Origin of the sequence: Bradyrhizobium sp. CW1 (genome assembly GCF_023100665.1) — a bacterium.
Taxonomy (GTDB): Bacteria; Pseudomonadota; Alphaproteobacteria; order Rhizobiales; family Xanthobacteraceae; genus Bradyrhizobium; species Bradyrhizobium canariense_D.
Genome location: NZ_CP064684.1, coordinates 3,030,459 through 3,085,228 on the forward strand (window position 1 = coordinate 3,030,459; position 54,770 = coordinate 3,085,228).

Genomic DNA, 54,770 nt, shown 5'->3' on the forward strand with positions numbered 1-54,770 from the left:
CCGCAATTCACGGCTCCCGACCGCGCGGCGGCTGGCGTCTATGAAGACCGCCACATCCTCTTTGCCTATGTGCTGCTCGCCTTGATCGCGATTCACGTGATCGCCGCTGTGTGGCACCATTTCATCCGCCGCGACCGCATCGTGGCGCGGATGGTGACGGACGAGGCGGGGTAGGGCGGACATGGGAGGAAGCATCGCGCCCGCGATTGCTTCGCGGCGCTCGCAATGACGGAGTAAGGTGTGGGGTCACGAACTATCCAATTGCGATCGCAGGAGGCCTCATGCTCACCGTCCATCATCTCGGCAAGTCGCAGTCCGAGCGTATCGTCTGGCTGTGCGAGGAGCTGGGGATTCCCTACGAGTTGAAGCGCTATGCGCGCGATCCCGTCACCATGCTGGCTCCGGCCGAGTACAAGGCGCTGCATCCGGCCGGCACGGCGCCGGTGATCACCGACGGCGAGTTGGTGCTCGCGGAATCCGGCGCCGTCGTCGATTACATCGTTGCAAAATATGGCAACGGCCGACTCGTGCTCGGTCCCACTGATCCCGCCTTCGCGCAGTTTCTATATTGGGTTCATTTCGCCAATGGCAGCCTGCAACCCGGTATGGGACGGATGATGATCCTGAACCGGCTCGATCTCGCCAAGGACAATCCGACCCTGCTCGCGATGAAGGGGCGTCTCGATCGGGCCTACGATCTTCTCGGCGCAAGGCTTCGCGAGGCCGAATATCTTGCGGGCAGCGTCTTCACGACCGCCGACATCATGACAGTTTTCTCGCTGACCACGATGCGCTACTTCCAGTCCTATGACCTCCAGCGTTCTCCGAACGTGGTCAAATATCTCGGCCGCATCAGTGCGCGGGCGGGCTATCGGCGTGCGATGGAGAAGGGCGACCCGGGCATGGCGCTGCTCTTGGACTGAGCGGCGAGGCGATCGCTCACGCGATCCTGTTCGTGGTGGCGGCCCTCTCTGTTGCCAGCTGCTTCTGCAGGCGCTCGATGTTTTGCAGCAGCCGCTGGCTGGTCAGCACCAGGAAGTAATAGCCGAACTGCGGGTCCTGGAAGTAGATCTCGAGCAGCCGGTCGTAGGTGATCGTCAGCACCTGGCCGTCCTCGATGCACTCGACCGTTCCGGTGCGCCGGTTGTCCGGCGTGAGGAAGCCGAGTTCGCCCATGAGCGTTCCGGGCAGGATCTCGATGTTGATCTCCTTGACCAGGAACTTGCCGGTGACGGTGAGGAACATCTCGTTAGCCGGATCGCGCAGCTTGAACAGCGTATCGCCGCGACGATATTTGCGTTCGGTCATGAACGGCTTGAGCCATTCGATCGACATGTCGCCTTCGGCTGCATGGCGCGCCTTCTTGACGAGCTTGAGCATCTGCCGCAGGCGCAAGGCGTTGATCGGTAGCAGCAGGAGATAGAGCAGGAAGGTCGACACGTTGGCGGAGAGCGCGCCGAAGACGGCGAAGAACGCGCAGCCGACCATGTTGGCGACGCGCAGCGGCACCATGGTCCGCATCAGAAGGGTAGCGACGAAGAAGCCGGCCCCGACCGCTGCGAACATGTTGGCCAGCGTGATGTTCTGGACGAAGATCTCCAGCATCCGATTGAAGATCGAGTCATAGGTGACGTTGTTCGGATCGAGGCCCATCTGAACCAGGATCTTCGCGATCCTGAGGTTATCCGTCGCCGCCTCGAGAATGCGGTCGAGGATCGACGAAATGTCTGCGCTGCCGGACGGCATGGTACTATCCCCGCGTAAGGCCTTCAGTCCCGGTCGGTATTCTCGACACCTATAGCCGAAATCGAACGACGACCGCTTGAATGAAGTTTTGGGCCGCCGTGCCGCAAGAGGCAAATTTTAGCCTGATCGGGCGTTTCGGCAATTGCCTGTTTGGCGGTGCATATGGCCGTGGCGCGCCCGCGATTCGGGGCCACTGGGTACGAGCCTCGGCGTGGGGGACCTCGGCGGCCGACCGGGCGAGGGGGACCAGGCGTGGGCGTGGGGCGATCCCCCCGCCTTAGGGCTTGGCGGGCGGCACGACCTCCTGCTCGACCAAGCCGAGGTGCCCCGGCAGTGAACCAGCGCGCAGCAGCATGGCGACGCTGTTTGCTTCCTCCAGGGTGAAATTGCCGGAGATCTGGCCCGAGCCGCCGGTGATGGGCTCGCGGATGATGGGGGCGGAGATCACCTTTCCGTCGAGCACGATGGCGAAGGGCTTTGCGATATTCTCTTCGGTGATGTGGGCAAAGCGCCGCGTGCCGCGGCCGTTGAAGCGGAACGAGGCGATCGGCTCTTTCGTGGCGCTCGCAAACCCCGGGCCCGCATAGCTGATGTCGTCGCCCTCGAGCACGCTGTCCTTGGCGACCAGATAAAGGCTCTTGTCCTTGAAGCCGGGCAGGACTTCCGTGCCTGCCGGTGGCGTGCCGGATTGCGCCTGCTCCGGCGGCACCGAGAGGTCGATCAGGCGGAAGCCGACCTTGACCCTGCGGGCGAAGACCGCGGTGACGCGCTCGGGCTCCATCACACCGGGCAGGAAGATGCGGATGCGGTCGGTCCCATCGGGCTGGACGCTGGCCAGCTGGACGCCGGCCTCCTTCAGACGCTGCTCGATCATGGCGATGGCATCTTCGACGAGTTCGTGCAACCGCGCGGCGGATGCCGCATTGGTCGGCGCGAGCCTGACCAGTCCGTCGCCGCCGTCGGTCACGGCGAGTGCATGCGACGGCAATCCTTCCGCGGCCGACGCGAGCTTGCGCGCGAGTTGCTCGCGGCCCTTGACGTCGGCAATCTTCAACTCGACGCCGCCGTCGCGGATCGCAAGACCGGAGAAGGCGATCTTGCCCTCGCGCAGGTTCTTGTAGACGTCGTCGCGCAAATCCGTGACTACGCTCTCGCGCAGGCCATCGGTGTCCACCTTGTAGACGATGCGTGACCCGCCGAGCTTCTCCATCTTGTCGCCGATGAAGGCCGAGATCTTGGCGCGCATCTTGTCGAGCTGGCCGTCCTCGGCGAGTGCCGCGCGGGGGAGGGCGATCACCGATGTCATGATCCCCGCTGTCACGGCGAGCGCGATGAACAGCCGGGTAGCGCAATCCCGCGGGGGCGTAGTCATGATCACCTCAGTCTTGCGCCAGGGCGCTGGCGAGGACGCCGGCATGTGAGTCCTATGCCAGTTCTTGGTCCCCGGATCGGGCGCGCAGGTTCAAAAGCCTCTCACCACAGCCCGAGGCCGTTAGGTCATGGACGAACGCCAAATCATCCATCATTCTGCCCGTGCTCGGCCGGCCATCGGTCGAGGCCCCGCCAACCCCAAAAGTCAAAAGACAGGGCGCGGGGAAATGCATCTGAGGGAGGACGGAATTCCATGGCGGGCATCCATGCGCTCGATCGGCTCATCGGCAGCGACTATCCCGACCTGGCGACGGACGCCGAGGTTCGAGCCTTCGAGCAGGTCCCTTACGCCGATCGCGTCGCGGCCGAGAGCACTTACGACGCCATCAGGCTGGGTGCGGTCCGCAACCCCGACGGGCCGGCGCTCCAGTTCCTGCAAAATGCCGATCCCACCGACACGCCGGTCGTGGTCACGTACCGCGACTTCATCGCGCGCGTCACGCAGGCCGCCAACATGCTTCACGCGCTGGGCGTGGAGAAGGGCGACGTCGTCAGCTTCATGCTGCCGCTGGTGCCGGACGCCTTTGTAACGCTGTTCGGCGCGGAAGCCGCCGGCATCGCCAATCCCGTCAATCCGCTCCTGGAGCCGCACCAGATCGCGGAGATCCTCGAGGCCGCGAATACGAAAATCCTGGTGGCGCTCGGGCCGATGCCGGGCACCGACATCTGGCAGAAAGTCGAGCAGATCAGGCCGCAACTCAAGCAGCTCAAGGCGATCGTGCAGGTGTTCGGTGCTGGCGATCCGGCGAGAGGAATCTTTGCCTTCAACGACCTCATCAAGCCGCAGCCTTCGGACCGCCTTATCAGCGGACGCAAGATTCTCGGCAGCGACATCGCCGCCTATTTCCACACCGGCGGCACCACCGGCACGCCAAAGCTGGTGCGGCACACGCATGCCAACCAAGTTTATCAGGCCTGGGCGCTCAATCTGCTGCTGAAGTCGAAGCCGGGCGCCAACATGCTGTTCGGCATGCCGCTGTTTCACGTCGGGGGCTCGTTGACGCAGGTACTGACGACGCTCTCGGCCGGCGGTTCGCTGGTCGTGCTGTCGCCGAGCGGATGGCGCAACCCGAATGCGGTGAAGAACATCTGGCAACTGGTCGAGCGCTTCAAGCCGGAGGCGCTGTCGAGCGTGCCGACGGTACTCGCCGCGACGCTCGCGGTACCGCCTGGCAATGCGGACATCTCCAGCCTGAAATATGCAGCCGGTGGGGGCTCCGCGATCCCGGTCGCGGTGGGGTCTGCGATCCAGGACAAGCTCAAGCTGCCGGTCGTCGAGGTTTACGGCATGACCGAGACCTCGAGCGTGCACACGCTGGCCTATCGGTCGCGGCCGATCCGGCTCGGTTCGGTCGGCCTTCCCATGCCTTACGCGCGGGTCCGCATCGTCCAGCTCGATGCCGAGGGCAAGCTGATCCGCGACTGCGCGCCGGACGAGATTGGCGTCGTCATCATGGCTGGCCCAGGCGTGTTCGGCGGCTATCTCAACGACGAGCACAACAAGGGTGCCTTCGTCGACGAGGTCTGGGTCAATTCCGGCGATCTTGGCCGGCTCGATGCCGACGGCTATCTCTGGATCACCGGCCGCGCCAAGGATCTCGTGATCCGCGGCGGCCACAACATCGATCCGGCGCCGATCGAGGAGATCATGTTCCGCCATCCCGCCGTCGGTTTTGCCGCGGTGGTCGGTCAGCCCGACGCCTATGCCGGCGAGCTGCCGGTCGGTTACGTGCAGCTGAAGCCGGGCGCGACTGTCGAGCCGGGCGAGCTGGAGACATGGGTGCGCGAGCGTACGCCGGAGCGCGCAGCTGTCCCGGTGCAGGTCATCCCGATCGATCCGATGCCGGTGACGGGCGTCGGCAAGGTGTTCAAGCCGCAGCTGCGCTGGGACGCAGCCCAGCGCGTGTTCACGAAGGTGCTGACACCGCTCACTGAGCGCGGCATCGACTGCAAGGTCAGGGTCGGTGCTCACGGCAGCCACGGTTCGATCGCGACTGTGACGCTGGCGGGCCTGCCGGCGGATCAGCGCGAGGCGGTTGCGAGCGAGGTGCACGCACTGCTTGCACCGTTCGTGATGCGCCACGAGGTGGTGCAAATGTAACGGGCCAAACAGACGGCCTTGGCGTCAGTTCGAGAGCAGGGCGACGCTTCGCCGCATTATCCATACCCCCGATAGAGCCCCTTATGTGACAAATATCACATAGGAAGAATTGGCAATTGAGCCATGGTCCGAATAGTCTCGTGGAATTGCATCCGGGGGGACGCAAGTGATTCCGTTTCGGATATTTGTTTTGTTGATTTTGGCCATTGGCCTCGCCTGCGGACCGGCCCATGCGGACCGGCGGGTGGCGCTTGTCATCGGCAATTCCGCCTACAAGAGCGCGCCCAAGCTCGGCAATCCCGTCAACGATGCCACTCTGGTCGGCGGCATGTTCAAGAAGGCGGGCTTTGATTCCGTCGATGTCAGGCTGGATCTCAGCGCCAGCGAGATGCGGCGCATGTTGCGCGAGTTCGCCGGCAGGACCCGCGATGCCGATATGGCGGTGATCTATTACGCCGGCCACGGCATCGAGCTGGAAGGCACCAACTATCTCATTCCGATCGACGCGACGCTGGAGACGGATGGCGACGTGCTTGACGAGACCATCGCGGTCGAGCGCGCGCTGTTCGCGGTCGAGCCGGCCAAGCAGCTTCGTCTGATCATCCTCGACGCCTGCCGCGACAATCCGTTTTCCAAGAGCATGAAGCGGACGCTGGCCTCGCGCGCGATCGGACGCGGGCTTGCGAAGGTCGAGCCGACCAGCCCCAACACCATGATTGCGTTCGCGGCGAAGGCCGGTTCGACCGCGTCCGACGGCGATTCGAGGAACAGCCCGTTCGCCGTCGCATTGGTCGAGCACTTGCCCAAACCGGGCCTAGATTTGCGCAAGGCGTTCGGCTTTGTCCGCGACGATGTGCTGAGGAGCACCGGGAACAAGCAGGAGCCCTTCGTGTATGGCTCGCTGGGCGGCGATGACGTGCCGTTGGTTTCTGCCAAGCCGGCTGCAACCGGTCCGCAGGCAAATCCGCAGGATTCTATTCGCAGGGATTACGAGCTCGCGCTGCAGCTTGCCACGCGGGACGGTTGGGAAGCCTTTCTGGCGCAATATCCCGAAGGCTTCTATGCCAACCTGGCCAAGGGCCAATTGAACAAGATCGGCGCCGAGGAGACGCGCGCGTCGGCCGAGCAAAAAGCCAATGCGGCCGAGCAGCAGAAGGCAAGGCTCATTGCCGAACGCGCCCAGAAGGCCGAGCAGGACAAGGCGGCCGCGGCGGCCAAAACCGCCGAAGAGGCCCGGATCGCGGCGGAGAAACAGAAGCAGATCGAGCAGGCGAGGACGGAGGCAGCGGAGCACCAGCGCAAGCTGGCTGAGGCTGCCGCGGCGAAAGCACAGGCCGAGAAGCAGGCGGCGGAGAAGGCCAAGGCCGAACTTGCTGCCAAGCAGGCCGCAGAGAGGGCCTCGGCGGAGGCGGGTGCGAAGCCCGCGGCCGACCGACAGCTGCCGCAGGCCGGGACCGAGAAGGTTGCCGCGCTTTCGTCCGCGCCGGCATCCACGCTTTCGGCAGCCGATCTGGCGAAATCCCTTCAGAGCGAACTGCGCCGCGTCGGCTGTCTTTCGGCCGCCGCTGACGGCGACTGGAACGCCGCAACGCAGCGCTCGCTGACGCTGTTCAACAAATATGCCGGCACCCAGTTCGACGCGAAGCTTGCGAGTGTCGACGCGCTCGATGCGCTGAAGGCGAAGCCGGGGCGGGTCTGCCCGCTCGTGTGCAATTTCGGTTTCAAGGCCGACGGCGATCAATGCGCGAAGATCACCTGCCGCGCCGGCTATCATGTCGGCGACGACAACGAGTGCGAGAAGGTGCCGGAGAGAAAGCCGCCGCCTACCGCCCGCGACGAGCCCAGAAGGCGCGACCGGGACCGGAAAGACGCCGAGTCCGCAGCGCCGAAGTCCCAAGCGTCTGGACAGATGATCTGCAACAACGCGGGATGCCGGCCGGTCGCAAAGGGCTGCCGTCTCGGAACGACGAAGCTCAATATAGGATCGAGCGTCACCACCGAGGTTTGCAATTGAGTGTGTATCGGCTCGTCGCTGTAATGGTCTTTGCGACCTGGCTCGCTTGCGGGCCGGCCTGTGCCGACAAGCGCGTTGCGCTCGTCATCGGCAATTCCGCCTATAAGAACGCGCCGCGGCTCGCCAACCCGGTGAACGACGCCGGGCTGGTCGGCGGCATGTTCAGGAACGCAGGCTTCGATACGGTCGAGATCAGGCTGGACCTCAATGCCAGCGAAATGCGACGATCGCTGCGCGAGTTCGCGGCCAGGACGCGCGATGCCGACATGGCGGTGATCTACTATGCCGGCCATGGCATCGAGCTGGACGGCAGCAACTATCTCGTTCCGACCGATGCCATGCTGGAAACCGATGGCGACGTCCTCGACGAGACGGTCGCGCTGGATCGCGCGCTGTATGCGGTCGAACCGGCCAAGCAGCTTCGTCTGGTCATTCTCGACGCGTGCCGCGACAACCCGTTCGCCAAGACGATGAAGCGCACGCTGGCCTCGCGCGCGATTGGCGGCGGGCTTGCCAAGGTCGAGCCGACCAGTCCGAACACGATGATCGCCTTTGCGGCCAAGGCGGGATCGACGGCGTCGGACGGCGACTCCCGCAACAGCCCGTTCGCGGTGGCGCTGACCGATCATCTGCCGAAGCCCGGGCTCGACTTGCGCAAGGCATTCGGGTTTGTCCGTGACGACGTCTTGAAGAAGACCGGCAACAAGCAGGAGCCGTATGTCTATGGCTCCCTGGGCGGCAGCGACGTGCCGCTGGTGCCGCTGAGGCCAGTCGCAGCAGGTCCGCAGGCAAACCCGCAGGACAGTGTGCGCAAGGACTACGAGCTGGCGCTTCAGGCCGGCCTGCGCGAAGCCTGGGAAGCATTCCTCCAGACCTATCCGGACGGCTTTTACGCCAACCTCGCTCGTGTGCAGTTGAAGAAGATTGCCGCCGAGGAGGATCGCACGGTGGCGACCGAGAAGGCGCGTCTGGCCGAACAGGAGAAGGCGAGGCTCGCGACCGAACGAGCCCAGAAGGCCGAGCAGGAGAAAGCCGCCGCAGCTGCCAAAGCCGCGGAAGAGGCGAGGATCGCGGCCGAGAAAGCCAAGCAGATCGAGCAGGCCAAGGCGGAGGCGGCCGAACGAGATCGCAAGGCGGCGGAAGCTGCCGCGGCCAAGTCGCTCGCGGAGAAGCGGGCGCTCGAGAAAGCGGCGACGGAGGCCGCAACGAAGCAGGCGGCGGACAAGCAGGCGGCTGATGCCGAAAGCAGGAAGGTCGCCGCGCTGTCGCCGCCGCCAAGCTCCCCGCCGCCCGGCGATCTCGCGAAATCCGTTCAGAGCGAGCTGCGCCGCGTCGGCTGTCTTTCGGCCGCCGCTGACGGCGATTGGAACGCCGCATCGCAACGCTCGCTGACGCTGTTCAACAAATATGCCGGCACCCAACTCGACGCGAAGCTTGCAAGCGTCGACGCGCTCGATGCGCTGAAGGCGAAGCCAGGACGCGTCTGTCCGCTCGTATGCAATTTCGGCTTCAAGGCCGACGGCGATCAATGCGCGAAGATCACCTGCCGCGCCGGCTATCACGTCGGCGATGACAATGAATGCGAGAAGGTGCCGGAGAAGAAGCCGGTGGTCACGCGCGAGGATTCGAGGCGCGACCAGGACCGCAAGGAGGCGGAGTCCGCGGCTCCGAAGTCGCAGTCCTCTGGGCAGATGATCTGCAACAACGCCGGATGCAGACCGGTCGCAAAGGGCTGTCACCTCGGGCCGGTGCCCAATGCGAACGCCAGCGCCAAGATCACCGGCGAGGTCTGCAACTGAGGGCCAGGCAGCGGTGATGTCCGGCCGGACCAGACACGTCTGCGGTTGAGGTGAGGGTAGGCGACACGAGGCTTGCGTGCCCCGCCGCAAGCGAGCATCATTCCCAAAAAAAATGGGGAAAACCGATGCTTGAGCTCTCGCGCCGCAGTCACCTTCAGCAATTGTCGGCCGTGCTCGGATCCGCCGCGCTGCCTGGGTGGTCGAGATGCGCTAGGGCTTCGGAGGCAGACATTCCCCCTGAGGGCATCGGCAAGGGCATCAAGCACATCTCCTACAGCGACATCGGCGGACGGCCCGACAGCGTGCAGGTGATGTTCAACCGGCAGCATGTCTATGTCGGACATATGTTCAGCGACGGCGTGACGGTCCTGGACGCATCCGATCCGCGTGCGCTGAAGCCGGTCAATTTCTTCACCGCGGGACAATACACTCGCACCCACCATTTACAGGTGGCGGAAGACCTGCTGCTGCTTGCAAACGGCGCCAACATCGTCGCGATGCAGTCCTACGACAATATGCGCGGCTATTTCGAGAACACGCTGGTCGACAGCATCACCAAGGCCAAGAAATTCCGCTGTGGGCTGTCGATCCACGACATATCGAAACCGAACGAGATGCGCGAAATCGCATTCCTCGAAATGCCCGGCTTCGGCATCAATCGGCTGTGGTGGCCGGGCGGCCGCTATGCCTATGTATCGGCGCATCTCGACGGGTTCACCGACCACATCCTTTGCGTGGTCGATCTCAAGACCATCACCAAGCCGGAGATCGTCGCGAAATGGTGGCTGCCGGGCATGAACCGTGCGGCCGGCGAGCCGGCAACGCCGAAGGGCAAGCGCTTTGCGCTCCATCACATGATCACGGCGGGTGATCGCGGCTATGCTGCCTGGCGCGATGGCGGCTTCACCATTCACGACATCAGCGATCCCGTGAATCCAAAGCTGCTGTCCCACATCAACTGGTCGCCGCCCTTCGCCGGCGGGACGCATACGCCGCTGCCGCTGCCCAAGCGACAGCTCGCAATCGTCGCCGACGAAGCGAACGCGGACAATTGCGCCAAGGGGCTGTTCCATACATTCGTTCTCGACGTGCGCGCGCCGGCAAATCCGGTGCCGATCGCGACCCTGCCGACCCCGCGCGACCGCGATTTCTGCACGAACGGCACCTTCGGTCCGCATAATCTGCACGAGAACCGCCCGGGCTCGTTCCAGAGCGAGGAGACGATCTTCGCAACCTACAACAATGCCGGCGTCAGGGTGTTCGACGTCAGGGACGCCTTCGCACCGAAGGAGATCGCGTATTGGGTGCCGCCGACACCGAAAAAGCTCATCGATCCGCGCCCGAACGTCGCGCTCGCGGCCAAAACCTGCGACGCCTATGTCCGGCCTGACGGGCTGATGTTCGTCTCCGACTGGAACGCCGGCATGCACGTGCTGCAATATCAGGGATGAGCGGTGTTGTAGGGTGGGCAAAGGCGCGAAGCGCCGTGCCCACCATTTGCAGCGGAGAAGTTTGTGGTGGGCACCCTTTCGCTTTGCCCACCCGGCGAGACCTGCACTAACCCGCCGGCATCCGCGTCTCTACCAGGCGCGCCCAATACGACGCGCCGTGGCCGAGGATGTTGTCGTTGAAGACGTAGGCCGGGTGGTGGCACTCGTTGCCGTCGCCCATGCCGACCAGGATCATCGCGCCGGGGCGTGCTTCCAGCATGAAGGAAAAATCTTCGGCGCCCATCATCGGAATGAACTTGTCGTTGACGCGCTCGGCGCCGACGATGTCGCGGGCGACGTCGGCGGCGAGGCCGGCCTCGCGCGCATGGTTCATCGTCACCGGATACATGCGCGTGTATTTGGTCTCCGCCGAGCCGCCATAGGCGCGCGCGATGCTCTCGGCGACTTCGCCGATGCGGCGCTCGACGAGATCGCGCACTTCAGGGTCGAGCGTGCGCACGGTGCCGCCGAGCTCGGCGATCTCCGGGATGATGTTGAAGGCCGTACCGGAGTGGAATTGCGTGATCGAGATTACGGCGGACTTCAGCGGATCGACGTTGCGCGCGACGATCGACTGCAGCGCATTGACGATCTGCGAACCGATCAGCACGCTGTCGATCGACTTGTGCGGACCCGCGCCGGCGTGGCCGCCCTTGCCGTGGACCGTGATCTGGATGTTGTCGGAGGAGGCGAGCATCGCGCCGGGCGTGGTCGCGAAATGTCCTTCGGGCAGGCCCGGCATGTTGTGCATGCCGTAGACCTCCTGGATGTTCCAGCGCGTCATCAGCCCATCCTCGACCATCGCCTTGCCGCCGCCGCCGCCTTCCTCGGCGGGCTGGAAGATCACCACGGCCGTGCCGTCGAAGTTGCGCGTCTCGGTCAGGTATTTTGCCGCGCCCAGCAGCATCGCGGTATGGCCGTCATGGCCGCAGGCGTGCATCTTGCCCGGGACCTTCGATGCATAAGGCACGCCCGACGTCTCCATGATCGGCAGCGCGTCCATGTCGGCGCGCAGGCCAATGGTCTTGCCCGAGGCGGATTTGCGGCCGCGGATCACGCCGACGACGCCGGTGCGGCCGATGCCCGTCACCACCTCGTCGCAGCCGAACTCGCGCAAGCGGTCGGCGACGATGCCGGCGGTGCGGTGGACGTCGTATTGCAGCTCCGGATTCTCGTGGAAGTCATGGCGCCAAGCGGCCATTTCGTCGGAGAGGGCGGCAACGCGATTGACGATGGGCATGGAGGCTCCGTCTCTGTTGTTGTTGCCGGATGAGCGAAGGGACATCCGGGATCTTTGTGAGAGAAGTTCCGGGTATCGCTGCGCTCACCCGGGTTACGAATGACGCTCAGCTTTCACCGAACACGCGCTTGAAGATCGTGTCGACGTGCTTGAAGTGATAGCCGAGGTCGAACTGCTCCTCGATCTCGGCGTCGGTGAGATACTTCTTCACGTCAGCGTCCTTCTTCAGGAGCTGGAGGAAGTCGCCCTCGCCGCGCCAGACCGGCATGGCGTTGCGCTGCACGAGCTTGTAGGCGTCCTCGCGGCTTGCGCCCTTCTGCGTCAGCGCCAGCAGAACGCGCTGCGAATGCACGAGGCCGCCGAGGCGGTCGAGGTTCTTCTGCATGTTGGCGGGGTACACCAGCAGCTTGTCGATCAGGCCGGCGAGGCGCACCAGCGCGAAGTCGAGCGTCACGGTCGCGTCGGGGCCCATCATGCGCTCGGCGGAGGAGTGCGAGATGTCGCGCTCGTGCCAGAGCACGACGTTCTCCAGCGCCGGCGTCACATAGGCGCGCACCATGCGCGACAGCCCGGTGAGGTTTTCCGAGAGCACCGGATTGCGCTTGTGCGGCATCGCGGACGAACCCTTCTGCCCTTCGGAGAAGAACTCCTCGGCTTCCAGCACTTCGGTGCGCTGCATGTGGCGGATCTCCACCGCGAAACGCTCGACCGAGGAAGCGATCACGCCGAGCGTCGAGAAATACATCGCGTGGCGGTCGCGGGGGATGACCTGCGTCGAGATCGGCTCGGGGACGAGGCCCATGGCTTTCGCAACATGCTGTTCGACGCGCGGATCGATCTGGGCAAACGTGCCGACCGCACCAGAGATGGCGCAGGTGGCGACTTCCTTGCGCGCCGCGATCAGGCGCTCCTTGGCGCGCGAGAATTCCGCATAGGCGTAGGCGAGCTTGAGGCCGAAGGTCACGGGTTCGGCGTGGATGCCGTGGCTGCGGCCGATGGTCGGCGTCATCTTGTGCTCGAGGGCGCGCTTCTTCAGCGCCGCCAGCACCTTGTCGAGGTCGGCGAGCAGCAGGTCGGCGGCGCGGGTGAGCTGGACGTTGAGGCAGGTGTCGAGCACGTCGGAGGACGTCATGCCCTGATGCACGAAGCGCGCTTCGGGGCCGACGATCTCGGCGAGGTGGGTGAGGAAGGCGATGACGTCGTGCTTGGTCTCGCGCTCGATCTCGTCGATGCGGGCGACGTCGAAAGTGGCGTCCTTGGCCTTGGCCCAGACCGTTTTGGCGGCCTCCTTGGGAATCGTGCCGAGCTCGGCAAGGGCGTCCGCCGCATGCGCCTCGATCTCGAACCAGATCTTGAACCGGGTCTGCGGCTCCCAGATCGAGGCCATTTCCGGGCGGGTATAGCGGGGGATCATTGGACTGCTCCAGGAAGGTGGGCGGGCGACTCAGAAGGGGCGACCTGCCAAAATGCTTTTTACGCCGTGACTTAGCAGAGCGGGGAGAGCGAAACAAACGGCACCGGCAGCGTAGCGGGGGATGATTGGGCTGGGTGGGGGCATCGCGCCGGCCGCAGCGGGGGCGCTGGGCGGCCCGCGCCGTAGGGGACCGCAGATATTTAACTGTCAATCACGGATCATTGACTGACAGATATTGAAATCTGTCAGCAAGACGTGTATATCTGTTGTCGGACGCTCCGATTGGGCGTCTGGCGGCATCCCGGGAGCCCGACGTCCCAAGCAAATGGGGGATTGAGGGTCGCAATTGAACAACAGGGACCGCCAATTGATTGGAGACTTACGACAATGACGACCGAAATCATCAATTTGACCGGGACGATTGGGCACTGGCTCAATTTACTGGTGGCGCGCCAGATCGCGGCGCAGGCTGCAAAACTGCCTCATTAAGGCGAGAGCTTTCCGAAACGACCGGCACGGGCGCTTCGGAAGCAGCTCTGTCGCCGGGTAACTGAGCCCTCAACGGGAACATGGTGCTGGCATGAACGAAGCCGTTATCTTGACGCCGGAGCGGATCCTCGAAGTCACCGAGGACGTGTTGCGGCGTTACGGACTGGCCAAAGCCACCGTGGTCGACGTTGCCCGTGCGCTCGATGTGAGCCATGGCAGCGTCTATCGCCATTTCCCGAGCAAGGCTTCACTGCGCGAAGCGGTTGCCAAACGCTGGCTTGACCGCATCGACGCGCCGCTGCTGGCGATCGCCAAGGAGCAGGGCCCGGCGCCTGACAGGCTCGACCGCTGGCTGCGCACGCTGTTCGCCGCCAAACGTTCGCGTGTGCTCGACGACCCCGAGATGTTCGACACTTATCTGACCCTGGCGCGCGAAGCCTGCGCGGCCGTCAAATGTCACAAGGACACCATGATCGACCAGATCGCGGCAATCCTGTCCGACGGCGTGACGCAGGGCGTGTTCGCCGTCGATGACGTCAAGACCACCGCGCGTGCGATCTTCGATGCCACAGTCCGCTTTCACCATCCGGCCCATGCCGACGAGTGGAAGGATGCCGATCTCTCGGCGCGTGTCGATGCGACGCTGGCGCTGGTATTGCGCGGGCTGAAGGCGTAGGCCGAATACTCCACGCGCTGTTCCAAAGCCGTTCGATCGCCCGCATGGGCGGCGCTTTTATCCGTCGACCTTGTGGGCGAGGGCACCATCGCGGAGCGAACGCGGATGGTGGGACTTTTTCCGCGCACGAAGAGCGGTATCCGCCAATGGCACGACCGGCGGGCTTTCCGGATACGCATTGACTTCAATTTCGACGAGGTCCTTCGCCCGCTTTCGAAGCCTGTAGAATGCAAGCTCCTGTTCGAGCATGGGGCAGTGGAATCGAATGGTTGCTGTGTCTGGCAAGCGGCAGAGTTCATCGATGAGCTCGCCGACAGTGATGAGCGCGGGATAGGTAGCTTCGCGGATAGCCTTACTCATGGCGGAACTCCTTCACTGCGGTACTAACTGGAGTTCGATGGCCTCCGTTCCAATCCGCATCGCAAGGCGGTCGAAATATACCTGGGAGACGCCCGCATGCGGAGGATGGCTCCGTGCGCCTGCCTTCAGGGAGGGGCAAACATCTAGATCTTCGTCAGTCCACAATTGGCTGCCAGCCGCACCAGCTGCGCATCCGTGCGCGCGCCGGTCTTGGTCTTGATCAGATAGTGATAGTTCTGCACCGTCTTGACGCTGAGATTGAGATGCGCAGCGATCTGTTCGGTCGTGGCACCGCCGGCGAACTGGCGCAGGATCTCGATCTCGCGTTCTCCCAATTGATCCAGCGCCGAGCCCGCCGACAGACTGTCCTCGGCCAAGATGTGCGCGATGTCGTCGCTCATGGCGCGCTCGCCGCGGGCAACGCTGCGGATCGCGGACACGACTGCGGACGGCTCGCTACTCTTGGTGACGAAGCCGCTGGCGCCGGCACTGAAGGCTGCCTTCACCAGAACGGCTTCGTTGTGCATGGTAAAGACGAGGATGCGCGCCCGCGGACTGCGCGCGCGGATGTTGCGGATGGCTTCCAGTCCGCTCGCGCCGGGCATCGAGATATCAAGCACGACGACATCAGGATCGCGCGCCTTGAAGGCGCTGTAGGCATCCGCAGCGTTGTCGGCTTCCGCCACGACATGCAGATCACCCTGGCTTTCCAGCACGCGCCGATAGCCTTGCCGCACGATCGGATGGTCGTCGACCAGCAGCACGGAAATGCCCGTTGCCGTAATCTCGTTCATGCCGGCCTCATGCGGCGAGCGGGATGGTGGCGGCGACGCTGAGTCCGCCTCGGGCGGGCAGGATCGAGAATGATCCACCGGCCGCTGCGACGCGCTCGCAGATGCCGGTGAGGCCGAAGCCGGCCGACTGCTTGACGCGTGCCGCGTCGCCGCCGCCATCGTCGTCGACACGGATCAGCAATGCATCGTCGTCGCCCGCGCGCCGTTCCACGCTGAGCGAAATCTCGCGTGCCGCGCCGTGGCGCAACGCGTTGGTCAGGCATTCCTGCGCGACGCGATAGGCCGTGATAGCGGCCGGGCCGCTGATGTCGGTGAGGTCGCCCTTGAGATCGAGCTGGATCGTCGGCCGCGCCGAGCTCTGCGAGCGCCAGCTATCCACCAAATTCACGAGGCTCGCCTCCAGCCCAAGCTCGGCGGGCAGAGGATTGCGCAGGCGCTTCAGCGCGTCGCGCAGCGAGGCCATCAGATGATGCGTGGCCTGCGAGATCATCCGCGCGTCCTGCACGATGTCGTCGCGCTTATCTGCCTTCGTGCTCGCCGTTTCGATGGTGTTGGCGAAGGCGAGGATGGCCGAGAGATTTTGTCCGAACTCGTCGTGCAGCTCGCGGGCGAGCGCGCGGCGTTCGTCGTCGCGGATCTCGATCAGGCGCCGCGTCAGCGCCGCGCGCTGTTCGGTCGCCTCCTCCAGCCGGCCGCCGAGCTCGCCGACGGCGCTGCCGATCATCGCCAGCTCCATCGAACGGAAGCGCGGCAGTTTCGTGCGATAATGGCCGCGGGCCATGCGCTGCAAGGCCGTGACGATCGTGCGCGCCGGCGCCAGCGCATGCGCGATCGCGAGCGAGGCCAGCAGCGCGATCGCCGCCGCCATCAAAAGCGCGACGTCGATCACGTTGAGGATGTACTCCCAGGCGAGCGAAATGGCGGCCGTTTCATCCGGCGTCGCGACCACCGTTCCGGCGGTCGCCGCGCGGGGACTGACGGGCCGTATCACTTCGGCATGGCTGCCGAGGAAGGTCGGCACGATCGACGCGAACCAGCGCGGCGGCGTCTTGCCCAGCCCCTCGCTCTGGCCGCAGAGCGGCTTTTCGAATGCGATGGCCGGTTGGAATTCGACGCAGACGCCGGGCGAGATCAGCTTCATCGTCTCCAGCGTGCGCCACTCCGGAACCGGCAGAAGCTGCTCGCGTGTTCTGCTGCTACGCAACAGGAATTCGTGCCAATACAGGGCCTGAAGCGCCTGGGCGACCCGCTGCGCCGAGGCCGCAGTTGCCCGGTCGACGCTGCGATAGGCGTCGAACGTGGCCCAGATCGTCGCCGCCCCAAGGCAGAGCGCGACGATGAGAAACAGACGGGCGACAAGCTGAAGCACAAGGCGCATGCGATCACCCCAAAGTTTGCTAAGGTCAGCCTAACAACGCCGCCGCGCCTTGCCAATTGCGAGGCACGGCAAGATGGTAGCTCGGGCAAATTTCCCATGCCGGATTGGGCATGGCTCTTTGGACCGGGCGCGGCGGCTTTGATCTAATGGGCGGAATTCACGGCCAGGAGCGGTGCAGCATGAGTTCGATGACGATTGGGCCGATCGCGGGGCCTGCTGCCGACCCATCCGAGCGCAGTGCGCTCCTGTTCTGGATGATCTTCACCGGGCTTTCGATCTTCGCCGTCGTGCTGCTGTGGCGGTTCGGCCTGATCCGCCTGATGCTGACCTCAGATCGGACCTACATTTCCAGCGTGATCGCGCTGCTCTATGTCCTCACCTGCGGTCACTGCTTCCTGCGCACGCGGGCCATTGCCCGCGAGGGCGCGGCGGCAAGGCGCTGCCGCGCGGTGCTTGCGGCCCCCGAGGGCGGCAGGGCGCTCGACGTCGGCGCTGCCGCGCTGCCGCGCGGGCTGGTGCGGGACCACATTGAGAGCCTCGTGACCAAGGCCGCGGCGCAGGACTACCGCCCCGTCGACCAGACGCTATTGCTGCGAACGCTCGCCGACCGGCTGCGCGGCTCCAACGGCTTCGGGGCCTTCGTCTCGGATACGCTGATGAAGCTCGGCCTGCTCGGCACCATCGTCGGCTTCATCATCATGCTGGCGCCGATCGCGGGACTGGATGCCGCCGACAAGGTCGCGATGCGATCCTCGATGGGACTAATGAGCGACGGCATGGCGGTCGCGATGTACACGACGCTGGCGGGCCTCGTCGGTTCGATCCTGGTCCGCATCCAGTATTACATGCTGGATGCCGCGACCCAGAAGGTGTTCTCGGATGCGGTGGTGCTGACCGAGACCTATGTGACGCCGGTGCTGGAACGTAAGGGCGCTGGAATCGCGACATGATGGATGATTTCGGTCTCTATCCGCGCGAGGAGCCGTTCGATCCCTTGGGCGTGATGCTGTTCAAGGCGCTCCAGGTGATCGCTTTCCTGTTCTTCCTCGCGCTGCTCGCGGTCTCGCCGGACGCCAAGGACGGCAAGATCGACTCCAAGGCCGAGTTCATGATCACGCTGGACTGGCCCGACAGCCATCCCGACGATCTCGACCTGTTCGTGCAAGATCCCGTGGGCAATATCGCCTGGTATCGCCACCGCGAGGCCGGCTTCCTCACGCTCGACCGCGACGATCGCGGCGGAGCCAACGACTTCATCATGGTCAACGGCAAAAAGATTGCCTCGCCGATCCGCGAAGAGATCGTCACGGTGCGGGGCATCGTTCCCGGCGAATACACCGTCAATGTCTCACATTTCGTGGCTACGACCGGCGAGCCTGTGACGGCCAATGTGAAGGTGCAAAAACTCAATCCGACGGCGCAGGTGATCTTCGATAACAAGTTCACGGTCGATCACACCGGCGACGAGAAGACCGCGGTGCGGTTCCGACTCGACGCCGAAGGCAAGGTCGTCAATGTGGACCAGCGGCCGAAATCGCTGCTGGAGACCTTTCGCAGCGGCTGGCGCAACGGCGCCGATCTCGACCCGAGCACCGGCGTGAGCAAGAACGCTGTGAGGGTGCGCCGTGACTAGCCTGCCAACGGTCATCCTCACGCTATCGATAGCCTACGCCGTCATCGGTGCGCTGCTGCTGGTCGTTCTGGTCTATGCGCGGCTGCATTGGTCGTTCAAGGCGGTCGCGGTGGTCGTGACCAGTGCGTTCTATGTCGTCAGCTTCACCGAGATGCGCGGGCTGCTCGGCTGGGCCAGCGCCGATCGGCTGCCGGCCTCGTTCAAGCTGCTGAAGGCCCGCATCGTCGAGCCGCATTCGCTGGAGGGCGATCCCGGCTCGATCTATCTCTGGGTCGAGCAGCTCGACGAGGACAATCGGCCGAGTGGCATCCCGCGCGCCTTTCGTGTGCCCTACAATGACAGGCTGGCCGACAAGACCCATGCGGCGGAGAACGAGATCGCGCTGGGACATCCGCAAGGCGGCCGGGCCGCCGATTTCGGCGGCGGCGATGGCAGCCTCATCGACATGGTCCGGGAATATGTGACGCCCAAGACCATCATGGAGACGAGCGGAGGCGATTCCTCGACCGGCGAATTCCTGGCACCACCGGCCGGCGCGCAGGGCGCCGTGTTCACGCCGTTGCCGCCGCCCCGGATGCCGCCGAAGGACGAGCAATAGGCTCTTCACCATCGCGACAGGGCAGTGCTGGCAAACCGCGCGCCGCTGGCGCATGTTCTTGACCTCCCTCAATTTAGCCTTATCGGCTCCCAATAAGGTTCGAGGGTGGAGGGTGCGTGCTTCTCGCTGTCTTCTCGGATATCCACGGCAACCGGCAGGCGTTCGAGGCGTGCCTGAAAGTCGCGCGGGCGCGTGGCGCCGAGCGCTTCATCCTGCTTGGCGACTTCGTCGGCTATGGCGCCGATCCGGAATGGGTGGTGGATACCGCGATGGAGCTGGTTGTCCAAGGCGCCGTCGCCGTGCGCGGCAATCATGACCAGGCGGTGAATTCCTCGGCCGAGACCATGAATGCCGAGGCGCAAATCGCGATCGAATGGACCCGCGGCCGGCTCGACACCGCGCAGCGGCGGTTCCTGGCGGAATTGCCGATGCTGGTGGAGGACGGCGATCGCCTGTTCGTGCATTCGGAAGCCTCCAGCCCCCGAAGCTGGCACTATGTCCGATCGACCGCCGACGCAGCCAAGAGCCTGATCGCGACGCCGGCTCATGTCACGTTCTGCGGCCACATCCACCGCCCGGCGATCTATTCGATGTCGGTGACGGCGAAGATGTCGGGACTCGTGCCCAAGACTGACGTCTCCGTACCGCTGCTGCGCGGCCGGCAATGGCTTGCGGTGCTCGGCTCGGTCGGCCAGCCGCGCGATGGCGATCCATCCGCGGCTTTCGCGCTGTTCGACACGGTCTCGTGCCAGATCACCTATTGCCGCGCGCCCTACGACGTCGAGACGGCCGCGAACCGGATCCGCGAGAACGGCCTGCCGCATTGGCTCGCCGACCGACTGTCGCAGGGGCGTTAGAGGCCGATGCCGAAACCCCTCGTCAAATCGGGCGCAGAGATCGACGGCTACACGATTGGCGAATGCGTCCATGCCGGCGGAATGGCGACGCTGTGGACCGTCACCCGTCCCGGCCTCGACGTGCCGCTGCTGATGAAAATTCCGCGGGTGTCGGAGGGCGAGGACCCCGCGGCGATCGTCTCCTTCGAGATGGAGATGATGATCCTGCCGCGGCTTGCGGGTCCGCACGTGCCCTCCTGTTTCGGCACCGGCGATTTCGCCCACCAGGCCTATGTCGTGATCGAGCGCATCTCCGGGACCACGCTCTACAAGCGGTTGCCCGACCTGCCGCTGCCGTATGAGGAGGCGCGGCAGCTCGTCGCCAGGATCGCAACGGGGCTTGCTGATTTGCACCGGCAGAACGTGATCCATCACGACATCAAGCCGAGCAGCATCATGTTCCGCGAGAGCGGCGAGGCGGTGTTGATCGACTATGGCCTGTCGCATCACAACCATCTGCCGGACCTGTTGCAGGAGGAATTCCGCCTGCCTTACGGCACCGCGCCCTATATGGCGCCAGAACGGTTGTCAGGGGTGCGCGACGATCCGCGCAGCGATCTGTTCTCGCTGGGCGTGCTGCTCTATTTCTTCACGACCGGCGAGCGGCCGTTCGGCGAGGGCGAGACACTGCGTGCGATGCGGCGCCGGCTTTGGCGCGATCCGCACCCGCCGCGCGGCTTGCGCGCTGATTATCCGCCCTGGCTCCAGGAGGTGGTGCTGCGGTGCCTCGAGATCGAACCGGTGCGGCGCTATCCGACGGCGTCGCAGCTCGCCTTCGATCTGACCCATCCGGACCAGATCAGGCTCACCACACGCTCGGAGCGGATGAAGCGCGACCCGTTAAGCGTCGCTTGGCGGCGCCGCTTCAACCAGGGCGTCATGCAGCCGCGCGCGAAATCGGATGTCGCAGCCCAGATCGCATCAAGCCCGATCCTCGCGGTCGCGCTCGACACGGTGGAAGGCGCCCCCGAGCTGAACGAAGCGTTGCGCGTCACCACCGAGCGTATTCTCGCCACGCTGCCGTCGGCGCGGCTCGCCTGTCTCAACGTGCTGAGGCTCAACCGCATCGCGATTGACAGGACGCTGGATGAGCAGGGCTCCAACAAGCATATCGACCGGTTGGTGGCGCTCAGACACTGGGCCACGCCGCTCAAGCTCGATGAGAGCCGGCTCTCGGCTCACGTGCTGGAAGCCGTCGATCCCGCGGCGGCCATCCTGGAGTTTTGCGAGGTCAACCACGTCGACCACGTCATCATCGGCGCGCGGCAGGGCTCGTTCAGGCGCACGCTGCTCGGCAGCGTCTCGGCCAAGGTGGCCTCGGAAGCGGCCTGCACCGTCACCGTGGTACGGCCGCCGCGAATGGCTGCGGATGCGGGCGAGGAGGCCGGATAGGGCCGCGCTCTGGATCCTGGAGGCTCAGGCCGCGTGAGCGGTGTGGACGGAGCGCTTGCGACGGATCGGCCAGGAGAATTGCGGGCCGGGCTCGCAGTGATCCGCGCTGCCGCCGAAGAACTGGATGATCTCGCGGCACGGCTCGCAGTTGAACAGGTTACGCGACGCGGATGCCTTGGTCATTTCCTTGAGGCAGTTCGGGCAATGCGGCTTCATGAGCTTGGTCCAGAAAAGAATTCAATGCCGGCGCGGTGACCGGAGCGGGTGATCCAGGTCCATCTCGGGCCCGGTGTCGTCGCGCATCTCGCCTTCGGTGCGTTCGAGCCGACCGAAGAAAAAATCGAGGTCAGGATGTGGGCGCCGCGGGATGCGGCACCGGCGCTTCGGCTGACGTTTCACGAGCGCGATCTGCATGGGGTCAGGCCCGATACCAGTCGCGACGAGCGATGCGGGCCGAGCGTACCGAGACCTTCACCGGTCCGGCCGATGGACCAAACACAACAAACGCACAAAAACCAAGCCACAACGCCACGCCAGTCCAGACCAGGGTCGTCGTCATGATGTGCTCCCGCGAAAACAGGCAAGAATCACTTGCGGTGATTTGCGCGAATCAGGGAAGCCCGGAGGAGTACGGATCAAGTTGCAAATTTAGGCATTACGCGCCGCAACACCCGTAGAGGCCGCACGTCTGCGGAGTCGAGCGGGCCCTCAGATCGCCTCGCCGCGTGCACCCGCGGCGGCGTTGCGGATTGCGGCGATGTTGGTCTTATAGGCGTCCTGCGTGCCGCCCCTGAACACGGACGTGCCGGCGACGAAGGCGTTGGCCCCGGCCGCAGCCAGGGGACCTGCGACGTCGGGCCCGACGCCGCCATCGACCTCGATATCGATCGGCCGGCCCGCTGTCATGGCGCGGATGTCGCGGATCTTGCCGATCGCGGAGGGGATGAAGGCCTGGCCGCCGAAGCCGGGATTGACCGACATCACCAGCACGAGGTCGACCAGGTCCAGGACGTATTCGAGCGCACTGATCGGCGTGCCCGGATTGAGCGAAACGCCGGCCTTCTTGCCGAGTGCGCGGATCGCCTGAAGCGAGCGGTGCAGATGGGGACCGGCCTCGGCATGCACGGTGATGTGGTCGCAGCCGGCTTTCGCGAAGGCCTCGAGATAGGGGTCACAGGGCGAGATCATCAGATGCGCGTCGAAGATCTTCTTGGTGTGCGGGCGCATCGCCTTAATGACGTCGGGGCCATACGAGATGTTGGGAACGAAGTGCCCGTCCATGACGTCGAGATGGATCCAGTCGGCTCCAGCGGCGTCCACGGCGCGCACCTCCTCGCCGAGCCTGGAGAAATCCGAGGCCAGGATCGAGGGCGCGATTGCCAGGGGGCGGGGAGCGAAGGCTTGGGTCATGGCGGTTTCCCGTGGCGGCCGTGGAAGATGGACTCGCCTAACATGGGCCTCTCAGCCGGGCAATGCAGGGGCGGCGTGCTTCCTGTGGGCGGAAATTTCTGCCGCGACCGGCATGAATTGCCGGTGTTCCGGGCCGTGCAAAGTGCGGTGAAAGCGGATTTCATTGAGCTTTTTGCGCTGGCACGGCGCTTGCTGACTTCACCTGAACAGAACATTGGCCGCGGCATGCCGCATCGGTTGGAGTTGTGCAATGTTGTTTGCTCTTGGGGCCGTATCGAGCGCACTCGACGCGATCCAGTCGCTGACGAATTCGAAATCGTCCTCGTCGACGCAGAAGACGGGATCCTCGCAAAAGCCCGCGACCAATCCGTTCGCGATCGAGAGCGGCAGCAACAGCACGACCGGCGCGGCCTCGTCGGTCAATGCGGGCAAGACCCCGCAGATCTCGCCGGAGACGATGAACGCGCTGTTCGCTGCGCAGAGCCAATCCTCGGACAGCACCGGCAGCGCCGCCAGCTCGACCTCGTCGAGTTCGACGTCCTCCTCCTCGACGCGCCGCGACGCCGCCTTGAAGGATCTGTTCTCGCAGATCGATGGGGACGGCGACGGCAAGATCACCAAGTCGGAATTCGACAATGAGCTCGGCGCCGGCGGCACCAATCTCGCGCAGGCCGACGACGTTTTCTCGAAGCTGGATTCGAATACCGACGGCAGCGTCAGCCTCGATGAGATGTCGAAGGCGCTGAAGAGCGGCCATCGCGGCCACCATCACGCGCAAGGTGCGGGCGATGCCTCCGGCAGCGGTTCGGATTCCTCCTCGCGATCCAGCGGCGGCTCGACCTCCACCTCGACGACCGGCGCCGACGGTTCGACCACCACCACCGTCACCTATGCCGACGGCTTCAAGATGTCGACGACGGTCCCGGGCGCCCCCAGCTCCCGTAATTCGGCGTACGATCTGTTCGCGCAGTTGATGCAGCGGCAGGGCGGGCAGGGACAAGGCGCCTCAGCGGCTGTCGGTTCATCGATGTCGATGAGCGTGTAACCTTGCTCACGGCTAGCCTGCATATTCGTGCGTGATGTCACGATAGACATACCGATCACGGATTTCGCGGTTGAAGAACGTACCCTTTGAGCGCACATTCTTGAACGCGGCGGCGACCTCGGGCGGAACGTCCGCGTAGACATAGACGCGTCCGCTGACGAAAGTCACCGTCAGCTCGCGCCTATCGGGGGCGTAGCGGAAAAAGCGGATCACGGAAGACGGCATGGTTGTGCACCTTGTCGGCCAGGGTAACGCCGTGTCAGCCGTTTCGTTTCTATCCGAACCGGTCCTTCCACGCCGGCATTGCGCCGGCAAAGGACAGGGCCGTCGCATTGTAGACGCCGCGAGCGATGGCGCGTGCGACCACGTTGGCGGCGATCGTTCCGAGCTCGGTAAGGCCGACCAGCGGCTCGATCGGCTTCTCGCCCGTTGCGGCGGCGAACAGCACGTCGCCGTCGGTCGGGGCATGCACCGGATAGATCGCACGGGCGAACCCGGTATGCGCGATCATCGCAAGCCGCTTGGCCTGGGGTTTGGTCAGCGTGGCATCGGTGACAACGACGCCGATCGTGGTGTTCTCGCGCGCGTTCGCGGCGGGTCCGCCCTTGATGCGCATCGCCAGCATGTCCGGTGTGAACGTGGACGGCAGGCCGCGCCCGCCGAACTCGCCGTTCTCCTCGAAGGGCGCAGCCCAGAACCAAGGCCCTTCGCCAACGGTTGTGCTGCCGACCGCGTTGACGACCATGATCGCGGCGACCTTGATACCATTGGCCAGGATCGCGGAGGCCGACCCCAGTCCACCCTTGAAGGTCGCGGTGGTGGCACCGAGGCCGGCGCCGACGCTGCCCAGTGCGAAATCGTCGCTGGCGGCCAACGCTGCGGCGTAGCCGAGGTCGCGATAGGGCGCGAAGCGTCCCCAGGCCTTGTCGCCGCCGTTGAGCAAGTCGAAAACGATTGCGCCAGGCACGATCGGAATCACCGCCTCGCGAATCCGCAAGCCGCGGCCTTGTTCGGCGAGCCAGGCCTGGATGCCGCCGCCGGCGTCGATTCCAAAGGCGGAGCCGCCGGACAGCGCGATGGCGTCAACGCGATCGACGGTGCTGGCGAGGTCGAGCAACGCGTCTTCGCGCGTGCCGGGTCCGCCGCCGCGAACATCGATGGCCGCAACCGCGGGGGCGTCGAAGATGATCGCGGTCGTGCCAGTGGCGATTTTCGCATCCTCGGCATGGCCGACGCGGACGCCGGCGATATCGGTGAGAAGGTTTTTCAAGGCGGCTCCGCAGGCTGAAAGGCGCTCGCTTCAGCGATATCGCAGGGATGCCGCAGGCTCAACCCGCGAGCGCGGTCCTCAGCATCTTGGCGAGCTCGGACTTACGGTAAGGCTTTGCCAGCAGCAGCACGCCGGAATCGAGCCGCCCGTGATGGACGATGGCGTTCTCGGTGTAGCCCGAGGTGAACAGCGTCTTCAGGTCGGGGCGGCGGCGAGCCGCCTCGTCGGCGAGCTGGCGGCCGTTCATGTTGCCGGGCATGATGACGTCCGTGAATAGCAGGTCGATGTCCTTGTCGGCGTCGATGATGACGAGGGCCTCGGCCGCGTTGGCGGCTTCGAGGGCGGTATAGCCGAGGCTCTTGATCTGGGTCACGACATATTGGCGCACCAGCGCGTCGTCCTCGACGATCAGGATCTTTTCGTGGCCGCCGGTGACCGGCGCGTTCTGCAGCGCCTCGAATTCGGTCTCCTGCACGCCGCTCGAGCGCGGCAGGTAAATCTTCACGCTCGTGCCGTGGCCTTCCTCGCTGTAGATCTTGATGTGTCCGCCGGACTGCTTGACGAAGCCGAACACCATGCTGAGCCCGAGGCCGGTGCCCTTGCCGACCTCCTTCGTGGTGAAGAAGGGATCGAACACCCGGTCCATCAACTCCGGCGGGATTCCGGAGCCGGTGTCGCTGACGGCGATCATGACGTAATTGCCGGCCACCACGTCGGGATTCATGCTGGCATAGCCGTCGTCGAGGAAGATGTTGCGCGTCTCCAGCACCAGCGTTCCGCCGTCGGGCATCGCATCGCGCGCGTTCAGCGCGAGGTTGAGGATCGCGGTGGAAAGCTGACCCGGGTCGATCAGTGCCGGCCACGCATCCTCGGTGAGTTGCGGCATGATGGTGATCTGCTCGCCGAGCGTGGGATGCAGGAGCTTTGCGGCCTCGAGCGTCAATGCGTTGACGTCGATTTCGCGCGGTTGGAGCGGCTGCTTGCGGGCGAACGCGAGCAGATGCTTGGTCAGTTGCGCGCCGCGCTCGGCGGCGTCGTCGATCAGCTTGGTGATGGCGGCGAGCTCGGGACGGTCAGCGACCGCGTCCGCCAAAATTCCGATCGTGCCGGTGATGACGGTCAGCACATTGTTGAAGTCGTGCGCGACACCGCCGGTCAATTGACCAATCGAATCCATCTTCTGGACGTGCCTGAACTGCGCCTCGGCCGCCTGCTTCTCGGTGAGGTCGCGGCCGATGAAGAAATGGCGCTTGACCGGCTCGGACCAGGTGCCCATCCAGTTCAGCGTGACCTCGTGACCGTCGTAGTGGTAGTAGCGCGCCTCGAAGCTGCGCTTGACCGCGCCACGCCGCGCCGCGCGCATCTCGTCGCGCGTCTTCTGGAGGTCATCGGGATGAATGAACTCGGTGGCGCTGTGCCCGATCATGTCTTCCGGATTCAAGCCGAGAATGGTCTTCACGCTCGGGCTGACCTGGATGAAATTGCCAAAACCGTCGGTGACCAGGATCAGGTCCTGTGAGGTCTCGAAGATCCGCTGCCGCTCCTCGACCTCGCGGCGCAGTTTTTCTCGTGCCTGCTTCTCTTCCGTGATGTCGTGGGCGATCTTGGAAGCGCCGATGATCTGTCCGTTGGCTGATTTCAGCGGAGAAACATTGAGGACGACGTCGACCCGCCGGCCGTCCTTTCGGATCCGGACCGTCTCGTGCTGTGCGATCGTTTCGTTGCCGCCGACCCGGTTCAGGATACCCCTGACCTCGGCCTTGCGGTCCTCCGGGACGATGATGTCGATCGGCTGCCCGATGGCCTCCGCGGCGGCATAGCCGAACAGATGTTCGGCGGCCTTGTTCCAGCCCGTGATGACACCGTCGAGCGTCTTCGTGATGATGGCATCATTGGCGGATTCGACGACGGCGCCGTACAGGGCAAGGCGCTTGCCATAATAGTCGCGATCCAATGCCGACTGCTGGCGCAGCCTGCCGACGAGACCCAGCGTATGCGCCTGGAGGCGGACATTTTCGATCAGGAGCACCGCGAGCACGAAGGTCGCCGCGCAGAGGCCGTAGACACGACCGGCGTAGAAGCCGAGATCGAAGCGCGCCACGTTGACGATCGCCGACAGCGCGATGTCGAACAGCCATGCGCACATCACCACCATGAGCCAGACATCGATGACCGAATGCGGACGGCGGAACCACAGCGAGACCAGCGCGGCGAAGCTCAAGGACCAGACAAAGGACACCACGCCGATCATGATCTGCGTGTAGCCGCCATCGCGCAGCAGGACCGGAAGCAGGTCGTGCTGCGCAGTGACGATCCAGGTCAAGACGATCATGATCGTGACGACGCCGACCACGCTGGCGTAGATCGCCTTGCTTGCCGAGCCCGTGATCCGGGCGCCGCCGTCGGCCTCCTTCAGCCAGGCGTAGGCCAGCACGCAGAGCGGAAAGCCGCCGTGCCAGATCATGTAGAGCCAGACCGTGGTCTGCTGGTTGGCCCCCAGCAGCCCGGTCGGCGAAAAAAGTCCGGGGAAGGTGAGGGCATGGACCACGGCCGCGGCGGCTGTGAACAGATAGCCCGTCGCGAGCACGAGCAGCGCGCTGGTCCTGAGCACCGCAAACTGCGACAACAGCAGGACGGCGGTGACAATGTCCGCGACCACAAGGGCGGATTGATAGCTGGCGACGAAGGCTGGCACGGGCAGTAGCGAGATACCCGCGAAGGGCACGGCCACTGCGAACAGGATCGACGAGACGCCCACGATCGCCAATGCTGCGGTGCGGTCCTTCGGGGTAGCCGGCAACGTCGAAAGGAATGTGCTTCGATCGGTCGTCGCAGACACGTGCAGCTCGCGCAGATCGGTTTTGAGCATCTTCGCCAATCTCATTTGGCCCAATCAATTTCTGCCCATGGTAGCGGGTTCTGGGCACGCATCATGACAAAACCCACTGCGACTCAACCGAAGGTTACAGTTTACTTAATTTTGGGGGGAACGCGCACCGGGGATCGGGTAAGATGCGCTTTACTGGATGGTGCAATAATGCTCTCCCGCAGCTGCGGGTTCCAGGTTTGAACCAGGCATTTTGATTTCAGGATCCGGGAGTTGTTCCCTATGCCCCGCGTTCTCATCATCGACGACCAGAAGGACGTCCGTGCGATGGTCGCGATCGTGCTGCGCGTCAACCGTTATGAGGTCGTTGAGGCCGACAGCGGCGCAGCCGGGGTGAAAGCCTTCACCGAGGTCGGCTTCGACGCGGCAATCGTGGACATTTTCCTCGGCGATACCAGTGGCGTCGAGGTCATCACGACCCTGCGCGAGCTTGCACCGAGCCTTCCGGTCGTTGCCGTGTCGGGGATGACGGCGCTGGACTTCATGGAACAATCGCCCCACCTCGCCAGCGTGGTCTGCCTGCAAAAGCCGTTTCGGCCGAACGATCTTCTTCAAGCGCTGAGGAAGGCCCAAGCCGCGGTGGACGGCGCGATACAAGCAGCAGTCTGATCCTAACGCAGGAAGAAACGCCCCGGGCGAGCCGGGGCGCGATGATGATTGGAGGAGGCCTTCAGGCCCCGGCAAGCGTGCTTAGGTGCCGTTGCCGCTGATCGCGGCGTAGCCGCCCTTGGCGTCCCATTTGTAGACGACGTAGTCGAGCTGCTTGATATCGCCCTTGGAGTCATACTCGATCGGCCCGATCACGGTATCCCACTTGCCGGCCTTGATGGCTGCCATGACCTTCTTGGCGTCGGTGGTGCCGGCCTTCTTGGCCGCCTCCGACCAGACCTGCATCGCTGCGTAGGTGTAGAGCGTGTAGCCCTCGGGGTCGATGTTCTTGGCCTTGAAGGCTTCGACGATCTTCTTCGCGGTCGGCTTGTTGCGCGGATCGGGGCCGAAGGTGAACAGCGTGCCTTCGCCGGCCGGGCCGGTGATGGAGGCGTATTCCTTGTCGGCGAGTGCGTCGCCGGCCATCAGCACGGTCTTCAGGCCCTGGTCGCGCATCTGGCGCAGGAGAAGGCCGCTCTCTTGATGGTAGCCCCCGACATAGACGAGATCGATGTTGTCGCGCTTCAGCCGCGAGACGATCGCGTTGAAGTCCTTGTCGCCCTTGTTGTAGGACTCGTACATCTTCTCGGTGACGCCGGCCTTGTTGAGCGCCTTCTTGGTCTCGTCCGCAAGACCCTTGCCGTAGGTGGTCTTGTCGTTGAGGATGGCGATGTTCTTGCCCTTGTAGTTCTTGGCGATGAACTGGGCGGCGACCAGGCCCTGCTGGTCGTCGCGGCCGCAGACGCGCGCCACGTTCCACAGTCCGCTATCGGTGAACTTCGGATTGGTGGAGGCGGGAGTAATCTGGAGCACGTTGCCGTCGGCATAGGCTTCCGACGCGGGGATCGACGAGGACGAGCAATAATGCCCGGCCACGAACGGAATTTTCGCGCCGGCGATCTTCTCGGCGATCGAGCGCGCCTGTTTCGGATCGCAGGCGTCGTCCTCGACGGACAACGCGAGCTTCTTGCCGTTGACGCCGCCGGCGGCGTTGATATCGGCTACGGCCATCTCGGCGCCGTTCTTCATCTGGCGGCCGAAGGCGGACTCGCCGCCGGTCATCGGACCTGCGACTGCGACGGTGACATCCTGCGCGAATGCCGCGCTCGACAGCGCGATCGATGCGCCGAATGCCAGACCGATGAGCTTCAGTGATTTCATGAGATACCTCGAGGGTGGTCGCCTGTGGAAGTTACCGGGCATGCCCGGTTCAAACCGGCGCCATTCTTGAATGAATTCGAGGAGAAGTCACCGGCAAAATACGGGCATTGGCAGAGATATCGCCAAATTCGGCCGCACGGGTTCGGCTTGGGCGGCCTCAGCCGTGCCGGCCGCCTTCCAGGTAGGCGGCGCGAATCTCGGGGCGCTGCAACAACTCGGCACCGGTCCCGGCCAGGGTGATCAGGCCATTGACCATGACATAGCCGCGATGGGCGAGCTTGAGCGCGTGATTGGCGTTCTGCTCGACGATCAGCACGGTCAGGCCGTCCTGCCGGTTCAGAGTGCGGATCGCATCGAAAATCTGGCGCGCGATCAGCGGCGCCAGACCGAGCGAGGGCTCATCAAGCAGGAGCAGGCGAGGGCGGCTCATCAAAGCGCGGCCGATGGCCAGCATCTGCTGCTCGCCGCCAGACAGGGTTCCCCCGCGCTGGCCGTAGCGTTCCTTCAGCCGCGGAAACAGCGTGAACACGCGTTGTAGCGTCACCTCGCGTTCGGCGTCGGTGCATTCGGTGGCGTCCGCCCCCATCTGGAGATTTTCCGCCACGCTCATGCGCGGGAAGATGCGGCGGCCTTCCGGCGATTGCGCGATGCGCAAATGCGCGATCTCGTGGGTGGGCACTTCGGTGATGTCGCGGCCTTCGTACAGGATCCGGCCGGCGCGGGCGCGGGGCTTGCCGAAGATCGTCATCATCAGCGTCGATTTGCCGGCGCCGTTGGCGCCGATCAGCGCCACGATCTCGCCGGCATTGATCTCGAGGTCAACGCCCTTCAGCGCCTCGATCTTGCCGTAGGCAGCGCGAAGGCCGCGGATCGCGAGCAGGGCAGTGGGCGACGTCACGACCCGCTCTCCATCACGGCCGCCGCCTCTTCCTCATCGGTGCCGAGATAGGCGGCGATCACCTTCGGATCGTCGCGAACCTCGCGCGGGGAGCCTTCAGAGATCTTCACACCGTGGTCCATCACCACGATATGGTCGGAGATCTCCATCACCACGGACATGTCGTGCTCGATCAGCAGGATCGAGGTGCCGAGCTCGTTGCGGATCGACAGCAGCAGCTCGCTCAGGGCGGCGCTCTCGCGCGCATTGAGGCCGGCGGCGGGTTCGTCCAGGCACAAGAGCGCGGGCTCGGTGCACATCGCGCGCGCGATCTCGAGTCGTCGCTGGTCGCCATAGGCAAAATTACCGGCGGCATCGTCGGCGCGATCGAGCAAATTGACGCGCTTGAGCCAGTCGGTGGCGAGATCGATCGCGCGCTTCTCGGCTTCGCGGTAGACGGGCGCGCCAATGAGCCCGAGCAAGGTGAAGCCGGAGGCGCGCATCAGTGCGTTATGCTGCGCCACCATCAGGTTTTCCAGCGCCGTCATGCCGGGAAACAGGCGGATGTTCTGGAAGGTGCGGGCCACCTTGGCCTGCTTGGCGATGCGGAAATCGTTCAGCCGCTCCAGCGCGATCACCTTGCCGTCGTCATGGCCGAGGCGGATGGCGCCGCCGCTCGGCTTGTAGAACCCGGTGATGCAGTTGAAGACCGTCGTCTTACCGGCACCGTTGGGTCCGATCAGCGCGGTGATCTTCTTCCGCTCGGCAGCAAACGACAGGTCCTGCACCGCGACGATGCCGCCGAAGCGCATGGTGAGCCGGTCGACCTCGAGAATCTGGTCGCGGCTCATCCGTGCCCCTCCTTGACGAGGTCGGATGAGATCGCGTGGGCCTTGGTCAGATACACGGTCGGCGCGCGATGGCCGATCAGGCCGCGCGGCCGCCAGATCATGATCAGCACCATGGCCATGCCGAACACCAGCATGCGATAGCTCTCGAGGCTCCGGAACAGTTCGAAACCACCGATCATGGCGAGCGCTGCGAGCGCCACGCCAAGCTGCGAGCCCATGCCGCCGAGCACGACGATGGCGAGCACCAGCGCCGATTCCTGGAAGGTGAAGGATTCCGGGCTGATGAAGCCCTGGCGGGTCGCGAAGAACGCCCCGGCAAAGCCGCCGAACATCGCACCGGTCGCGAATGCCGTGAGCTTCGTCGTGGTGGTGTTGATGCCGAGCGCGCGGCAGGCGACCTCGTCCTCGCGCAGGGCTTCCCAGGCACGGCCGATCGGCAGGCGGCGCAGCCGGATCGTCACCCAGTTGGTGAGCAGCGCGAGCGCCAGGATCAGGTAGAACAGGAAGACGATGCGATGGGTCGGAGAATATTCGATGCCGAGCCTGGCGGCGAGCCCGTTGTCGCTGTTGTCGAGCGGGATGCCGAAGAAGGAGGGGCGGGGAATGCTGGAGACGCCGTTGGGCCCGCCGGTCAGATCCTGCCAATTGATGATGACGAGGCGGATGATCTCGCCGAAGGCGAGCGTCACGATCGCGAGGTAGTCGCCGCGCAGGCGCAGCACGGGGAAGCCGAGCAGCACGCCCCAGAATGCGGCGAGGACGCCCGCTAGCGGCAGGCAGATCCAGAATGACCAGCCGAAATTGGTCGCAAGCAGCGCGTAGGAATAGGCGCCGACCGCATAGAAGGCGACATAGCCGAGATCGAGCAGGCCAGCCAGCCCGACCACGACATTCAACCCCCAGCCCAGCATCACATAGGTGAGCACGAGGATGGCGAGATCTAGGATGTAGCGCTGGTCATAGAAGATCACAGGCACCAGCAGGGTGAAGATCAGCAGCGCCGGTGCGAGATAGCGGCCGAGGAACGACATTCCGCTCTGCACCGCCGGCGGCACCAGCTTCTCGGCGCCGGTCGGACCGATCCATTGCTTGAGCAGCTCGAGCACGATCGAGCCGCCGAATACCGCGGCGACGAGGGAGGCGACCTCGCCGAAGCGCGTCCAATAGGTGAGCTGGCCGTCGGAACCGGCTTCGGTGCGGACGCCCACCATCAGCGAGAACAGCACCAGCGCGATCAGTGCGTTGACGCAGGCGGTCTTCAGGAGAGCGGGGATGCCCGATGCGGTTTTGGCCGTATTGATCGAGGGAGCTTTCACGCGCGCGACCGTCAGACTTTTTCGACTTCGGGACGGCCGAGCAGGCCGGTCGGCATGAAGATCAGCACGACGATCAGGATCGAGAACGCGGCGACATCCTTGTATTCGACCGAGAAATAGGCCGACCAGAACGTCTCGATCAGCCCGATCGCGAGCCCCCCGAGCATGGCGCCGGGCAGCGAGCCGATGCCGCCGAGTACGGCCGCGGTGAAAGCCTTGATGCCGGCGACGAAGCCCATGAAGAAATCGACCAGGCCGTAATAGAGCAGGTACATCAGGCCGGCCACTGCGGCGAGCGCAGCGCCGATCACGAAGGTCATGGAGATGGTGCGGTCGACGTTGACGCCGAGCAGCGCCGCCATGGTCTGGTCCTGCTCGCAGGCGCGCATGTCGCGCCCGAGCCGTGTGCGCGACACCAGCCAGGTGAAGATTGCCAGCAGCACGATGGTGGTGATGACCACCACGATCTGGATATTGGAGAGCTGAATGACGAAGCCATCAGCGCTCTCGTGCAGCGTATAGCCGCCGGTGATCACTGGCGGCACTGGCTTCACCCGCGCGCCTTGCGCCACCTGCGAATAGTTGGTCAGCACGAACGACATGCCGATCGCCGACAGCATCGGCGCGAGGCGGAAGGAGTGGCGCAGCGGACGGTAGGCGATGCGCTCGATGGTCCAGCCATACAGGGCGGTGATCGCCATCGAGACCAGGATCACGATCAAAAGGATCACCGGGACCGCAGTCAGGCCCGTCGAGACCAGGAGAAGGAAGGTGATCAGGGCGATGAAGCCGCCGATCATGAAGACATCGCCATGGGCGAAGTTGATCATCCCGACGATGCCGTAGACCATCGTGTAGCCGATCGCGATCAGCCCGTAGATCGAGCCGAGCACGAGGCCGTTGATGAGCTGCTGGGCGAAATAATCCATAGGCTGCCGTACCCAAATCTGACGCGGCTCAAAGGGAGCTCTTCGAGAGAGAGTGCTGGTTTCTTCTCGGGCCCCGGCAGCCCTTAAGCATTCTCGTTTTGTAACAGGAGGGAACTGGCGGCTGCAACCGGCCTCGCCTCCGCATCAAGGCTTTTACAGAGATCATTTGGCGCTCCGGTTCCCCCGCAATGGGCGGAACCGGCTCCGCCAGCGCCATCGGATGCCTGTCGGGAGGCAGTTAAGGTAAACAAAGGGTTTAAATTGCCGCCACAGTCTGATGCGAGTTAGCTCCCGGCAGAGCCTTTCATCGAAGGCGCGGGCCAAACGAAGCGGGAAGCGGCATGTTCGGAAACTGGCGGATCGGTTCGGTCAACGGCGCACTTCTGGCGGCCTATTTCATCCCGACCTGGACCCTCGTTGCCTTCAACATCATGGTGGCGCCGGTGCACGGCCTCTATGAGCGGCCGAGCGTCGCAGTCGCTCTTTTCCTCAGCGACCATCTCCAGATGGCGGGGATGGACACGGTGCGCGCCGCCTGGCTGCTGGCGGTGGGGCGCTTAACGGTGGTGGCGTTCTTTGCGATCTACCTTGCGCTGCTCTGCATCCCCCGTATCCGCAAGAACGGCGGCAGCGACGAAGCGCTCGGCATTGCGCTTGCTGTCGGCAGCCTGATCTCGTTTGCGAGCATGATCATGGCCTCGAAGGTCGGCGAGATGGCCGCGCTGCGGCTGCACGCCACCGAACTTCTGCTCTTGCTGGGTGCCGCCATCGTGGTGGTGATCGAGCGGCCCGCGGCGGCGCCCAAGATCGTTCAGAAGCCCGTCGAGGCCACCCCGCCGCTAGGTCTTGAGCAGGCCGAGCTCCTGCACAATCGCTGAGGCTTCCTTGACGGCGTGGTTCGCCGCCGGCACGCCGCAATAGATCGCCTGCTGCAGCAGGATTTCCTTGATGTCGTTGGGCGTGAAGCCACCCTCGGCGAGGGCGGCGCGCACATGCAGGCGGAATTCATCCCATTGCCCAAGCGCAACCATGGTGCCGATCACCAGCACCCGCCGCGTGCGCTCGTCGAAATGCGGCCGCGTCCAGATCTCGCCCCAGGCGTAGCGCGTGATCATGTCCTGGAAATCGGTGTTGAATGCATTGCGACCCGCGATCGACTTGTCGACCCAGGCATTGCCCAGCACTTTTCGGCGCACGTTCATACCGGCATCGCGGCGTTTCTGGTCGTCCATGCTGTTTCCTCCTTCGTCATTGCGAGGAGCGAAGCGACGAAGCAATCCAGTCTCTCACGGCAGACGGATTTCTGGTTGCATCGCTGTGCTCCCAACGACGGTTGTGGCTAGCGTTGCGTCAAAAAGCCCACGACCGCGTCGGTGAATGCGTGCGGCTGCTCGACATTGGAAATGTGGGCGGCGTCAATGATGGTCATGCTCGCGCCGGGAATGCTTGAGCGGATCAATTCACCCGCCGAAATCGGCGTCGCCATGTCGTGGCGGCCGGCGATCACCAGTGTCGGGTTCTTGATGTTCGGCAGCAACGCGCGCTGGTCGAGCGTCGACAGCGCTTCGCAGCAGGCGAGATAGCCTTCGAGCGGCGAGGCCAGCAGCATCTCCTTCATCTTGGCGGTGATGTCGGGCGCGCGCTCGCGGAAATCCTGGGTGAGCCAGCCGGCGATGACGGCGTCGGCGACGGCGGCGATGCCGCCCTTCTTCACCGCGTCAATGCGCTCGAGCCATTTGGTCGGCTCGGCGTAGTAGCAGGAGGTGTTGGCGAGGATGAGCTTACCGAAGCGCTCCGGCGCGTTCGCGCCGAGCCATTGCCCAACCATGCCGCCCATCGACAGGCCGCACCAGTGCACTTTTTCGATATTGAGGTCGTCCAGGATGGCGAGCACGTCGCGGCCGAAGCGCTCCATGGTGTAGGGGCCGGGCGGAACGTTGGACTTGCCGTGGCCGCGGCGGTCGTAGCGGATGACGCGGAATATCTGCGTCAGTGCCTTCATCTGCGGCTCCCACATCTGCAGCGTGCAGCCGAGCGAGTTCGAGAGCATCAGCGTCGGCCCGCCGTCGCGGCCCTCGACGGAGACGTTGATCAGGCAACCGTCGGCATCAATCATGGGCATGCGGGCGTCTCCGTTTTATTTGCGCGCAGGACTGCTTTATTCGCGTTCGAGGCTGTCGAGCAGGCGATCGATCAGGGCTTGGGAAGCGCCTTGATAGGCCATCGGCTCGAGCAACGCCGCAATTTTTTCCGGCGAAAGATGCGCAGTGACATGCGAATCGGCTGCGAGCACCTCGCGCAGATGCTTCTTCTCGGCGACCGCGCGCTTGCTCGCGGCCTCGATCAGATGATGCGCATCGCTCTTGCCGATCGTCTCGGCCAGCGCAAAGGTAACCGCTTCCGCCATGATCAGGCCGTGGGTCGCATCGAGATTGCTGCGCATGCGCGCCGCATCGACATCGAGGCCTTCGGCGATGTCGACGACCGCCGCGAGGGCACCGGAGGTGACCAGCATCAATTGCGGCAGTGTCGGCCATTCCGCGTGCCACGGGCCGGCGCTGCGCTCATGGTCTTGCACCTGCGCAGCGAATATCGTCGCGGCGAGCTGCGGCGCCATGGTTGCGCAGCCCAGCGCGCTTGCGGCTGCGACCGGGTTGCGCTTGTGCGGCATGGTCGAGGAGCCGCCGCGGCCTTCCGCGGCGGGCTCGAATGCCTCTGCGACGTCGGTCTGCATCAGCAGCGAGACGTCGCGCGCGATCTTGCCGCAGCTGCCGGCGAGAATCGCGAAGGCTGATGCGGCTTCCGCGATGCGGTCGCGGTGGGTGTGCCAGGGCGCTTCTGGCAGTGGCAGGTTCAGCTCCTGCGCCAGCCGTTCTGAAACGACGAGCCCCTTGTCGCCCAGTGCCGCAAGCGTGCCGGCCGCGCCGCCGAATTGCAGTGCGAGGCCCTCGCAGCGCAACCGCCTGAGGCGGCAGCGGGCGCGGGCAAGGCTTGCGGCGTATTCGGCGGCCTTCAGTCCGAACGGCATCGGCAGGGCGTGCTGGAGCCAGGTTCGCGCCACCATTGCCGTGTTGCGGTGATTGCGCGCCAGTGCGGCAAAGCCCTTGATGGCGCGGCTGAGATCGGCGTCCAATGCATCGGTGCCGGCGCGAAGCGTGAGCATGGTCGCGGTGTCAATGACGTCCTGACTGGTCGCGCCCCAATGCACGTAGCGTGCGGCCTCGGCGTCGGCCTTGCCGACATTGGCGGTCAGAGTCTTGACCAGGGGGATCGCGAGATTGCCGGATCGCGTCGCGGCCTCGGCCAGCGCAGCCATGTCAAAGGTATCGGCCTTGCACGCGGCTTCGATCGGGCCCACCGCGGACGCGGGAATCACACCCGTGGCCGCCTCGGCTCGGGCCAGGGCTGCCTCGAAATCGAGCATATTCTGAAGGCTCGACCGGTCGTCGCAGACCGCGCGCATGGCCACGCTCGACAGCATCGGCGCGAGCAGGGGGGAGAGGGATGTGCTCATATTGTGCGGGACCTAACCACCATGACCCGCCTGTGCCAATCCCAAACCGGCGGCGCAAGCTTTTTGCAGTTGCGAATATGCATTGCACGTGACCGAGGGCCGCCCTTTCTTTTGCCGCCTCCGTGCGGTACTTCAGCTGCCTTATAGTTGCGCGATCCAAGTTCGATATCCCGGGAGGCACCCAATGGCCATGACGATGAACGGCGAAGTCCAGCTTGCGGCGCCGCGCGAGGCCGTGTGGGCCAAGCTCAACGATGCCGAGGTGCTGAAGGCCTGCATCCCCGGCTGCGAGGAGCTGGAGAAGACCGACGATGGCGGCTTTCGCGCGACGGCGAAAATGAAGGTCGGTCCGGTGTCGGCGCGCTTCAAGGGCAAGGTCACGCTGTCCGATCTCGACCCGCCGAACGGCTACAAGATCTCCGGCGAAGGCGAGGGCGGGGTGGCCGGCTTCGCCAAGGGTGGCGCCGTGGTCAAGCTTGCGGAGAAGGACGGCGGCACGCTTTTGTCTTACGAGGTCGAGGCGCAGATCGGCGGCAAGTTGGCGCAGCTCGGCCAGCGTCTGATCAACGGCGCCGCCAAGAAACTGGCAGACGAATTTTTCGCGAACTTCGCCAAGGCGGTACAGGGCTGAAGGCCAATACCTCGAGCATTGCGCCTTTCGGCATATCGCGTTTTGTCATGGCGCCTTGCATTCCCGGTGATGTTGCCCCGGGGCATAATGGCCCATATGATGGGTTGGAATAATTATAAGAACCGCTTCGACGGGACCCGTCGGGGCGCTGATAGAGAGTGTTTATGGCAAAAATCTCCCTCATCGTGAACGGCAATCCTGTCACGGCCAATGTCGATCCCCGCACCCTGCTGGTGCAGTTCCTGCGCGAGAATCTGCGGCTCACCGGCACCCATGTCGGCTGCGACACCTCGCAGTGCGGCGCTTGCGTCGTGCATCTGGACGGCAAGGCCGTGAAGTCCTGCACCACGCTCGCCGTGATGGCCGATGGCCACGAGGTCAAGACGATCGAGGGCCTGGCCGCCGACGGCGCGCCGCTGCATCCGATGCAGGAGGCCTTCCGCGAACACCATGGCCTGCAGTGCGGCTTCTGCACGCCCGGCATGATCATGACCGCGATCGACATCGTCCATCGCAAGGGCAACGAGCTCGACGACCACACCATCCGCGAGGAGCTGGAAGGCAATCTCTGCCGCTGCACCGGCTACCAGAACATCGTCACCTCGATCTCCGCCGGCGCCAAGGCGATGGCGAAATCCGATCTCGAGTAAACCTCGCGCGCACTCTGCGATCAGGACATTCAGATGTACGATTTCAAATACCATCGCCCCGGGACCGTTCGGCAGGCCGCCAACCTCCTGGTGAAGAACGAAGATGCCAAGGTGATCGCCGGCGGCCACACGCTGATTCCCGTCATGAAGCAGCGCCTCGCCAGCCCGCCGCATCTGGTCGACCTCTCCCATATCGATGGGCTCAACACGATCGAGATGAAGGGCCGCGCGCTCGTGATCGGTGCCACCGCCAGGCATGCCGAGGTCGCAAGCTCCGCCATCGTCGGCGAGGCGATCCCGGCGCTCGCGAACCTGGCCGGCCAGATCGGCGATCCCGCCGTGCGCCACAAGGGCACGATCGGCGGCTCGCTCGCCAACAACGACCCGACAGCGGACTATCCGGCTGCCGTGCTTGCGCTCGGCGCCACCATCGTCACCAACAAGCGCCGCCTCAAGGCGGAGGAGTTTTTCCAGGGCCTGTTCACGACGGCGCTCGAAGCCGACGAGATCATCACCAAGGTGATGTTCCCGCTGCCGAAGAAGGCGGCCTATATCAAGTTCCGCAACCAGGCCTCGCGTTACGCGCTGGTCGGCGTGTTCGTGGCGCGGCGTCCCTCCGACGTGCGGGTCGCGGTCACCGGCGCCGGCTCCGAAGGCGTGTTCCGTGTCACCGCGTTCGAGGAAGCCCTGAAGAAGCGCTTCGCCGCGAAGGCGCTTGACGGCATCGAGGTGCCCGCGGACGGCCTCAACAGCGACATCCATGGCAGCGCCGAATACCGCGCGCATCTTATCGGCGTGCTGACGCGGCGCGCCCTCGACGCCGCCAACGCCAAGGAATGAGTGATCCTCACGCCTCGGCCCAAACTTGTCCCCGGTGAGGGCGTAGCGAGACTGGCTTTTTCATGACCTCAGCGGCCAATACGTCCGGTGCCAATACTTCAGTTGTATTGCCGGCATCGGTCGATTCGATGCTCGAACTCCTGACGTCGCGCGGCTATCTCGCCGAGCGATCGCTGGCCACGGTGACCTATCTGTCGCTGCGCATGGGCCGGCCGCTGTTTCTGGAAGGCGAAGCCGGCGTCGGCAAGACCGAGATCGCAAAAGTGCTGTCGGCGGCCTTGGGGCGGAAGCTGATCCGCCTGCAGTGTTACGAAGGCCTCGACGTTTCCTCGGCGGTCTACGAATGGAATAGCGCCGCGCAGATGATCGCGATCCGGATGGCGGAAGCCGCCGGCGACACCGATCGCGATCAGCTCTCCTCCGATATCTTCGCCGACCGCTACATGATCAAGCGGCCGCTGCTGCAGGCGCTGGAGCCCGACGTTGCGGGACCGCCGGTGCTCTTGATCGACGAGCTCGACCGCGCCGACGAGGCGTTCGAGGCATATCTGCTCGAAATCCTCAGCGACTTCCAGGTGACGATTCCCGAATTCGGCACCGTGAAGGCGCCGCATCCGCCGATCGTGATCATCACCTCCAACCGCACCCGCGAAATCCACGACGCGCTGAAGCGGCGCTGTCTTTATCACTGGGTCGATTATCCCGATGCCGATCGTGAGCTCGCGATTGTCAAGTCGCGCGTGCCGGGCATCTCCGCGAAACTGTCGCAGCAGGTCGTGCGCTTCGTCCAGGCGCTACGCAATCAGGATTTCTACAAATCGCCGGGCGTTGCCGAGACCATCGACTGGGCCACTGCGCTGTCGGAGCTCGACGCCCGCTCGCTGACCCCGCAAGTGGTCGGCGACACGCTGGGCGCGCTGCTCAAATACCAGGACGACATCACGCGGATGCAGGGCGACACCTTGCAGAAGGTGCTGAAGGACGCGACGAGCGAGTAACTTGTCATTCCGGGGCGCGCGGGAGCGTGAACTCTGGTGCGCAATTGCGCACCTGAGAATCTCGCGCCACAATCTCTGGATTCCGGGTTCGTCGCTTCGCGACGCCCCGGAATGACGGAGCGAGGAAAGACCATGGCCATCAACCACCTTGCGCCTGAGCAGACCGAGCAGTTCGCCGACAACATCGTGGGCTTCGCCCGCGCGCTGCGTTCGGCCGGCATGCCGGTTGGGCCGGGTGCGGTCATCGATGCCATGAGCGCGCTTGAGGTGATCGACATCGGCCACCGCGCCGACGTCTTCACCACCCTGGAGGCGATCTTCGTCAAGCGCCACGAGCATGCGCTGATCTTCAAACAGGCCTTCAACCTGTTCTTCCGGGCGTCGGAAGAGTGGAAGCACATGCTGGATTCGGTGCCGCTGCCGGAGCAGGCCAAGAAGAAGCCGCAGGCCGGCTCCCGCCGCGTCCAGGAGGCGATGTCGCAGCCGCGCATGACGGAGACGCCGCAGCACCAGGAGCAGGATTTGCGCCTGTCGGTCTCCGACAAGGAAATCCTTCAGAAGAAGGATTTCGCTCAGATGAGCGCGGCCGAGATCACCGAAGCGCTCCGCGCTGTCGAGCGGATGCGGCTGCCGCAGGCCGAGCTATTGACGCGCCGGCACCGGCCTGATGCGCGCGGGCTTCGTCTCGATTTGCGCCGCACCTTACGCGCGTCCTTGCGCACCGGTGGCGACATCATCGACATCCATCGCCTCGGGCGGATCGAGAAACCGGCGCCGATCGTCGCGCTGCTCGACATCTCGGGTTCGATGAGCGAGTACACCCGCCTGTTCCTGCATTTCCTGCATGCCATAGGGGACGCGCGAAAACGTGTCTCGGTGTTCCTATTCGGCACTCGCCTCACCAACGTGACCCGGGCGCTGCGCCAGCGCGACCCCGACGAGGCGCTGGCGAGCTGCTCGGCCTCGGTCGAGGACTGGGCCGGCGGCACGCGGATCTCGGCCTCCCTGCACAATTTCAACAAATTGTGGGCGCGGCGCGTGCTGAGCCAGGGCGCCATCGTGCTGCTGATCTCCGACGGGCTGGAGCGGGAAGCCGATTCCAAGCTCGCCTTCGAGATGGACCGGCTGCACCGTTCCTGCCGGCGGCTGATCTGGCTCAACCCGCTGCTGCGGTTTGGCGGCTTCGAGGCCAAGGCCCAGGGCATCAAAATGATGCTGCCGCACGTTGACGAATTCCGTCCGGTACATAATTTGAGCTCGATCCAGGAGCTGATCACCACGCTCTCCCGGCCGCTGCCGCCGCATCACCGCAGCTTGATCCGCTCCGCAGCCTGAGAGGTAGCCATGCTCGATCGCGACGAGGATATTCTGAAGGCGGCGGAGGACTGGCAGAAGGCCGGCCGTGGCGTCGCGCTCGCCACCGTGGTCGAGACCTGGGGCTCGGCACCGCGTCCGGCGGGCTCGAGCCTAGTCATCAACGACGAGGGCACGTTCCTGGGGTCCGTCTCCGGCGGCTGCGTCGAGGGCGCCGTGGTCACGGAGGCCATGGATGTGATCCAGAGCGGCAAGCCCAGGATGCTGGAGTTTGGGGTTGCCGACGAGACTGCCTGGAATGTCGGGCTGTCCTGCGGCGGCACCATCCGCGTCTTCGTCGAGAAAGTCGGCTAGCCGTGAAGCTCGAGATCCTGCACGAACTCAATACCGAGCGCGCCGCGCGCCGCGCGGTGATTTTGGTCACCGACACCGAGAGTGGTGAGCAGCGCCTGGTGAAGGCCAAGGATTTTGCCAAGGATCCATTAGGCGCCGAGCTCGACAAGCAGCTTCGCATGGGCAAAAGCGCCAGCGTCGAAGCCGGCGGCAAGAAGCTTTTCCTCAACGTCTATGCGCCGACCGCAAAGCTCGTCATCGTCGGCGCCGTCCATATCAGCCAGGCCCTGGCACCGCTGGCGCGCTCGCTCGGCTACGACGTCACCGTGGTCGATCCGCGCACGGCCTTTGCGAGCCCCGAGCGCTTCCCCGACGTTCCACTGGTCGCGGAATGGCCCGACACGGCGCTGCCGCTGCTCAACGTCGACGCCTACACGGCCTTCGTCGCGGTAACGCACGATCCCAAGATCGACGATCCCGCGCTGCTGCACGCCTTCGAGCGCAACTGCTTCTATATCGGCGCGCTCGGATCGCGGAAGACGCACGCCAAGCGCGGCGACCGGCTGCGGGCGCAAGGCGCCAAGGAGGCTGACATCGCGCGCATCCACGCGCCGATCGGGCTTGCGATCGGCGCGGTCTCGCCGTCCGAGATCGCGGTCTCGATCATGGCCGAGATCACGGCGGTGCTTCGCCTGCCGCCCAAAGAAAAAGAAGAAGCCGCATGAAGTTCGGCCCGGCGAGTCCCAGGGATGCGATCGGCGGGGTGACCGTCCACACCCTGCGCCAGGGACCGCTGGTGCTGAAAAAGGGCACGACGATCGGCCCGGCCGAGGTCGAGGCGCTGGAGCGCGCCGGCATCAAGGACGTTGTGGTGGTGCGGATGGAGGAGGGCGATGTCTCCGAGGACATCGCTGCCGCCAGCATCGCGCTCGCGGTCGGCGGCGAGGGCATCCATGTCGAGCGCGCCTTCACCGGCCGGGCCAATCTGTTCGCCGCGCAGCCAGGCGTGCTGGTGATCGATCGCGCCGCGGTGGACCGCATCAACAATATCGACGAGGCCATTACCTTTGCCACGCTCTCCGCCTACAAGCCGGTGGTCGAGGGCGAGATGGTCGGCACCGTCAAGATCATCCCGTTCGGCGTCAAAGGAAACTTGCGTGATGCCGCGGTGAAGGCCGCGGGTCGCGACGTTCTGAAGATCGCGCCTTACGTCATCAAGCGCGTCGGCGTGGTCTCGACGCTGCTGCCCGGCCTGTCCTCCAAGGTGATCGACAAGACGTTGCGGGTCACCGCCGAGCGGCTGGCGCCAGCCGGAGCCGGCATCATCGCGGAGCGGCGGGTTCCGCATGAGGAGCAGGCGCTGTCGGCTGCGATCAAGGAACTGCTGGGACTTGGCGCCGAGCTCGTGATCGTGTTCGGTGCATCCGCGATCGCCGACCGCCGCGACGTGATCCCTGCGGCCGTGACCGGCATCGGCGGCGAGATCGAGCATTTCGGCATGCCGGTGGATCCCGGCAACCTGCTGCTGATTGCCCGGGCCGGCGCCGTGCCGGTGCTGGGCGCGCCCGGCTGCGCGCGCTCGCCGGTCGAGAACGGCTTTGACTGGGTGCTGATGCGGCTGCTCGCGGGCATCAAGGTGACGCGGTCCGAGCTGATGGGCATGGGTGTTGGCGGCCTCCTGATGGAGATCGTCACGCGCCCGCAGCCGCGCGCAAAACCGGAGATCGAGGGCAACAACCAGGTCGCGGTCATCGTGCTCGCAGCAGGCCGCTCGACCCGGATGGGTGGGCCGAACAAGCTACTGGCCGAGCTCGATGGCAAGAAGCTGGTGCGAATAGCGACCGAGCAGGCGCTGGCCTCCAAGGCGTCCGAGGTGATCGTCGTCACCGGCCATCAGACCGAGCTGATCGAACAAGCCTTGCAGGGCCTGAAGGTGCGTTTTGTCAAAAATCCGGATTTTGCCGGCGGCATCGCAAGCTCGGTCAAGGCGGGCATCGCGGCCGTTCCCGAGGCGTCCGACGGCGCCGTGGTCTGCCTCGGCGACATGCCGCTGATCGACGCCGGCCTGATCGACCGTCTCATCGACGCGTTCGCACCGGACCGCGGCAATCTCATCGTCGTGCCCGTCAGCGAAGGTCGCCGCGGCAACCCTGTGCTGTGGTCGCGCCGCTTCTTCAAGGAGTTGATGACGCTCGACGGCGATGTCGGCGCGCGCCATCTGATCGCCAAGCACACCGAGGCCGTCGCCGAAGTGCCGGTCGACGGCGAGAGCGCCTTCCTCGACATCGACACGCCGCAGGCATTGGAAGCGGCACGGCGGGGATAGCGGTTCGTAGGGTAGGCAAAGGCGCGCAGCGCCGTGCCCACCATCCCTCGACACGGTGGTGTTTGATTGGTAGGCACGCGTCGCTTTGCCCACCTACCGCGCCGCCCAGGCCTCAATTCAACGCCCCGTTCACCATCTGGAAACAACCGCCGCTTACAGTCACCTTCACCTGCCTTGGGGGGAGGGGTTTTTCCATGGCTTCGAACGTCGTCGCGCGCCGTTGCGCGATGTTTTTCTTTGCGCTGTCCGTCTGCATCGCGGGCGCTCGCCATATCACGGATGCGCATGCCGCCGGTGCATTTGCGGTCGGCAAGTGCGGCGCTTACGGCCAGGCCTTTGATTATGGCGCCGAGCACGAAGCCCGTGCGGCGGCGCAGAAGCAGTGCAAGGGCGATTGCACGACCGTGACGATGAAGCGCGCCTGCGCCGCGATGTCGGTCGATCTTTCCAATCCCTGCGGCGCCTATGGCTATGCCGTCAAGCCGAAGATCTCGACCACGCTCAATGCCGCCACGCGCGAATGCTACAAATACGGCGGCAAGGAATGCGTGATCCGCGCCTGGGCCTGCGACGCCAAGGGTTGATTCCTGTTGCAGTCATTCCGATCGTGCGTAGCATCGAATCCGGAATGACAGTCGGGGAGTTGCATGCAGTTCGATACCAAGATCGCCATCGTGATTCGTACCGATCTTCAAGCCTGGCAGAAGCTCAACGTCGCGGCCTTCCTCACCAGCGGCATCGCCGCGGCCTTTCCGGAATGCATCGGCGAGCCCTATGAGGACGCGTCGGGCACGAAATATCACGCGCTGATCGGTCAGCCGATCCTGATCTATGGGGCCGACGGTCCCGCATTGACGCGCGCGCTCGATCGGGCCCTGACGCGCAACGTCAAGCCGGCGGTCTATACCGAGGACATGTTCAAGACCACTCATGATGCGGCCAACCGCGAGGTGGTGAGGGCAGTGGCGCGCACCGATCTCGATCTCGTCGGTCTCGCGATGCGCGCGGAGCGCAAGGTGATCGACAAGATCGTCGACGGGTTGAAGTTTCATAGTTGACGTGAACGCGCGCGGTCTTGCGCGCGCTTCCACCTGCGATGCCTCACCCCGGCGGCATGCCCGCGAATTTGGGCAGGTCAGGGTCAAGACGATCCCAGTGATGTCCGCGCGCGGCGAAAGTGACCGCCTGCGGCTTGTAGCGGGCGGGCTCGTCGAGGCTTGCGGCGCGGATCGTGAAGACGTCGGGCTGTGCCGCGAAGGTCATGTACACAGGCACGCCGCACTGTGTGCAGAAACCGCGCGTCTTCACGTTGCCGCTGTTGGCGACCATGTCCCAATGCTTTGCCTCGCCCGTCACCGTGACGCCGTCGCGTGCGAATGTCATGTACGAGCCGTGGGCGCTGCCGCTTTCGCGCTGGCAGTCCCGGCACTGGCAGTGATTGCTGAACAGCGGCTCACCGGCAATCGAATAGCGGATCGCGCCGCAGGCGCAGCCGCCGGTATAGGGCTTGGTCATGCGATTACTCCTTACTTGTCTTCGCCGCTGATCTCGTCGAGCTGGCGGACGACCTTCTTCCAGCCGCCGCTCATGCCCGTGTAGGCCGATTCGTTCCTGGGCAAGACGAAGCCCGCATGAACCAGACGGATCCGCGTGCCGTCCTCGACCGGGGTGAGGGACCACGTCACGACGGTGTCGAGCGGCGCGCCGTAGCCAATGTTGCGCTCATCGCCGCCTTTCCAGGCGTAGACGAGGCGGCGGTTCGGCATGACTTCCAGGACCCGGCAATGGATGACACCATCCCATGCGCCGCCCGGCGTGGTCTGGTAGGTGAAAGTGTTGCCTTCGACGGCCTCGAAACCGGTCGGCGGCATCAGCCAGCGCGCGATCAGCTGGGCGCTGGTCAGCGCCTTCCAGATCGTCTCCGGCGCATGAGGGAGCACCTCGTCGATGACGATGTCTTTTGTCTCGGCTTTCAATTCAACAGCACTCACGGGTCAATCTCCTTCAAGAGGTCACGCAGGTTCTGGAAGCGCTCGCGCCAGAACACGCCGTAATGGTCCATCCAGGAGACCAGCGGTTCGAGGCCTTGCGGCGCGGCACGGTAATAGACGTTGCGGCCCTCGGCACGCTCGGCGACGAGGCCGGCCTGCTTGAGGGACTTCAAATGTTGCGAGATCGCGCCTTGCGTCACGCCACTTCCCCGCGTGAGTTCAGCGACGCTGATCTCCGTGCTCTCGAACACGCGTTCGAAGACGGCGCGTCGCGTCGGGTCCGCGAGCGCGCGCATGACGGTGGTAACGGGATTTGGGGCGGCTTCGATCATAGAATTAGATTAGCCGTCGCTAATGAATTAGTCAATACTAATTTGTGGACCAGATTGGGTCCGCAGCGCTGTCTTGACTATGACTGACTGGTCAGTCATGCCAGATAGATGACCAGGAAACCCGCCAAAGCCGCCACGCCGCCCGCAGCTCGCGCGAACGCGAAGGCCAATTCACACGCTGGCGAGGACGCGGTGCCCGCGTCGAGCCGTGCCACGCGCGCGGCGGAGCGGCGCGCGGCGATCGTGGATGCCGCGATGGAGGAATTCATCGCGCGGGGCTTTGCCGCGACGCGGCTCGACGACATCGCGAAGCGTGCGGGTGTCGCCAAGGGCACCATCTACCTGCACTTCAAGGACAAGGAATCGATGTTCGAGGAGCTGGTCCGGACGGTGATCGTGCCTGTCGTGACCCGGTTGACGGCATTGCCGCCACCGGCGGGCTCGGTGCGCGATCTGGTCGAGGCGTTTGCGAGTAACTTCCTGAAGGAGGTCATCGGCACCAGGCGCGGCGATCTCGTGCGCCTGATCGTGGCCGAGGGGCCGCGGTTTCCCTCCGTGGCCGACTTCTACTACCGCGAGGTCGTCTCGCGCGGCATCTCCGCCATGCGCGCCCTGATCGAGCTCGGCATCGCCCGCGGCGAGATCCGCCAGAAGAACCTGGCGCACTATCCGCAGATCCTGGTCGCACCCGCGATGATCGCGGTGATCTGGCAGAGCCTGTTTGCGCGGCACGCGCCGCTCGACGCGCAGGACATGCTGCGCGTTCATCTCGATTTGATTTTTGGCGAACGGAGCACGACATGAGGTCGTCGCAAGCAATTTCTGTACTCGCATTGATCGCGGTCCTCGCGACCGGGCTTGCCGGCTGCAAAGACAAGCGTGATCCCGGCTTCCAGGGCTGGGTCGAGGCTGACATGATCTTCGTTAGCCCAGACGAGGCGGGTCGCGTGACGAAGCTCAACGTCCGCGAGGGCGATCAGGTCAAGGTCGGCGATCACCTCTATTCCGTCGACGACGATCTCCAGCTTGCCGATCTCAACCAGAACAAGGCGACGCTGGCGAATGCGCAGCAAACCTACGATCGCGCGGCTTCGCTGAGCAAGACCGGCTCGGGCACGCAGGCCAATCTCGACTCGGCCGTCTCCGCCTTGCGCGTCGCCGAGGCGCGGGTGGCGACCTCGGAGACGCGGATGGCGCGGCGCAAGGGCTTTGCGCCAGTCGCCGGCACCATCCAGCAGATCTATTTTCGCGAGGGCGAGATGGTGGCGGCCCAGCGGCCCGTGCTCTCGATCATGCCGCCCGGAAACATGAAGCTGCGCTTCTTCGTGCCGGAGACCGAGCTGCCGAAGCTTGCGATCGGCGATACGGTGCGGATCGCGTGCGACAATTGCGCCGCCGATCTCACCGCAAAGATCTATTTCATCGCAACCTCGGCCGAATACACGCCGCCTGTCATTTACAGCCTCGAGGAGCGCAACAAGCTCGTCTATCTGATTCAGGCGCGGCCTTCGCGTCCCGACGCCTTGCGCGTCGGACAGCCGATCGACGTCTATCTCAATCCAAAAACTCCGGTGGCGGACAAACGATGAGCGGCAATGGCATCGCGATCGACGTCAAGGGCCTGACCAAGTCGTTCGGCGGCCGGGAGGTCGTGCACGATCTGTCGATGCAGGTGAAGCGCGGCTCGATCTACGGCTTCCTCGGGCCGAACGGCTCCGGCAAGACGACGACCATTCGCATCCTCTGCGGCCTGCTCACACCCGACAGCGGCGAGGGCACCTGCCTCGGCTACGACATCCTGAAGGACGCCGAAAAGATCAAGCGCCAGGTCGGCTACATGACCCAGCGGTTCAGCCTGTATCAGGACCTGTCGGTGCGCGAGAATCTCGAATTCGTCGCGCGGCTCTATGGCCTTGCCGACGCGCGCGGCGCCGCGCGCGACATGATCAAGCGGATCGGGCTCTCGGGGCGCGAGGAACAGCTCGCGGGCGAGCTCTCCGGCGGCTGGAAGCAGCGGTTGGCGCTAGGTGCCTGCACATTGCCCAGTCCGAAACTGCTGCTGCTCGACGAGCCGACCGCCGGCGTCGATCCCAAAGCGCGGCGCGATTTCTGGAACGAGATTCATGCACTCGCGGCCGACGGTCTCACCGTGCTGGTCTCGACCCACTACATGGACGAGGCCGAGCGCTGTCACGAGATCGCTTATATCGCCTATGGCCATCTGCTCGTGCATGGCACCGTGGACGAGGTGATCGCGAAATCCGCGTTGACGACCTACACCGTGACGGGCGAGGACCTGAACGAGCTTACGGCTGCGCTTACCGGCAAGCCGGCAATCGACATGGTGGCGCCGTTCGGCACGTCGCTGCACGTCTCCGGCCGCGACGTCGCCGCGCTCGAGGCCAGCATCGCGCCGTGGCGCGAAAAAAGCGAACTGCATTGGCACAAATCATCGCCGTCACTGGAAGACGTGTTTATCGAATTGATGAGCCGTTCCAAGGACAATTTCCAATGAGCGCGGTCGATCATCCTGAACCCCAGCACGCGATCCGGGAGCGCTTCGGCTTCTGGAGGCGCTCCTATGCGATGCTGATCAAGGAGTTCATCCAGCTCAAGCGCGACCGCGTGTCATTTGCGATGATCGTGATGCTGCCTGTGATGCAGCTGCTCTTGTTCGGCTATGCCATCAACACCACGCCGCACAATCTGCCGAGCGCGGTGCTGCTTCAGGAGGATTCCGATCTCGCACGCTCGATCCTGAAGGCGCTGGAGAACACCGCCTATTTCCGCTTTCTCTATGAAGTCCACGACGTCGAAGATTTCGACAATCTCCTGAAATCCGGCAAGGTTCTGTTCGGCGTCGAGATCCCGCGCGGCTTCGAGCGGGCAGTGCGGCGCGGCGATAAGCCGGCGCTGCTGGTCGCGGCTGACGCCACCGATCCAGTGGCGGCGAGCGCGGCAATCGGCTCGCTCGGCATGGTCGTGCAGACCGCACTCAAGCACGATCTCTACATCGGAGATCCCCCGGAGATGCCGTTCGAGATCCGCGCGCACGCCCGCTACAACCCCGCCGCCGCGTCGAGCCTCAACATCGTGCCGGGCCTCGTCGGCACCATCCTGACCATGACCATGCTGATCTTCACCGCGCTCTCGGTCACGCGCGAGGTCGAGCGCGGCACGATGGAGAGCCTGCTGTCGATGCCGATCAAGCCGGTCGAGGTGATGTTCGGCAAGATCATTCCCTACGTGCTGGTCGGGTTCGTGCAGGCGTTCCTCATCATTGGCATCGGGGTCGGCCTGTTTGGTGTGCCGGTGCTCGGAAATCTGTTCCTGCTGGCGCTGCTCTCGACGCTCTTCATCACGACCAATCTGGCGATCGGGTACACGATCTCGACGCTGGTGCAGAACCAGCTCCAGGCGATGCAGATGTCGATGATGTTCTTCCTGCCGAGCATCTTGCTATCCGGCTTCATGTTCCCATTTGCCGGGATGCCGGCCTGGGCGCAATATGTCGGTGAGTGCCTGCCGCTGACGCATTATTTGCGCATCGTCCGCGCCATCATGCTGAAGGGTGCGAGCATGCAAAATTTGCGTTTCGACGCGTTGGCGCTGGCGGTCCTGATGCTGCTCGCCATGACCATCGCCGTGACGCGCTTCCGCCGCACGCTGGATTGAGGCAAGATGCCCCTGGAATCAAGGGGGCGGAATGGTCAGTTTTGCGAGCAGGAAGGCCCGGCAGCATGCCGTGATGTCCGAAGACTTCGAGCGCGAGCTGACGCGCGAGGTGCTGCGCACCGAGCTCGTGCGAGTGAGGGCGCTGATCACGACGGGCTGCGTCATCGTCGTGTTCCTCACCGGGATCTACCTCGTCAATTCCTCCGTGGTGCAGCGGGTCTGGCGGGGCACGGAGGGGCTTGCCGAGGTCTATGGTCTCCTGACCGGCTTCATCCTGTTCGAGGTCTGGGTCCACAGCCAGATCAGGCGAAACCTCAAGCTCGACCGCGATCTGCCGGTGATCCGGCGCTATATCGGCGCGCTGATCGAGACCTCGCTGCCGACCGTCATCCTGATCCTGCAGATCCGCAGCATGGGCGCGAGCCAGGCGCTCGGCTTCGTCGTGCCGCTGATCTATTTCATTTTCGTCATCCTCTCGACCCTGCGGCTCGACTTCTGGCTGTCCACCTTCACCGGCTTCGTCGCTGCGGGTGAGTTGCTCGCTGTGGCGCTGATCTTCGATCCCGCCAGCGGGAGCGGCGAGCCGCAGATCTATTTCCACGCGGTGCGAAGCACCATCATCCTGATCTGCGGCGTGCTTGCAGGCGCGGTCGGTGCGCAGCTCCGCCGCCAGTTCGCCGCAAGCATTGCCGCAGCGACCGCGCGCGACCGGGTGACCAACCTGTTCGGTCAGCACGTGTCGCCACAGGTGGTGGAGCGGCTGATGGCGGCGGGGACGAGCGCCGCCGGCGACCTCCGCCGCGTCGCCGTGATGTTCGTCGATTTCCGCGGCTTCACCGCCGGCGCGCAGTCGCGCACCCCGCAGGAGGTGGTCGACCGGCTCGACGGCGCCTTCGCCGTCCTGGTCGACATTCTCGACCGCGAGGGGGGCATCGTGAACAAGTTTTTGGGCGACGGCTTTCTGGCCCTGTTCGGCGCGCCGCTGGAGACCTCCGACGCCGCGCACCGCGCGGTCGCCGCGGGCCGCGAGATGCTGACCGCGATGGCGCGCATCAACGCGCAGACGAGCTGGCCGCTCAGAATCGGAATCGGCATCCATTTCGGCGAGGTCGTCGCCGGCAATATCGGCTCGCCCCGGCGCAAGGAATACACGGTGATCGGAGACACCGTGAACTTCGCCTCCCGGCTGGAGGCGCTGAACAAGGAGTTCGGCTCGCAGCTCTTGATCTCGGCGGCGGTCCGCGAGGCGCTGGGCGAGGACGGCGACGATGCGGTGTCGCTTGGGGAGGTCGAGGTGCGCGGCTATGAGCAGAAGGTGGCGGTGTTTCAACTGGGGTGAGGGCCGCCGCCTGCGCCTTCACTTGTGAGTCGCGTTTCGTTGAAGCGGCTCGCGTTTCGTTGAAGGCGCGTGATGAAATATCCTTGGTAGCTTTTGGGTCTTTCACGGTGGAAGCCGAAAATCTCAGCTTCCCTTTGTCACCCGGAGAAGCCAATGACTCGATCGATCCTTGTTGCAGCCGCCCTGATCGCCGCCGCTGTCACCCAAAGCCAGGCCGCATCGGCGCGGGACAGCGTGCCGCGCCGCGCCGCAACTCACGTGGCGACCGACTGCGTCAGGGCTCCGGCAGCAGGCGCGTATGCCTCTGCGCCTTACGCACAGCCGCCTTGCCTGCCCAACACGGCGTCCGCGTACTAACTCGCGGCAGAGACGAAGCCGGGCCGGTGAAGTCCGCCAGCCCGGCGTCGCGAACGCTGATGGCGGACTGCGCGGGATCTCGCGCTGGAGGCCGAGTAGATTCGGCGCCGTATCGCAACGGCGCGGCCGGCGAAGATTTTGCGAAGACGGCCTACCCGCTGCTGCGCAACGCGTACGGCCTCGATCGACTGCTCTGGGGCAGCGACTGGCCGCACACGCAGTTCGAGAAGGCGCAAAGCTACGCGAAGAACCGGCGATTTATCGATGGGCTGATCGTCGATCAGAGTGAACGCGCGCAAGTGCTCGCATCGCCACGTTCGCTCTGCCGCTTTTGATCCGTCTTCCGCGATTGCTCCGATTGCACTCTATTTTGGGGCATGACGGGCGATGTCGCCGGCTTGTAGAGTGCCGGCGATGCAGCCGACCGCGGCTGCGCTTGCGTGAAGAGGAAGCGAAGATGCAGCGCCGCTACATCACCGTCGACGTGTTCACCGACCGCGCCTTCGGAGGCAACCAGCTCGCCGTGGTGCTGGATGCCGGCGGGCTCTCCACGCAGCAGATGCAGGCGATCGCGACCGAGTTCAACTATTCGGAAACGACCTTCGTACTGCCGCCGCGCGATAAGGCCAACGACGCCGAAGTGCGCATCTTCACGCCGGTGTTGGAGATCGCCTTTGCCGGTCATCCCAATGTCGGCACAGCCTTCGTGCTGGCGTCGCTGGCGAAGGAGCCGAAACCGCGCCTGCTGTTCGAGGAGAAGGCGGGGCTCGTGCCGGTCGAGATCGTGCGGGAGCAGGGCCGGGTGGTCAGAACGGAGCTGACCGCGCCGCAGCCGCTGGCGCGGTATGCGCCACTGTCACCTGCTGAAGCCGCGAGTTGCATCTCGCTCGGCGCGGATGACATCAAGACCGACAACCACGCAGCGCACGTCGTCACCGTCGGAAACGCGTTTCTCGTGATGGAGCTGCATTCGCGCGAGGCGCTGAAGCGGGCCCGGCCGGATGCCGCGGCCTATGGCAAGATATTGCCACGCGATGGCGCCCGCTCGGTGTGGTTTTATACCCGTGACGTGCCCGCAGCGGAGGCGCCATGTGAGCGCCAGGCGCGCATGTTCATGCGCGGCGCCAGCGGCCTCACCGAGGATCCCGCGACCGGCAGCGCAACCGTCGCAGCCGCCGCGCTGTTCGCCGATCTCGATCCCAGGCGCGAGGGCGAGTTGAAGCTCACGGTCGGCCAGGGTTTTGACATGGGGCGGCCGAGCCTCTTGCTGACGCGCGTGCGCAAGCAGGACGGCAAAATCGTCTCCGCTCATGTCGGCGGCAGCTGTGTGCAGATGATGGAAGGCACGTTCCGGCTCGCGGGGGAGGGGTAGCTCTCTATTCCCGGCCATGACGGAGAGAGTCGTTCAGGCCTGCCGTCCCGCCAAATTCTTCACCGTTACCCCATCGCGCTCCTCGATGATCTCCGCGATCATCTGGCGGTGGCAATGGGTGTGGTCGCGCTCGTAGCAAAGCAGGCAGACGGGACCGGCTTTCTTCACCAGCGCCGAGAGCTCGTCCATCTGCTCCCTGGCCTCCGGCGTCTTCAGGTGCTTTGAGAAAACCTTCTCCAGTACATCGTATTGCCCGCTGCGGGCGGCGAGGCGGCCTTCCTCGGGCGTGCCGAGCGCTGCCAGATGGACATAGGCGATGCCGCGTTCATCGAGGCCTGCGGCGAGCTGCCTCTTGGAAAAGCCGGGCCGGCGCGATGACGTCACCGCGCGCACGTCGACGACGAGCTTGACGCCGGATTGCTCCAGCTCGTCGAGCACTGCCTTCGGCGGCGTCTGCTCATAGCCGATGGTGAAGAGCTTTTTTGCCTTTGCCATGAGACACCTTTAGCGAAATACCTCAGCTCACCCGTGCGATCAGTTCCATCGCGCCGGCCGGCGCGCGCACCTTGCCCTCGTGGATGACATAGGCGAACACGTCGCGCGGTTCCTTCTTCGGCTTGGCCTTGTCGACCTTCGGCAGGTCGTCGGGTTCGCTTCCCTCGGCCCAGTCCTGAAAGCGCTTGGCCCAGGCATCGAGCTGCTTCGGCGGATAGCAGGTCTTGATCTCGTCATTGCCCTTCTGCAGTCGCGCATAGACGAAATCGCCGGCGACGTCGGCGATCGCCGGATATTTGCCGTGCTCGGCGAACACGACGGGCGTCTCGAATTCGCGGATCAGCGCGACGAAATCCGACGTGCAGAAACTGTCGTGACGGACCTCGACGACGTGGCGCAGCGCGCGTCCCTCGAGCTTGCGCGGCAACAGCTCGAGGAATTTTCCGAAATCGGCGCCGTCGAATTTTTTGGTCGGCGCAAACTGCCACAGCACTGGCCCAAGATGATCGCCGAGTTCCAGCACGCCGGAATCATAGAAACGCTTGATGGAATCCCCGGCCTCGGCCAGCACGCGCCGGTTGGTGGCGAAGCGCGGCCCCTTCACCGAGAACACGAAACCATCAGGCACCTCGCTCGCCCATTTGCGAAAGCTCTCCGGTTTCTGCGAGCCGTAATAAGTCCCGTTGATCTCGATCGAGGTCAGCTTCGAGGCGGCGTAGGACAGCTCCTTGGCTTGCGTGAGCTTCTCCGGATAGAAC

Annotated in this window: 60 protein-coding genes (2 of these 60 cut by a window edge); 33 read left to right on the forward strand and 27 right to left on the reverse strand. The window is 64.5% G+C overall.

Going from position 1 to position 54,770, the window contains the following annotated elements:
* Together IVB54_RS14650 and IVB54_RS14655 are read left to right on the forward strand one after the other, a co-directional pair.
* Window positions 1-174, forward strand: partial view of a cytochrome b gene (locus IVB54_RS14650; protein WP_247456854.1) — the 3' end only. Its footprint begins 378 nt before the window's first position; only the last 174 of its 552 coding nucleotides appear in the window; its start codon lies beyond the left edge, outside the window; the stop codon is at window positions 172-174.
* Window positions 175-281: 107 nt separating this feature from the next.
* Window positions 282-923 (forward strand): glutathione S-transferase, encoded by a 642-nt coding sequence (locus tag IVB54_RS14655; RefSeq protein WP_247456855.1) that lies wholly within the window; start codon window positions 282-284, stop codon window positions 921-923.
* Between the two features lie 16 nt (window positions 924-939).
* Here the strand turns inward: IVB54_RS14655 and IVB54_RS14660 are convergent, their stop codons facing one another.
* A complete protein-coding gene (locus tag IVB54_RS14660; protein WP_027518831.1) occupies window positions 940-1,746 on the reverse strand; it encodes a cyclic nucleotide-binding domain-containing protein in 807 nt (268 codons plus the stop codon).
* A 277-nt stretch (window positions 1,747-2,023) separates the two neighbouring features.
* Window positions 2,024-3,118, reverse strand: coding sequence for a preprotein translocase subunit SecD (locus IVB54_RS14665; protein ID WP_247777300.1), 1,095 nt, complete (start codon window positions 3,116-3,118; stop codon window positions 2,024-2,026).
* A 252-nt stretch (window positions 3,119-3,370) separates the two neighbouring features.
* Between IVB54_RS14665 and IVB54_RS14670 the strand changes: the two genes are divergently transcribed.
* The 4 genes from IVB54_RS14670 to IVB54_RS14685 all read left to right on the forward strand — a co-directional run bounded on the left by IVB54_RS14670 (window position 3,371) and on the right by IVB54_RS14685 (window position 10,542).
* The gene (locus tag IVB54_RS14670) at window positions 3,371-5,278 is read left to right on the forward strand and encodes an acyl-CoA synthetase (RefSeq protein ID WP_247456856.1); all 1,908 of its coding nucleotides are present in this window, start codon (window positions 3,371-3,373) and stop codon (window positions 5,276-5,278) included.
* Between the two features lie 190 nt (window positions 5,279-5,468).
* A complete protein-coding gene (locus IVB54_RS14675) occupies window positions 5,469-7,292 on the forward strand; it encodes a caspase family protein (RefSeq protein WP_247777301.1) in 1,824 nt (607 codons plus the stop codon).
* A 23-nt stretch (window positions 7,293-7,315) separates the two neighbouring features.
* Window positions 7,316-9,091 (forward strand): caspase family protein, encoded by a 1,776-nt coding sequence (locus IVB54_RS14680; protein WP_247456872.1) that lies wholly within the window; start codon window positions 7,316-7,318, stop codon window positions 9,089-9,091.
* 125 nt (window positions 9,092-9,216) lie between these two features.
* Window positions 9,217-10,542, forward strand: coding sequence for a hypothetical protein (locus tag IVB54_RS14685; protein WP_085358876.1), 1,326 nt, complete (start codon window positions 9,217-9,219; stop codon window positions 10,540-10,542).
* 106 nt (window positions 10,543-10,648) lie between these two features.
* On the opposite strand, the gene IVB54_RS14690 is transcribed toward IVB54_RS14685, so the two are convergent.
* Both IVB54_RS14690 and purB read right to left on the reverse strand, forming a co-directional pair.
* A complete protein-coding gene (locus tag IVB54_RS14690) occupies window positions 10,649-11,821 on the reverse strand; it encodes a M20 aminoacylase family protein (protein WP_247377868.1) in 1,173 nt (390 codons plus the stop codon).
* Between the two features lie 106 nt (window positions 11,822-11,927).
* Entirely contained in the window at window positions 11,928-13,235 is a 1,308-nt protein-coding gene (purB, locus tag IVB54_RS14695; RefSeq protein WP_247377866.1) for an adenylosuccinate lyase, read from the reverse strand.
* Window positions 13,236-13,815: 580 nt separating this feature from the next.
* Between purB and IVB54_RS14700 the strand changes: the two genes are divergently transcribed.
* The gene (locus IVB54_RS14700) at window positions 13,816-14,400 is read left to right on the forward strand and encodes a TetR family transcriptional regulator (RefSeq protein ID WP_018455555.1); all 585 of its coding nucleotides are present in this window, start codon (window positions 13,816-13,818) and stop codon (window positions 14,398-14,400) included.
* Between the two features lie 57 nt (window positions 14,401-14,457).
* On the opposite strand, the gene IVB54_RS14705 is transcribed toward IVB54_RS14700, so the two are convergent.
* The 3 genes from IVB54_RS14705 to IVB54_RS14715 form a co-directional block, all read right to left on the reverse strand.
* Complete coding sequence (locus IVB54_RS14705; RefSeq protein WP_085396092.1) at window positions 14,458-14,760, reverse strand: hypothetical protein; 303 nt, start codon at window positions 14,758-14,760, stop codon at window positions 14,458-14,460.
* A gap of 143 nt (window positions 14,761-14,903) precedes the next feature.
* On the reverse strand, window positions 14,904-15,554 hold the full coding sequence (locus tag IVB54_RS14710) for a response regulator transcription factor (RefSeq protein WP_085396093.1): 651 nt from the start codon (window positions 15,552-15,554) through the stop codon (window positions 14,904-14,906).
* 7 nt (window positions 15,555-15,561) lie between these two features.
* A complete protein-coding gene (locus tag IVB54_RS14715) occupies window positions 15,562-16,932 on the reverse strand; it encodes a histidine kinase (protein ID WP_247361910.1) in 1,371 nt (456 codons plus the stop codon).
* Window positions 16,933-17,111: 179 nt separating this feature from the next.
* Here IVB54_RS14715 and IVB54_RS14720 point away from each other — a divergent pair, with 179 nt between their 5' ends.
* The 5 genes from IVB54_RS14720 (at window position 17,112) to IVB54_RS14740 (ending at window position 21,451) form a co-directional block, all read left to right on the forward strand.
* On the forward strand, window positions 17,112-17,882 hold the full coding sequence (locus IVB54_RS14720; protein ID WP_085351049.1) for a MotA/TolQ/ExbB proton channel family protein: 771 nt from the start codon (window positions 17,112-17,114) through the stop codon (window positions 17,880-17,882).
* The gene (locus IVB54_RS14725; protein ID WP_085351050.1) at window positions 17,879-18,565 is read left to right on the forward strand and encodes a hypothetical protein; all 687 of its coding nucleotides are present in this window, start codon (window positions 17,879-17,881) and stop codon (window positions 18,563-18,565) included. Before IVB54_RS14720 ends, IVB54_RS14725 begins: the two co-directional genes overlap by 4 nt.
* Window positions 18,558-19,163, forward strand: a complete 606-nt coding sequence (locus tag IVB54_RS14730; protein ID WP_018455562.1) for a hypothetical protein — start codon at window positions 18,558-18,560, stop codon at window positions 19,161-19,163. The genes IVB54_RS14725 and IVB54_RS14730 overlap by 8 nt, the downstream gene beginning before the upstream one ends.
* A gap of 116 nt (window positions 19,164-19,279) precedes the next feature.
* Window positions 19,280-20,020: a metallophosphoesterase family protein gene (locus tag IVB54_RS14735; RefSeq protein WP_085351051.1), complete on the forward strand. Its 741-nt coding sequence runs from the start codon at window positions 19,280-19,282 to the stop codon at window positions 20,018-20,020.
* 6 nt (window positions 20,021-20,026) lie between these two features.
* Complete coding sequence (locus IVB54_RS14740; protein WP_247777302.1) at window positions 20,027-21,451, forward strand: bifunctional serine/threonine-protein kinase/universal stress protein; 1,425 nt, start codon at window positions 20,027-20,029, stop codon at window positions 21,449-21,451.
* Between the two features lie 24 nt (window positions 21,452-21,475).
* Here the strand turns inward: IVB54_RS14740 and IVB54_RS14745 are convergent, their stop codons facing one another.
* The 4 genes from IVB54_RS14745 to rpe form a co-directional block, all read right to left on the reverse strand.
* A complete protein-coding gene (locus IVB54_RS14745) occupies window positions 21,476-21,667 on the reverse strand; it encodes a hypothetical protein (protein WP_085351052.1) in 192 nt (63 codons plus the stop codon).
* 21 nt (window positions 21,668-21,688) lie between these two features.
* Window positions 21,689-21,865 carry a hypothetical protein gene (locus IVB54_RS14750; RefSeq protein ID WP_162847283.1) on the reverse strand — a complete coding sequence of 59 codons (177 nt, stop codon included), beginning with the start codon at window positions 21,863-21,865 and terminating at the stop codon, window positions 21,689-21,691.
* A gap of 4 nt (window positions 21,866-21,869) precedes the next feature.
* On the reverse strand, window positions 21,870-22,010 hold the full coding sequence (locus IVB54_RS14755; protein ID WP_162847284.1) for a hypothetical protein: 141 nt from the start codon (window positions 22,008-22,010) through the stop codon (window positions 21,870-21,872).
* A 149-nt stretch (window positions 22,011-22,159) separates the two neighbouring features.
* Window positions 22,160-22,861, reverse strand: coding sequence for a ribulose-phosphate 3-epimerase (gene rpe / locus IVB54_RS14760; protein WP_018455567.1), 702 nt, complete (start codon window positions 22,859-22,861; stop codon window positions 22,160-22,162).
* Window positions 22,862-23,111: 250 nt separating this feature from the next.
* Between rpe and IVB54_RS14765 the strand changes: the two genes are divergently transcribed.
* Window positions 23,112-23,906, forward strand: a complete 795-nt coding sequence (locus tag IVB54_RS14765; protein WP_247777303.1) for an EF-hand domain-containing protein — start codon at window positions 23,112-23,114, stop codon at window positions 23,904-23,906.
* A gap of 12 nt (window positions 23,907-23,918) precedes the next feature.
* Here the strand turns inward: IVB54_RS14765 and IVB54_RS14770 are convergent, their stop codons facing one another.
* The 3 genes from IVB54_RS14770 to IVB54_RS14780 are packed head-to-tail and all read right to left on the reverse strand — an operon-like array spanning window position 23,919 to window position 28,045.
* Window positions 23,919-24,131 carry a KTSC domain-containing protein gene (locus IVB54_RS14770; protein ID WP_085361687.1) on the reverse strand — a complete coding sequence of 71 codons (213 nt, stop codon included), beginning with the start codon at window positions 24,129-24,131 and terminating at the stop codon, window positions 23,919-23,921.
* Between the two features lie 49 nt (window positions 24,132-24,180).
* Window positions 24,181-25,176, reverse strand: coding sequence for a P1 family peptidase (locus tag IVB54_RS14775; protein ID WP_247453059.1), 996 nt, complete (start codon window positions 25,174-25,176; stop codon window positions 24,181-24,183).
* A gap of 58 nt (window positions 25,177-25,234) precedes the next feature.
* Complete coding sequence (locus tag IVB54_RS14780) at window positions 25,235-28,045, reverse strand: PAS domain S-box protein (protein ID WP_085385070.1); 2,811 nt, start codon at window positions 28,043-28,045, stop codon at window positions 25,235-25,237.
* Window positions 28,046-28,285: 240 nt separating this feature from the next.
* Here IVB54_RS14780 and IVB54_RS14785 point away from each other — a divergent pair, with 240 nt between their 5' ends.
* Window positions 28,286-28,672, forward strand: coding sequence for a response regulator (locus IVB54_RS14785; protein ID WP_018455572.1), 387 nt, complete (start codon window positions 28,286-28,288; stop codon window positions 28,670-28,672).
* 81 nt (window positions 28,673-28,753) lie between these two features.
* Here IVB54_RS14785 and IVB54_RS14790 read toward each other — a convergent pair whose 3' ends face one another.
* From IVB54_RS14790 to IVB54_RS14810, 5 genes are all read right to left on the reverse strand, one after another.
* Window positions 28,754-29,872 carry a branched-chain amino acid ABC transporter substrate-binding protein gene (locus IVB54_RS14790; protein WP_018455573.1) on the reverse strand — a complete coding sequence of 373 codons (1,119 nt, stop codon included), beginning with the start codon at window positions 29,870-29,872 and terminating at the stop codon, window positions 28,754-28,756.
* 157 nt (window positions 29,873-30,029) lie between these two features.
* Complete coding sequence (locus IVB54_RS14795) at window positions 30,030-30,770, reverse strand: ABC transporter ATP-binding protein (RefSeq protein WP_247453058.1); 741 nt, start codon at window positions 30,768-30,770, stop codon at window positions 30,030-30,032.
* Complete coding sequence (locus IVB54_RS14800; protein WP_247453057.1) at window positions 30,767-31,600, reverse strand: ATP-binding cassette domain-containing protein; 834 nt, start codon at window positions 31,598-31,600, stop codon at window positions 30,767-30,769. Before IVB54_RS14800 ends, IVB54_RS14795 begins: the two co-directional genes overlap by 4 nt.
* Complete coding sequence (gene livM / locus IVB54_RS14805) at window positions 31,597-32,916, reverse strand: high-affinity branched-chain amino acid ABC transporter permease LivM (RefSeq protein WP_018455576.1); 1,320 nt, start codon at window positions 32,914-32,916, stop codon at window positions 31,597-31,599. The genes IVB54_RS14800 and livM overlap by 4 nt, the downstream gene beginning before the upstream one ends.
* 11 nt (window positions 32,917-32,927) lie before the next feature.
* Entirely contained in the window at window positions 32,928-33,845 is a 918-nt protein-coding gene (locus IVB54_RS14810) for a branched-chain amino acid ABC transporter permease (RefSeq protein WP_018455577.1), read from the reverse strand.
* Window positions 33,846-34,186: 341 nt separating this feature from the next.
* Between IVB54_RS14810 and IVB54_RS14815 the strand changes: the two genes are divergently transcribed.
* On the forward strand, window positions 34,187-34,723 hold the full coding sequence (locus IVB54_RS14815) for a hypothetical protein (RefSeq protein WP_247777304.1): 537 nt from the start codon (window positions 34,187-34,189) through the stop codon (window positions 34,721-34,723).
* Here IVB54_RS14815 and IVB54_RS14820 read toward each other — a convergent pair.
* The 3 genes from IVB54_RS14820 to IVB54_RS14830 form a co-directional block, all read right to left on the reverse strand.
* Window positions 34,685-35,077 (reverse strand): carboxymuconolactone decarboxylase family protein, encoded by a 393-nt coding sequence (locus IVB54_RS14820; RefSeq protein ID WP_085351059.1) that lies wholly within the window; start codon window positions 35,075-35,077, stop codon window positions 34,685-34,687. The two genes, IVB54_RS14815 and IVB54_RS14820, sit on opposite strands and share 39 nt — an antisense overlap.
* 107 nt (window positions 35,078-35,184) lie before the next feature.
* Window positions 35,185-35,967 (reverse strand): 3-oxoadipate enol-lactonase, encoded by a 783-nt coding sequence (pcaD, locus tag IVB54_RS14825; protein ID WP_247440535.1) that lies wholly within the window; start codon window positions 35,965-35,967, stop codon window positions 35,185-35,187.
* Window positions 35,968-36,003: 36 nt separating this feature from the next.
* Window positions 36,004-37,359 carry a 3-carboxy-cis,cis-muconate cycloisomerase gene (locus IVB54_RS14830; RefSeq protein WP_085385052.1) on the reverse strand — a complete coding sequence of 452 codons (1,356 nt, stop codon included), beginning with the start codon at window positions 37,357-37,359 and terminating at the stop codon, window positions 36,004-36,006.
* Between the two features lie 184 nt (window positions 37,360-37,543).
* Here IVB54_RS14830 and IVB54_RS14835 point away from each other — a divergent pair, with 184 nt between their 5' ends.
* The 10 genes from IVB54_RS14835 to IVB54_RS14880 all read left to right on the forward strand — a co-directional run bounded on the left by IVB54_RS14835 (window position 37,544) and on the right by IVB54_RS14880 (window position 45,509).
* Window positions 37,544-37,990 (forward strand): carbon monoxide dehydrogenase subunit G, encoded by a 447-nt coding sequence (locus IVB54_RS14835; protein WP_018455582.1) that lies wholly within the window; start codon window positions 37,544-37,546, stop codon window positions 37,988-37,990.
* A 164-nt stretch (window positions 37,991-38,154) separates the two neighbouring features.
* Window positions 38,155-38,640, forward strand: coding sequence for a (2Fe-2S)-binding protein (locus IVB54_RS14840; protein ID WP_247777305.1), 486 nt, complete (start codon window positions 38,155-38,157; stop codon window positions 38,638-38,640).
* A gap of 33 nt (window positions 38,641-38,673) precedes the next feature.
* On the forward strand, window positions 38,674-39,480 hold the full coding sequence (locus tag IVB54_RS14845) for a xanthine dehydrogenase family protein subunit M (RefSeq protein ID WP_027518800.1): 807 nt from the start codon (window positions 38,674-38,676) through the stop codon (window positions 39,478-39,480).
* A 62-nt stretch (window positions 39,481-39,542) separates the two neighbouring features.
* Window positions 39,543-40,478 carry a MoxR family ATPase gene (locus tag IVB54_RS14850; RefSeq protein ID WP_026232979.1) on the forward strand — a complete coding sequence of 312 codons (936 nt, stop codon included), beginning with the start codon at window positions 39,543-39,545 and terminating at the stop codon, window positions 40,476-40,478.
* Window positions 40,479-40,610: 132 nt separating this feature from the next.
* Window positions 40,611-41,813, forward strand: a complete 1,203-nt coding sequence (locus tag IVB54_RS14855; RefSeq protein ID WP_085361694.1) for a VWA domain-containing protein — start codon at window positions 40,611-40,613, stop codon at window positions 41,811-41,813.
* Between the two features lie 9 nt (window positions 41,814-41,822).
* Window positions 41,823-42,146: an XdhC family protein gene (locus IVB54_RS14860; RefSeq protein WP_007602422.1), complete on the forward strand. Its 324-nt coding sequence runs from the start codon at window positions 41,823-41,825 to the stop codon at window positions 42,144-42,146.
* 2 nt (window positions 42,147-42,148) lie between these two features.
* Window positions 42,149-42,850, forward strand: a complete 702-nt coding sequence (locus IVB54_RS14865; protein ID WP_018455586.1) for an XdhC family protein — start codon at window positions 42,149-42,151, stop codon at window positions 42,848-42,850.
* Window positions 42,847-44,451, forward strand: coding sequence for a molybdopterin-binding/glycosyltransferase family 2 protein (locus IVB54_RS14870; protein ID WP_018455587.1), 1,605 nt, complete (start codon window positions 42,847-42,849; stop codon window positions 44,449-44,451). Before IVB54_RS14865 ends, IVB54_RS14870 begins: the two co-directional genes overlap by 4 nt.
* Before the next feature lie 194 nt (window positions 44,452-44,645).
* Window positions 44,646-45,035, forward strand: a complete 390-nt coding sequence (locus IVB54_RS14875; protein WP_018455588.1) for a DUF4189 domain-containing protein — start codon at window positions 44,646-44,648, stop codon at window positions 45,033-45,035.
* A gap of 63 nt (window positions 45,036-45,098) precedes the next feature.
* On the forward strand, window positions 45,099-45,509 hold the full coding sequence (locus IVB54_RS14880; RefSeq protein ID WP_204511632.1) for a DUF2000 family protein: 411 nt from the start codon (window positions 45,099-45,101) through the stop codon (window positions 45,507-45,509).
* 43 nt (window positions 45,510-45,552) lie between these two features.
* On the opposite strand, the gene IVB54_RS14885 is transcribed toward IVB54_RS14880, so the two are convergent.
* The 3 genes from IVB54_RS14885 to IVB54_RS14895 are packed head-to-tail and all read right to left on the reverse strand — an operon-like array spanning window position 45,553 to window position 46,774.
* Window positions 45,553-45,966 (reverse strand): GFA family protein, encoded by a 414-nt coding sequence (locus IVB54_RS14885; protein ID WP_018455590.1) that lies wholly within the window; start codon window positions 45,964-45,966, stop codon window positions 45,553-45,555.
* An 11-nt stretch (window positions 45,967-45,977) separates the two neighbouring features.
* Complete coding sequence (locus IVB54_RS14890; RefSeq protein WP_085351066.1) at window positions 45,978-46,442, reverse strand: SRPBCC domain-containing protein; 465 nt, start codon at window positions 46,440-46,442, stop codon at window positions 45,978-45,980.
* Window positions 46,439-46,774, reverse strand: coding sequence for a metalloregulator ArsR/SmtB family transcription factor (locus tag IVB54_RS14895; RefSeq protein WP_085351067.1), 336 nt, complete (start codon window positions 46,772-46,774; stop codon window positions 46,439-46,441). The genes IVB54_RS14890 and IVB54_RS14895 overlap by 4 nt, the downstream gene beginning before the upstream one ends.
* 108 nt (window positions 46,775-46,882) lie before the next feature.
* Here IVB54_RS14895 and IVB54_RS14900 point away from each other — a divergent pair, with 108 nt between their 5' ends.
* From IVB54_RS14900 to IVB54_RS14935, 8 genes are all read left to right on the forward strand, one after another.
* Window positions 46,883-47,578 (forward strand): TetR/AcrR family transcriptional regulator, encoded by a 696-nt coding sequence (locus tag IVB54_RS14900; protein ID WP_085351068.1) that lies wholly within the window; start codon window positions 46,883-46,885, stop codon window positions 47,576-47,578.
* Window positions 47,575-48,363 carry an efflux RND transporter periplasmic adaptor subunit gene (locus tag IVB54_RS14905; RefSeq protein WP_026232982.1) on the forward strand — a complete coding sequence of 263 codons (789 nt, stop codon included), beginning with the start codon at window positions 47,575-47,577 and terminating at the stop codon, window positions 48,361-48,363. The genes IVB54_RS14900 and IVB54_RS14905 overlap by 4 nt, the downstream gene beginning before the upstream one ends.
* The gene (locus IVB54_RS14910; protein WP_247777306.1) at window positions 48,360-49,289 is read left to right on the forward strand and encodes an ABC transporter ATP-binding protein; all 930 of its coding nucleotides are present in this window, start codon (window positions 48,360-48,362) and stop codon (window positions 49,287-49,289) included. The genes IVB54_RS14905 and IVB54_RS14910 overlap by 4 nt, the downstream gene beginning before the upstream one ends.
* On the forward strand, window positions 49,286-50,449 hold the full coding sequence (locus IVB54_RS14915; protein WP_018455596.1) for an ABC transporter permease: 1,164 nt from the start codon (window positions 49,286-49,288) through the stop codon (window positions 50,447-50,449). Before IVB54_RS14910 ends, IVB54_RS14915 begins: the two co-directional genes overlap by 4 nt.
* A gap of 31 nt (window positions 50,450-50,480) precedes the next feature.
* A complete protein-coding gene (locus IVB54_RS14920) occupies window positions 50,481-51,788 on the forward strand; it encodes an adenylate/guanylate cyclase domain-containing protein (RefSeq protein WP_247777307.1) in 1,308 nt (435 codons plus the stop codon).
* A gap of 153 nt (window positions 51,789-51,941) precedes the next feature.
* Window positions 51,942-52,145, forward strand: a complete 204-nt coding sequence (locus tag IVB54_RS14925; protein ID WP_083926403.1) for a hypothetical protein — start codon at window positions 51,942-51,944, stop codon at window positions 52,143-52,145.
* Window positions 52,146-52,171: 26 nt separating this feature from the next.
* On the forward strand, window positions 52,172-52,480 hold the full coding sequence (locus IVB54_RS14930; RefSeq protein ID WP_240550529.1) for an amidohydrolase family protein: 309 nt from the start codon (window positions 52,172-52,174) through the stop codon (window positions 52,478-52,480).
* 122 nt (window positions 52,481-52,602) lie between these two features.
* Window positions 52,603-53,517 (forward strand): PhzF family phenazine biosynthesis protein, encoded by a 915-nt coding sequence (locus IVB54_RS14935; protein WP_247777308.1) that lies wholly within the window; start codon window positions 52,603-52,605, stop codon window positions 53,515-53,517.
* 33 nt (window positions 53,518-53,550) lie between these two features.
* Here the strand turns inward: IVB54_RS14935 and IVB54_RS14940 are convergent, their stop codons facing one another.
* Window positions 53,551-54,012 (reverse strand): DUF488 domain-containing protein, encoded by a 462-nt coding sequence (locus tag IVB54_RS14940; protein ID WP_247777309.1) that lies wholly within the window; start codon window positions 54,010-54,012, stop codon window positions 53,551-53,553.
* A 22-nt stretch (window positions 54,013-54,034) separates the two neighbouring features.
* On the reverse strand, window positions 54,035-54,770 hold the 3' portion of the coding sequence (locus IVB54_RS14945; protein ID WP_085385045.1) for a DUF72 domain-containing protein. The gene runs 86 nt beyond the window's last position; 736 of the gene's 822 nt are visible here — the last part of the coding sequence; its start codon lies off the right edge, out of view; it ends in the stop codon at window positions 54,035-54,037.

Coding starts and splice junctions, on each gene's coding strand:
- IVB54_RS14765 (WP_247777303.1), top strand. CDS start 23,112: ATGTTGTTTGCTCTTGGGGCCGTATCGAGCGCACTCGACGCGATCCAG.
- IVB54_RS14770 (WP_085361687.1), bottom strand. CDS start 24,131: ATGCCGTCTTCCGTGATCCGCTTTTTCCGCTACGCCCCCGATAGGCGC.
- IVB54_RS14790 (WP_018455573.1), bottom strand. CDS start 29,872: ATGAAATCACTGAAGCTCATCGGTCTGGCATTCGGCGCATCGATCGCG.
- IVB54_RS14700 (WP_018455555.1), top strand. CDS start 13,816: ATGAACGAAGCCGTTATCTTGACGCCGGAGCGGATCCTCGAAGTCACC.
- IVB54_RS14660 (WP_027518831.1), bottom strand. CDS start 1,746: ATGCCGTCCGGCAGCGCAGACATTTCGTCGATCCTCGACCGCATTCTC.
- IVB54_RS14940 (WP_247777309.1), bottom strand. CDS start 54,012: ATGGCAAAGGCAAAAAAGCTCTTCACCATCGGCTATGAGCAGACGCCG.
- IVB54_RS14725 (WP_085351050.1), top strand. CDS start 17,879: ATGATGGATGATTTCGGTCTCTATCCGCGCGAGGAGCCGTTCGATCCC.
- IVB54_RS14910 (WP_247777306.1), top strand. CDS start 48,360: ATGAGCGGCAATGGCATCGCGATCGACGTCAAGGGCCTGACCAAGTCG.
- IVB54_RS14710 (WP_085396093.1), bottom strand. CDS start 15,554: ATGAACGAGATTACGGCAACGGGCATTTCCGTGCTGCTGGTCGACGAC.
- purB (WP_247377866.1), bottom strand. CDS start 13,235: ATGATCCCCCGCTATACCCGCCCGGAAATGGCCTCGATCTGGGAGCCG.
- IVB54_RS14685 (WP_085358876.1), top strand. CDS start 9,217: ATGCTTGAGCTCTCGCGCCGCAGTCACCTTCAGCAATTGTCGGCCGTG.
- IVB54_RS14870 (WP_018455587.1), top strand. CDS start 42,847: ATGAAGTTCGGCCCGGCGAGTCCCAGGGATGCGATCGGCGGGGTGACC.
- IVB54_RS14900 (WP_085351068.1), top strand. CDS start 46,883: ATGACCAGGAAACCCGCCAAAGCCGCCACGCCGCCCGCAGCTCGCGCG.
- IVB54_RS14840 (WP_247777305.1), top strand. CDS start 38,155: ATGGCAAAAATCTCCCTCATCGTGAACGGCAATCCTGTCACGGCCAAT.
- IVB54_RS14680 (WP_247456872.1), top strand. CDS start 7,316: ATGGTCTTTGCGACCTGGCTCGCTTGCGGGCCGGCCTGTGCCGACAAG.
- IVB54_RS14855 (WP_085361694.1), top strand. CDS start 40,611: ATGGCCATCAACCACCTTGCGCCTGAGCAGACCGAGCAGTTCGCCGAC.
- IVB54_RS14915 (WP_018455596.1), top strand. CDS start 49,286: ATGAGCGCGGTCGATCATCCTGAACCCCAGCACGCGATCCGGGAGCGC.
- IVB54_RS14815 (WP_247777304.1), top strand. CDS start 34,187: ATGTTCGGAAACTGGCGGATCGGTTCGGTCAACGGCGCACTTCTGGCG.
- IVB54_RS14655 (WP_247456855.1), top strand. CDS start 282: ATGCTCACCGTCCATCATCTCGGCAAGTCGCAGTCCGAGCGTATCGTC.
- IVB54_RS14920 (WP_247777307.1), top strand. CDS start 50,481: ATGGTCAGTTTTGCGAGCAGGAAGGCCCGGCAGCATGCCGTGATGTCC.
- IVB54_RS14820 (WP_085351059.1), bottom strand. CDS start 35,077: ATGGACGACCAGAAACGCCGCGATGCCGGTATGAACGTGCGCCGAAAA.
- IVB54_RS14845 (WP_027518800.1), top strand. CDS start 38,674: ATGTACGATTTCAAATACCATCGCCCCGGGACCGTTCGGCAGGCCGCC.
- IVB54_RS14935 (WP_247777308.1), top strand. CDS start 52,603: ATGCAGCGCCGCTACATCACCGTCGACGTGTTCACCGACCGCGCCTTC.
- IVB54_RS14705 (WP_085396092.1), bottom strand. CDS start 14,760: ATGAGTAAGGCTATCCGCGAAGCTACCTATCCCGCGCTCATCACTGTC.
- IVB54_RS14785 (WP_018455572.1), top strand. CDS start 28,286: ATGCCCCGCGTTCTCATCATCGACGACCAGAAGGACGTCCGTGCGATG.
- rpe (WP_018455567.1), bottom strand. CDS start 22,861: ATGACCCAAGCCTTCGCTCCCCGCCCCCTGGCAATCGCGCCCTCGATC.
- IVB54_RS14755 (WP_162847284.1), bottom strand. CDS start 22,010: ATGACGACGACCCTGGTCTGGACTGGCGTGGCGTTGTGGCTTGGTTTT.
- IVB54_RS14905 (WP_026232982.1), top strand. CDS start 47,575: ATGAGGTCGTCGCAAGCAATTTCTGTACTCGCATTGATCGCGGTCCTC.
- IVB54_RS14835 (WP_018455582.1), top strand. CDS start 37,544: ATGGCCATGACGATGAACGGCGAAGTCCAGCTTGCGGCGCCGCGCGAG.
- IVB54_RS14665 (WP_247777300.1), bottom strand. CDS start 3,118: ATGACTACGCCCCCGCGGGATTGCGCTACCCGGCTGTTCATCGCGCTC.
- pcaD (WP_247440535.1), bottom strand. CDS start 35,967: ATGCCCATGATTGATGCCGACGGTTGCCTGATCAACGTCTCCGTCGAG.
- IVB54_RS14800 (WP_247453057.1), bottom strand. CDS start 31,600: ATGAGCCGCGACCAGATTCTCGAGGTCGACCGGCTCACCATGCGCTTC.
- IVB54_RS14875 (WP_018455588.1), top strand. CDS start 44,646: ATGGCTTCGAACGTCGTCGCGCGCCGTTGCGCGATGTTTTTCTTTGCG.
- IVB54_RS14895 (WP_085351067.1), bottom strand. CDS start 46,774: ATGATCGAAGCCGCCCCAAATCCCGTTACCACCGTCATGCGCGCGCTC.
- IVB54_RS14670 (WP_247456856.1), top strand. CDS start 3,371: ATGGCGGGCATCCATGCGCTCGATCGGCTCATCGGCAGCGACTATCCC.
- IVB54_RS14860 (WP_007602422.1), top strand. CDS start 41,823: ATGCTCGATCGCGACGAGGATATTCTGAAGGCGGCGGAGGACTGGCAG.
- IVB54_RS14830 (WP_085385052.1), bottom strand. CDS start 37,359: ATGAGCACATCCCTCTCCCCCCTGCTCGCGCCGATGCTGTCGAGCGTG.
- IVB54_RS14925 (WP_083926403.1), top strand. CDS start 51,942: ATGACTCGATCGATCCTTGTTGCAGCCGCCCTGATCGCCGCCGCTGTC.
- IVB54_RS14740 (WP_247777302.1), top strand. CDS start 20,027: ATGCCGAAACCCCTCGTCAAATCGGGCGCAGAGATCGACGGCTACACG.
- IVB54_RS14880 (WP_204511632.1), top strand. CDS start 45,099: ATGCAGTTCGATACCAAGATCGCCATCGTGATTCGTACCGATCTTCAA.
- IVB54_RS14850 (WP_026232979.1), top strand. CDS start 39,543: ATGACCTCAGCGGCCAATACGTCCGGTGCCAATACTTCAGTTGTATTG.
- IVB54_RS14720 (WP_085351049.1), top strand. CDS start 17,112: ATGAGTTCGATGACGATTGGGCCGATCGCGGGGCCTGCTGCCGACCCA.
- IVB54_RS14715 (WP_247361910.1), bottom strand. CDS start 16,932: ATGCGCCTTGTGCTTCAGCTTGTCGCCCGTCTGTTTCTCATCGTCGCG.
- IVB54_RS14745 (WP_085351052.1), bottom strand. CDS start 21,667: ATGAAGCCGCATTGCCCGAACTGCCTCAAGGAAATGACCAAGGCATCC.
- IVB54_RS14885 (WP_018455590.1), bottom strand. CDS start 45,966: ATGACCAAGCCCTATACCGGCGGCTGCGCCTGCGGCGCGATCCGCTAT.
- IVB54_RS14810 (WP_018455577.1), bottom strand. CDS start 33,845: ATGGATTATTTCGCCCAGCAGCTCATCAACGGCCTCGTGCTCGGCTCG.
- IVB54_RS14690 (WP_247377868.1), bottom strand. CDS start 11,821: ATGCCCATCGTCAATCGCGTTGCCGCCCTCTCCGACGAAATGGCCGCT.
- IVB54_RS14780 (WP_085385070.1), bottom strand. CDS start 28,045: ATGCTCAAAACCGATCTGCGCGAGCTGCACGTGTCTGCGACGACCGAT.
- IVB54_RS14750 (WP_162847283.1), bottom strand. CDS start 21,865: ATGCAGATCGCGCTCGTGAAACGTCAGCCGAAGCGCCGGTGCCGCATC.